The sequence below is a fragment of the Microvirga arvi genome (assembly GCF_016892765.1).
In the GTDB taxonomy this organism is placed as follows: Bacteria; Pseudomonadota; Alphaproteobacteria; order Rhizobiales; family Beijerinckiaceae; genus Microvirga; species Microvirga arvi.
The window spans coordinates 1-55,929 of sequence record NZ_JAFEMD010000037.1 but is presented as its reverse complement, the minus strand read 5'-3'; the positions used below and the strand labels follow the sequence as shown (position 1 = coordinate 55,929).

At 63.1% G+C, this 55,929-nt stretch carries 54 protein-coding genes; 31 read left to right on the top strand and 23 right to left on the bottom strand.

Annotation, left to right across the window (positions count from 1 at the left end; all coding sequences use genetic code 11):
* The first annotated feature begins 516 nt into the window (after positions 1-516).
* The 5 genes from ILT44_RS20545 to ILT44_RS20525 all read left to right on the top strand — a co-directional run bounded on the left by ILT44_RS20545 (position 517) and on the right by ILT44_RS20525 (position 7,247).
* Positions 517-2,553 (top strand): methylmalonyl-CoA mutase subunit beta, encoded by a 2,037-nt coding sequence (locus tag ILT44_RS20545; RefSeq protein WP_204241483.1) that lies wholly within the window; start codon positions 517-519, stop codon positions 2,551-2,553.
* Between the two features lie 47 nt (positions 2,554-2,600).
* Positions 2,601-2,990 carry a hypothetical protein gene (locus ILT44_RS20540; protein WP_204241482.1) on the top strand — a complete coding sequence of 130 codons (390 nt, stop codon included), beginning with the start codon at positions 2,601-2,603 and terminating at the stop codon, positions 2,988-2,990.
* A 138-nt stretch (positions 2,991-3,128) separates the two neighbouring features.
* Positions 3,129-3,497 carry a hypothetical protein gene (locus tag ILT44_RS20535; protein WP_204241481.1) on the top strand — a complete coding sequence of 123 codons (369 nt, stop codon included), beginning with the start codon at positions 3,129-3,131 and terminating at the stop codon, positions 3,495-3,497.
* 236 nt (positions 3,498-3,733) lie between these two features.
* On the top strand, positions 3,734-5,896 hold the full coding sequence (scpA, locus tag ILT44_RS20530) for a methylmalonyl-CoA mutase (RefSeq protein WP_204241480.1): 2,163 nt from the start codon (positions 3,734-3,736) through the stop codon (positions 5,894-5,896).
* Positions 5,897-6,080: 184 nt separating this feature from the next.
* A complete protein-coding gene (locus ILT44_RS20525) occupies positions 6,081-7,247 on the top strand; it encodes a family 16 glycosylhydrolase (protein WP_204241479.1) in 1,167 nt (388 codons plus the stop codon).
* A gap of 21 nt (positions 7,248-7,268) precedes the next feature.
* On the opposite strand, the gene ILT44_RS20520 is transcribed toward ILT44_RS20525, so the two are convergent.
* Positions 7,269-8,285, bottom strand: a complete 1,017-nt coding sequence (locus ILT44_RS20520) for an alpha/beta hydrolase (RefSeq protein ID WP_204241478.1) — start codon at positions 8,283-8,285, stop codon at positions 7,269-7,271.
* Between the two features lie 144 nt (positions 8,286-8,429).
* On the opposite strand from ILT44_RS20520, the gene ILT44_RS20515 reads away from it, so the two are divergent.
* The 3 genes from ILT44_RS20515 to ILT44_RS20505 all read left to right on the top strand — a co-directional run bounded on the left by ILT44_RS20515 (position 8,430) and on the right by ILT44_RS20505 (position 11,169).
* Entirely contained in the window at positions 8,430-9,188 is a 759-nt protein-coding gene (locus ILT44_RS20515; RefSeq protein ID WP_204241477.1) for a DUF3750 domain-containing protein, read from the top strand.
* Between the two features lie 99 nt (positions 9,189-9,287).
* Positions 9,288-10,271 carry a methylmalonyl Co-A mutase-associated GTPase MeaB gene (gene meaB / locus ILT44_RS20510; RefSeq protein ID WP_204241476.1) on the top strand — a complete coding sequence of 328 codons (984 nt, stop codon included), beginning with the start codon at positions 9,288-9,290 and terminating at the stop codon, positions 10,269-10,271.
* A gap of 106 nt (positions 10,272-10,377) precedes the next feature.
* Positions 10,378-11,169: a bestrophin-like domain gene (locus ILT44_RS20505; RefSeq protein WP_204241475.1), complete on the top strand. Its 792-nt coding sequence runs from the start codon at positions 10,378-10,380 to the stop codon at positions 11,167-11,169.
* Between the two features lie 7 nt (positions 11,170-11,176).
* Here the strand turns inward: ILT44_RS20505 and ILT44_RS20500 are convergent, their stop codons facing one another.
* Positions 11,177-12,190: an asparaginase gene (locus ILT44_RS20500; protein WP_204241474.1), complete on the bottom strand. Its 1,014-nt coding sequence runs from the start codon at positions 12,188-12,190 to the stop codon at positions 11,177-11,179.
* 168 nt (positions 12,191-12,358) lie between these two features.
* On the opposite strand from ILT44_RS20500, the gene ILT44_RS20495 reads away from it, so the two are divergent.
* The 4 genes from ILT44_RS20495 to ILT44_RS31505 all read left to right on the top strand — a co-directional run bounded on the left by ILT44_RS20495 (position 12,359) and on the right by ILT44_RS31505 (position 14,978).
* Positions 12,359-13,663, top strand: a complete 1,305-nt coding sequence (locus ILT44_RS20495; RefSeq protein WP_204241473.1) for a UDP-glucose dehydrogenase family protein — start codon at positions 12,359-12,361, stop codon at positions 13,661-13,663.
* Positions 13,664-13,745: 82 nt separating this feature from the next.
* Entirely contained in the window at positions 13,746-13,982 is a 237-nt protein-coding gene (locus tag ILT44_RS20490) for an Lrp/AsnC ligand binding domain-containing protein (RefSeq protein WP_204241472.1), read from the top strand.
* A gap of 87 nt (positions 13,983-14,069) precedes the next feature.
* A complete protein-coding gene (locus ILT44_RS20485) occupies positions 14,070-14,735 on the top strand; it encodes a DUF924 family protein (RefSeq protein ID WP_204241471.1) in 666 nt (221 codons plus the stop codon).
* A 117-nt stretch (positions 14,736-14,852) separates the two neighbouring features.
* A complete protein-coding gene (locus tag ILT44_RS31505) occupies positions 14,853-14,978 on the top strand; it encodes a hypothetical protein (RefSeq protein WP_255549784.1) in 126 nt (41 codons plus the stop codon).
* Positions 14,979-15,068: 90 nt separating this feature from the next.
* Here ILT44_RS31505 and ILT44_RS20480 read toward each other — a convergent pair whose 3' ends face one another.
* From ILT44_RS20480 to ILT44_RS20470, 3 genes are all read right to left on the bottom strand, one after another.
* Positions 15,069-16,154, bottom strand: coding sequence for a transglycosylase SLT domain-containing protein (locus ILT44_RS20480; protein WP_204241470.1), 1,086 nt, complete (start codon positions 16,152-16,154; stop codon positions 15,069-15,071).
* Positions 16,155-16,325: 171 nt separating this feature from the next.
* Positions 16,326-16,772: a Crp/Fnr family transcriptional regulator gene (locus ILT44_RS20475; protein WP_036359417.1), complete on the bottom strand. Its 447-nt coding sequence runs from the start codon at positions 16,770-16,772 to the stop codon at positions 16,326-16,328.
* A complete protein-coding gene (locus ILT44_RS20470; protein ID WP_204241469.1) occupies positions 16,769-19,489 on the bottom strand; it encodes an ABC transporter transmembrane domain-containing protein in 2,721 nt (906 codons plus the stop codon). Before ILT44_RS20470 ends, ILT44_RS20475 begins: the two co-directional genes overlap by 4 nt.
* Before the next feature lie 160 nt (positions 19,490-19,649).
* On the opposite strand from ILT44_RS20470, the gene ILT44_RS20465 reads away from it, so the two are divergent.
* From ILT44_RS20465 to ILT44_RS20420, 10 genes are all read left to right on the top strand, one after another.
* Positions 19,650-20,909 (top strand): glycosyltransferase family protein, encoded by a 1,260-nt coding sequence (locus ILT44_RS20465; protein ID WP_204241468.1) that lies wholly within the window; start codon positions 19,650-19,652, stop codon positions 20,907-20,909.
* Between the two features lie 8 nt (positions 20,910-20,917).
* Positions 20,918-22,189: a glycosyltransferase family 4 protein gene (locus tag ILT44_RS20460; RefSeq protein ID WP_204241467.1), complete on the top strand. Its 1,272-nt coding sequence runs from the start codon at positions 20,918-20,920 to the stop codon at positions 22,187-22,189.
* Positions 22,186-23,316: a glycosyltransferase family 4 protein gene (locus tag ILT44_RS31735; protein ID WP_204241466.1), complete on the top strand. Its 1,131-nt coding sequence runs from the start codon at positions 22,186-22,188 to the stop codon at positions 23,314-23,316. The genes ILT44_RS20460 and ILT44_RS31735 overlap by 4 nt, the downstream gene beginning before the upstream one ends.
* Complete coding sequence (locus ILT44_RS20450) at positions 23,313-25,253, top strand: glycosyltransferase (RefSeq protein WP_204241465.1); 1,941 nt, start codon at positions 23,313-23,315, stop codon at positions 25,251-25,253. Before ILT44_RS31735 ends, ILT44_RS20450 begins: the two co-directional genes overlap by 4 nt.
* Positions 25,254-25,283: 30 nt before the next feature.
* Positions 25,284-27,149, top strand: a complete 1,866-nt coding sequence (locus tag ILT44_RS20445) for an ABC transporter ATP-binding protein (protein WP_204241464.1) — start codon at positions 25,284-25,286, stop codon at positions 27,147-27,149.
* Positions 27,146-29,068, top strand: a complete 1,923-nt coding sequence (locus tag ILT44_RS20440; protein WP_204241463.1) for an ABC transporter substrate-binding protein — start codon at positions 27,146-27,148, stop codon at positions 29,066-29,068. Before ILT44_RS20445 ends, ILT44_RS20440 begins: the two co-directional genes overlap by 4 nt.
* A complete protein-coding gene (locus ILT44_RS20435) occupies positions 29,065-30,084 on the top strand; it encodes an ABC transporter permease (RefSeq protein ID WP_204241462.1) in 1,020 nt (339 codons plus the stop codon). Before ILT44_RS20440 ends, ILT44_RS20435 begins: the two co-directional genes overlap by 4 nt.
* Positions 30,081-31,244 (top strand): ABC transporter permease, encoded by a 1,164-nt coding sequence (locus tag ILT44_RS20430; RefSeq protein ID WP_204241461.1) that lies wholly within the window; start codon positions 30,081-30,083, stop codon positions 31,242-31,244. Before ILT44_RS20435 ends, ILT44_RS20430 begins: the two co-directional genes overlap by 4 nt.
* 21 nt (positions 31,245-31,265) lie before the next feature.
* Positions 31,266-31,655: a VOC family protein gene (locus ILT44_RS20425; RefSeq protein WP_307826600.1), complete on the top strand. Its 390-nt coding sequence runs from the start codon at positions 31,266-31,268 to the stop codon at positions 31,653-31,655.
* A gap of 100 nt (positions 31,656-31,755) precedes the next feature.
* Entirely contained in the window at positions 31,756-32,703 is a 948-nt protein-coding gene (locus ILT44_RS20420) for an acetamidase/formamidase family protein (protein WP_204241460.1), read from the top strand.
* Here the strand turns inward: ILT44_RS20420 and ILT44_RS20415 are convergent.
* Both ILT44_RS20415 and ILT44_RS20410 read right to left on the bottom strand, forming a co-directional pair.
* Positions 32,700-33,950 (bottom strand): DUF763 domain-containing protein, encoded by a 1,251-nt coding sequence (locus tag ILT44_RS20415; protein WP_204241459.1) that lies wholly within the window; start codon positions 33,948-33,950, stop codon positions 32,700-32,702. The two genes, ILT44_RS20420 and ILT44_RS20415, sit on opposite strands and share 4 nt — an antisense overlap.
* A 235-nt stretch (positions 33,951-34,185) precedes the next feature.
* Positions 34,186-35,685, bottom strand: coding sequence for a DEAD/DEAH box helicase (locus ILT44_RS20410; RefSeq protein ID WP_204241458.1), 1,500 nt, complete (start codon positions 35,683-35,685; stop codon positions 34,186-34,188).
* A gap of 268 nt (positions 35,686-35,953) precedes the next feature.
* On the opposite strand from ILT44_RS20410, the gene ILT44_RS20405 reads away from it, so the two are divergent.
* The 3 genes from ILT44_RS20405 (at position 35,954) to glpK (ending at position 40,275) form a co-directional block, all read left to right on the top strand.
* On the top strand, positions 35,954-37,153 hold the full coding sequence (locus tag ILT44_RS20405) for an MFS transporter (RefSeq protein ID WP_204241457.1): 1,200 nt from the start codon (positions 35,954-35,956) through the stop codon (positions 37,151-37,153).
* Positions 37,154-37,242: 89 nt separating this feature from the next.
* Entirely contained in the window at positions 37,243-38,763 is a 1,521-nt protein-coding gene (locus ILT44_RS20400) for a glycerol-3-phosphate dehydrogenase (protein ID WP_204241456.1), read from the top strand.
* Positions 38,764-38,778: 15 nt separating this feature from the next.
* Entirely contained in the window at positions 38,779-40,275 is a 1,497-nt protein-coding gene (gene glpK / locus ILT44_RS20395) for a glycerol kinase GlpK (RefSeq protein ID WP_204241455.1), read from the top strand.
* 40 nt (positions 40,276-40,315) lie between these two features.
* Here glpK and ILT44_RS20390 read toward each other — a convergent pair whose 3' ends face one another.
* On the bottom strand, positions 40,316-40,741 hold the full coding sequence (locus tag ILT44_RS20390) for an HIT family protein (protein WP_204241454.1): 426 nt from the start codon (positions 40,739-40,741) through the stop codon (positions 40,316-40,318).
* A gap of 443 nt (positions 40,742-41,184) precedes the next feature.
* Between ILT44_RS20390 and ILT44_RS20385 the strand changes: the two genes are divergently transcribed.
* Entirely contained in the window at positions 41,185-41,379 is a 195-nt protein-coding gene (locus ILT44_RS20385) for a con-10 family general stress protein (protein ID WP_204241484.1), read from the top strand.
* 75 nt (positions 41,380-41,454) lie between these two features.
* Here the strand turns inward: ILT44_RS20385 and ILT44_RS20380 are convergent, their stop codons facing one another.
* The 5 genes from ILT44_RS20380 to ILT44_RS20360 form a co-directional block, all read right to left on the bottom strand.
* Complete coding sequence (locus ILT44_RS20380; RefSeq protein WP_204241453.1) at positions 41,455-42,006, bottom strand: hypothetical protein; 552 nt, start codon at positions 42,004-42,006, stop codon at positions 41,455-41,457.
* A gap of 7 nt (positions 42,007-42,013) precedes the next feature.
* On the bottom strand, positions 42,014-42,268 hold the full coding sequence (locus ILT44_RS20375; RefSeq protein ID WP_204241452.1) for a hypothetical protein: 255 nt from the start codon (positions 42,266-42,268) through the stop codon (positions 42,014-42,016).
* Between the two features lie 306 nt (positions 42,269-42,574).
* Positions 42,575-43,303, bottom strand: a complete 729-nt coding sequence (locus tag ILT44_RS20370) for a PRC-barrel domain-containing protein (protein ID WP_204241451.1) — start codon at positions 43,301-43,303, stop codon at positions 42,575-42,577.
* 366 nt (positions 43,304-43,669) lie between these two features.
* Positions 43,670-44,200, bottom strand: a complete 531-nt coding sequence (locus ILT44_RS20365) for a hypothetical protein (protein ID WP_204241450.1) — start codon at positions 44,198-44,200, stop codon at positions 43,670-43,672.
* 303 nt (positions 44,201-44,503) lie between these two features.
* Positions 44,504-45,310 carry a response regulator gene (locus tag ILT44_RS20360; RefSeq protein WP_036347878.1) on the bottom strand — a complete coding sequence of 269 codons (807 nt, stop codon included), beginning with the start codon at positions 45,308-45,310 and terminating at the stop codon, positions 44,504-44,506.
* Between the two features lie 182 nt (positions 45,311-45,492).
* Here ILT44_RS20360 and ILT44_RS20355 point away from each other — a divergent pair, with 182 nt between their 5' ends.
* Both ILT44_RS20355 and ILT44_RS20350 read left to right on the top strand, forming a co-directional pair.
* On the top strand, positions 45,493-45,717 hold the full coding sequence (locus ILT44_RS20355) for a NepR family anti-sigma factor (RefSeq protein WP_204241449.1): 225 nt from the start codon (positions 45,493-45,495) through the stop codon (positions 45,715-45,717).
* On the top strand, positions 45,714-46,259 hold the full coding sequence (locus ILT44_RS20350) for a sigma-70 family RNA polymerase sigma factor (protein ID WP_204241448.1): 546 nt from the start codon (positions 45,714-45,716) through the stop codon (positions 46,257-46,259). The genes ILT44_RS20355 and ILT44_RS20350 overlap by 4 nt, the downstream gene beginning before the upstream one ends.
* A 100-nt stretch (positions 46,260-46,359) precedes the next feature.
* On the opposite strand, the gene ILT44_RS20345 is transcribed toward ILT44_RS20350, so the two are convergent.
* A complete protein-coding gene (locus tag ILT44_RS20345) occupies positions 46,360-46,533 on the bottom strand; it encodes a DUF1328 domain-containing protein (protein WP_204241447.1) in 174 nt (57 codons plus the stop codon).
* A gap of 197 nt (positions 46,534-46,730) precedes the next feature.
* Between ILT44_RS20345 and ILT44_RS20340 the strand changes: the two genes are divergently transcribed.
* Complete coding sequence (locus ILT44_RS20340) at positions 46,731-46,934, top strand: hypothetical protein (protein ID WP_204241446.1); 204 nt, start codon at positions 46,731-46,733, stop codon at positions 46,932-46,934.
* Positions 46,935-46,991: 57 nt separating this feature from the next.
* Here the strand turns inward: ILT44_RS20340 and ILT44_RS20335 are convergent, their stop codons facing one another.
* A complete protein-coding gene (locus ILT44_RS20335) occupies positions 46,992-47,852 on the bottom strand; it encodes an SDR family oxidoreductase (protein WP_204241445.1) in 861 nt (286 codons plus the stop codon).
* Positions 47,853-48,092: 240 nt separating this feature from the next.
* A complete protein-coding gene (locus ILT44_RS20330) occupies positions 48,093-49,424 on the bottom strand; it encodes a solute carrier family 23 protein (protein ID WP_204241444.1) in 1,332 nt (443 codons plus the stop codon).
* A gap of 189 nt (positions 49,425-49,613) precedes the next feature.
* On the opposite strand from ILT44_RS20330, the gene ILT44_RS20325 reads away from it, so the two are divergent.
* Positions 49,614-50,633 carry an alpha/beta hydrolase gene (locus tag ILT44_RS20325; RefSeq protein ID WP_204241443.1) on the top strand — a complete coding sequence of 340 codons (1,020 nt, stop codon included), beginning with the start codon at positions 49,614-49,616 and terminating at the stop codon, positions 50,631-50,633.
* Positions 50,634-50,642: 9 nt separating this feature from the next.
* Here the strand turns inward: ILT44_RS20325 and ILT44_RS20320 are convergent, their stop codons facing one another.
* Positions 50,643-51,590: an NAD(P)/FAD-dependent oxidoreductase gene (locus tag ILT44_RS20320; protein ID WP_239468404.1), complete on the bottom strand. Its 948-nt coding sequence runs from the start codon at positions 51,588-51,590 to the stop codon at positions 50,643-50,645.
* Between the two features lie 261 nt (positions 51,591-51,851).
* Entirely contained in the window at positions 51,852-52,103 is a 252-nt protein-coding gene (locus ILT44_RS20315) for a hypothetical protein (RefSeq protein ID WP_204241441.1), read from the bottom strand.
* A gap of 372 nt (positions 52,104-52,475) precedes the next feature.
* Here ILT44_RS20315 and ILT44_RS31925 point away from each other — a divergent pair, with 372 nt between their 5' ends.
* Positions 52,476-52,853: an HNH endonuclease signature motif containing protein gene (locus ILT44_RS31925; RefSeq protein ID WP_204241440.1), complete on the top strand. Its 378-nt coding sequence runs from the start codon at positions 52,476-52,478 to the stop codon at positions 52,851-52,853.
* Between the two features lie 280 nt (positions 52,854-53,133).
* On the opposite strand, the gene vapC is transcribed toward ILT44_RS31925, so the two are convergent.
* The 5 genes from vapC to ILT44_RS20285 all read right to left on the bottom strand — a co-directional run bounded on the left by vapC (position 53,134) and on the right by ILT44_RS20285 (position 55,765).
* Entirely contained in the window at positions 53,134-53,550 is a 417-nt protein-coding gene (gene vapC, locus ILT44_RS20305; RefSeq protein ID WP_204241439.1) for a type II toxin-antitoxin system tRNA(fMet)-specific endonuclease VapC, read from the bottom strand.
* Entirely contained in the window at positions 53,547-53,765 is a 219-nt protein-coding gene (locus ILT44_RS20300; protein ID WP_204241438.1) for an antitoxin, read from the bottom strand. Before ILT44_RS20300 ends, vapC begins: the two co-directional genes overlap by 4 nt.
* Positions 53,766-54,033: 268 nt before the next feature.
* The gene (locus ILT44_RS20295) at positions 54,034-54,375 is read right to left on the bottom strand and encodes a hypothetical protein (protein WP_204241437.1); all 342 of its coding nucleotides are present in this window, start codon (positions 54,373-54,375) and stop codon (positions 54,034-54,036) included.
* A 43-nt stretch (positions 54,376-54,418) separates the two neighbouring features.
* The gene (locus ILT44_RS20290; RefSeq protein ID WP_204241436.1) at positions 54,419-55,090 is read right to left on the bottom strand and encodes a hypothetical protein; all 672 of its coding nucleotides are present in this window, start codon (positions 55,088-55,090) and stop codon (positions 54,419-54,421) included.
* 30 nt (positions 55,091-55,120) lie between these two features.
* Positions 55,121-55,765 carry a nucleoside triphosphate pyrophosphohydrolase family protein gene (locus ILT44_RS20285; RefSeq protein WP_204241435.1) on the bottom strand — a complete coding sequence of 215 codons (645 nt, stop codon included), beginning with the start codon at positions 55,763-55,765 and terminating at the stop codon, positions 55,121-55,123.
* Positions 55,766-55,929: the final 164 nt, after the last annotated feature.

Below are 55,929 nucleotides of genomic sequence, written 5' to 3'. Positions count from 1 at the left end.
GATTGTCAAGAACAAAATGAGAACGCGCCACCTGCCCTCTCCCCTGTGCGGGAGAGGGTGGCCCTCGCGTCAGCGAGAGTCGGGAGAGGGGCGGTGCGAGACCGATGACGCCCCCTCTCCCGGCTCACTTTCGTTCGCCACCCTCCCCCGCAGAGGGGGGAGGGAGAACCACTGAAACCTCCTTCGAGACGCAGACTGCGTCTGCTCCCCAGGATGAGGGGGAATGGAAGACAAAGACGGGGATCCCCGGACCAAGTCCGGGGATGACGGGGGAGGGTGTCACGACGGATCAGTGTCATTCCCGGAAGGACGCGTAGTGGAGGGGAATCCACAGCACCGGATGTGCATGTCAATCCCCTTCCCTCGCTGACACTCGCCGGGGATAACAGCAACCGTCATACCTGGACCGGGTCGCTTTACGTCGATCCCGCACCCATCCTTTGGGGCATTCCCACCATCCTCTCGTGCCGGTATTGTCCGCGCTATTCGCGCAGCCCTCCTCCGGACGAGGCCTCCATGGACGATCTCTCTCTCGCCGCCGATTTTCCGCAAGCCACTCGCGAGCAATGGCTCAAGCTGGTCGATGGCGTGCTGAAGGGCGCCGACTTCCAGAAGAAGCTCGTCGCCCGCAGCCATGACGGCATCGCCATCCAGCCGCTGTACCCGAAAGCGGAAGGCTCCACCCCCATTGCACGGGAGCAGGCCGGCCGCTGGCGCGTGTCGCAGCGGGTCGACCATCCCGATCCGGAAAAGGCCAATGAGCTGGCGCTCCTCGATCTCGAAGGCGGCGCCGATGCCCTCGCTCTCGTCACTCGCAGTGCCCCCGCCGCACGCGGCTTCGGCGTGCGGATCGACAGCATCGACGATCTCGAAAGGACGCTGTCGGGCGTGATGCTCGACCTCATTCACCTGCGCGTCGATGCGGGCGGGCACGGCCGACAGATGGCCGCGCTGGTGCTGGCCCTGGCAGAACGGCGCGGCCACAAGCTCTCCGAGCTGTCCCTCGATCTCGGCCTCGATCCGCTCAGTGCCATGGCGGCCACGGGCCGGATGTCAGCCTCCTGGGAGGTCATGGCACGGCGCATGGGCGATACGCTCCGTCACCTGACGGCCCAGGGCTTCGCCGGCCGTGCTTTCCTGGCCGACGGGCGCGTCTATCACGAGGCCGGTGCCAGCGAGGCGCAGGAGCTTGCAGCCGTGCTGGCGACGGGTCTCGGCTACCTGCGCGCTCTCGAAGCGCAGGGTCACTCGCTCGATGCGGCACGGCGGACACTCTCCTTCCTGCTCGTGGCCGATGCGGACGAGTTCCTCACCATCGCCAAGCTGCGAGCCTTGCGCCGCCTCTGGGCGCGGGTCGAGCAGGTCTGCGCCTTGGAGCCGAGGCCGATCCGCCTGCATGCGGAAACCGCCTGGCGCATGACCACGCGGCGGGACCCATGGGTGAACATGCTGCGCACCACGGTCGCGGCCTTTTCCGCCGGGCTCGGCGGGGCGGATGCGATCACGGTGCTGCCCTTCACGGCCGCGCTCGGCCTGCCCGATGCCTTCGCCCGCCGCGTCGCGCGCAACACGCAAGCCATTCTGCTCGACGAATCCAACCTCGCCCGCGTGGCCGATCCCGCGGCGGGCGCAGGCGGGTTCGAGGCCCTCACCGATGCGCTCTGCGAAAGGGCGTGGGCACTGTTCCAGGAGATTGAGCGCGAGGGCGGCATCCTGGAAAGCCTGAAGGGCGACGCGCTGCAGGCCCGGATCGCTGCCGTCCGGGCGCAGCGCGAAAAGGCCGTCGCCACCCGCAAGGAGCCGATCACCGGCACGAGCGAGTTCCCCAACATCGATGAGGCGGATGTGGGCGTCCTCTTCCCCTCGCCCTTGTGGGGAGGGGCCAGGGCTGGGGGTGCGGGCGCAGGACTGGACCAACGAAGCGCCGACACCCCCCTCTCCAACGCTCCCCCACAAGGCGGGAGAGGGCAGGACGGCACAACGTCCACACCAGAGACATCCTTCACCACCCTGGTGCAGATGGCGGGACGAGGAACGAGCTTGTCCGAACTCGTCGGCACGGCTGCAGGACCGAGCCCGGTCGGCATCGCTCCGCTGCCATCGATCCGCACGGCCGAACCCTTCGAGCGCCTGCGCGACCTCTCGGATGAGCATCTCGCCCGAACGGGATCCAGGCCAAAGGTGTTCCTGGCCAACCTTGGATCCGCTGCAGCCTTCACGGCCCGCGCAACCTTTGCGAAGAACTTCTTCGAAGCGGGTGGAATAGAAGCCGTCATGAACGATGGATTAACGGATCAGGAGAGCATTAAGACAGCTTATCTTCAAAGCAACGCCAAGCTTTCATGCATCTGCTCCACTGATGAAATATATAAAACTCACGCTCCTGCGACAGCACGTACCTTGCATGAAGCCGGATCGAAACTTATTTTTCTGGCTGGCCGTCCCGGAGAAGATGAACAAGAGCTTGTCGGGTCAGGCATCAGCACTTTCGTATTTGCCGGGTGCGACACCCTCAAGGTCCTGAGCGAGGCTCTCAACGGGAGCATGGCCTGACCGTGGGGTTTTCTCCCGGTCCTTGAAGGTCCGGGAGGATCACGGTTATGACTTTCACGAAGACGACGGCTGTGGCCCTCAGCCTCGGCATGATTTGCAGCGGTGCGGCCTTTGCCGCCCCCACGGACAAGCACGACGGCACCTGGCAGGTGCAGATGGTGACGGAGTCCGGCATCTGCGGCACCAACACCTATGCCATCACGGTCGAGAAGGGGAATGTCCGCTACCACGGCAATCCCGGCGAGACCCCGGCTCAGATCAGCGGACAGATCGCCACCGATGGCGCCGTCAGCCTCGATATCCGCCGCAGCTCCGCGAAGGCTGAAGCCTCGGGCAGCTTGGCGGGCCAGGCCGGTTCGGGCGTCTGGAAGGTCGACTCTTACGGCTGCTCCGGCCGCTGGAATGCCCAGAAGCGCTCCAGCGTGGCTCGCAGCTGATCAGCCGCGCCTTTCTCAAGCCGCTGCATCACCCGGTGCGGCGGTTTTTTTGCGCCTGCGACTGCTCGCCATGAAGAGGAACTCCGCCCGAAACACCCACGTTGGTTCAACCAATTCATCGTGTTCAGGGAGTGTCTGATGCGTAGCCTTTCCTGGCTTGGCGGGGCCGCCATGGTAGCCCTTGTGGCGGCTCCCCAGGCCCAAGCCCAGACGAACCGGTTCGACGGCAACTGGAGCGTGGAGGTCGTCACCGAGAAGGGCACCTGCGACCGGGCCTACCGCTATGCGGTTGTCGTCCAGAACGGCCAGGTCCGCTATGGCGGTCCGGAAAACTTCAACGTGAACGGCCGGGTGCAGCAGAACGGCTCGGTCGCAGCCAGCATTTCCCGCGGCCAGGACCGGGCGAACGTCTCCGGCCGGCTCGCCGGCAGCACAGGCCGCGGCACCTGGACGACCTCCGGCGGACGGGTCTGCTCGGGCTTCTGGAATGCCGAGAAGCGAGGGTGAGATCCTCCCGCGTCATGGCCGTCCCCGGACTTGATCCGGGGATCGGTCCCGGCCATCTCGATAAGGAAAAGCGCGGCGCTCGACGCAATCGAGATCACCGGCACAAGGCCGGCGATGACGAGCATAGGCATCTGCTCAAGCTCTCCAACCATGCGCCGATAGCATCGCGTTGGCGGATGCCCTAGAATAGCCCCCATTCGATCCGTTTTCACCGGCAAGGGCATCCGCTTCAACCCATGACCAGCATCCCGGATTTTTCGAGCGTCGCTTTCACTGATGCTCCCCTGGCATCTTCCTCGAAGCAGGCTGTCGAGCCCTGGCTGACGCCGGAGGGGATTGCGGTGAAGGGTGCTTATGGCCCCGAAGACCGTGCCGGGCTCGATTTCCTCGATACCTATCCGGGCATCGCTCCGTTCCTGCGCGGTCCCTACCCCACCATGTACGTCAACCAGCCCTGGACCGTGCGCCAGTATGCCGGCTTCTCCACGGCTGAGGACTCCAATGCCTTCTACCGCCGCAACCTCGCGGCCGGCCAGAAGGGCCTGTCGGTGGCCTTCGACCTCGCCACCCATCGCGGCTACGATTCCGACCATCCGCGCGTCTCCGGCGATGTGGGCATGGCGGGCGTCGCCATCGACTCGATCTACGACATGCGCACGCTGTTCGCCGGCATCCCGCTCGACCAGATGAGCGTGTCGATGACCATGAACGGCGCCGTGCTGCCGATCCTCGCCCTTTACATCGTCGCAGCCGAGGAACAGGGCGTTCCCGCTTCCAAGCTGTCGGGCACGATCCAGAACGACATCCTCAAGGAATTCATGGTGCGCAACACCTACATCTACCCGCCGAAAGGGTCGATGCGCATCATCTCGGACATCTTCGCCTATACCTCGGCCAACATGCCGAAGTTCAACTCGATCTCGATCTCCGGCTACCACATGCAGGAGGCGGGCGCGACGCAGGACCTGGAGCTCGCCTATACGCTGGCCGACGGAGTCGAATACATCCGCGCCGGCATCGCGGCCGGGCTCACCATCGACCAGTTCGCGCCGCGTCTGTCGTTCTTCTGGGCGGTCGGCATGAACTTCTTCATGGAAGTGGCCAAGATGCGGGCCGCGCGCCTCCTCTGGGCCAAGCTCGTGAAGGGCTTCAACCCGCAGAGCGAGAAGTCGCTGCCGCTGCGCACGCATTCGCAGACCTCCGGCTGGTCGCTCACCGCGCAGGACGTGTTCAACAACGTCACCCGCACCTGCATCGAGGCCATGGCGGCAACGCAAGGGCATACGCAATCGCTGCACACCAATGCGCTCGACGAGGCACTGGCGCTGCCCACCGACTTCTCGGCCCGCATCGCCCGCAACACGCAGCTGTTCCTGCAGCAGGAAAGCGGCACCACGCGCATCATCGATCCGTGGGGCGGCTCCTACTATGTGGAGCGCCTCACCTACGAGCTGGCGCAGAAGGCCTGGGCGCATATCCAGGAGGTCGAGGAACTCGGCGGCATGGCCAAGGCCATCGAGGCGGGCATCCCGAAGCTGAAGATCGAGGAGGCCGCCGCCCGCACGCAGGCGCGCATCGATTCAGGCCACCAGAAGATCATCGGCATGAACAGCTTCAAGTCGACGGATGAAGCCTCCATCGACATTCTCAAAGTGGACAACGCCGCCGTGCGCGCGAGCCAGATCGAGAAGCTCAAGCGCCTCAAAGCCAATCGCAATCAGGCCGATGTGGATGCCGCGCTGAATGCCCTGTCACAGGGCGCGGCGGGCAACGGCAACCTGCTCGACCTCGCCGTGAAGGCCGCCCGTGCCAAGGCGACCGTGGGTGAAATTTCCGATGCGCTTGAGAAGGTCTGGGGCCGTCACCGGGCCGAGATCAAGTCGATTTCGGGCGTGTACAAGCGGGAGGTCGGCATGGCGTCGCCAGCCGTGGAGAAGGTCCGTACTCTGGTGGAAGAGTTCGAGCACGACGACGGACGCCGGCCGCGCATTCTCGTCGCCAAGATGGGCCAGGACGGGCACGACCGCGGCCAGAAGGTGATCGCTTCGGCCTTTGCGGATCTCGGCTTCGACGTGGATATCGGCCCGCTCTTCGCCACGCCCGCGGAAGCGGCGCGCCAGGCCATCGAGAACGATGTGCACATCATCGGCGTCTCGTCGCTGGCGGCAGGCCACCTGACCCTGGTGCCGGAACTGAAAAGCGAACTCGCCAAGTTCGGCCGTGACGACATCATGATCGTGGTCGGCGGCGTGATCCCGCCGCAGGATTTCGACGCGCTGTATCAGGCCGGCGCCTCGGCGATCTTCCCACCCGGCACCGTCATCGCCGATGCCGCCGTGAATCTCATCGAGGATCTCAACCGACGGCTCGGATACGGCCCGAAACAGGCAGCCGAATAGCGCCGCATTTCTATCCCGGATCGCCAAGGCCAGAAACCCGTCAACCCTGCGGTAACCCTCTGAACAATCGGAGAATCTGATCCCGCCTGCTCGGGCGGATTAGACCCTCCGCTTCATTGATCGGTAACATTCCGCATGGGAAGTTTCCTGCAAGACGAGTTTTTAAAGTGATTGCGGGGATCCCATGGCCATTAATCTCGAAGATTATGCGCTGACCTTTTCTGACGAGTTCACGGGCAGCACTCTCGATACCTCGGTCTGGGGCACGAAGTACTGGTGGGGCGGACGCACGCTGGCGAGCAACGGCGAGATGCAGTATTTCGCCGACCGCTCCACCCCGATCGTCCAGCACTATCCGAGCCTCGATCCATTCCGGATTACTCAGGATCCTTACCAATCCGGAGATGGTGTCCTCACCATCACGGCCCAGCCCTCCCCCGATACGAGCCTGACGGACGGCCTGCCCTATGTGTCGGGGCTCATCAACACCTATGGGACGTTTTCGCAGACCTACGGCTATTTCGAGATTTCGGCCCAGGTTCCATCCGGCCAAGGCTTGTGGCCGGCCTTCTGGCTGCTGCCGCAGAGCGGCAACTGGCCGCCGGAAATCGACGTGCTGGAACTGCTGGGCCATGACCCCTCGACCTATTATGTCGGCTCGCACTGGAAGGACGCGACGGGCAAGCACGCCTTCAAGACGCAAGGGATTTCAGCCGGCGTCGATCTCTCGGACGGCTTCCACAGCTACGGAACGCTGTGGACCGCGGGGACGATCACCTATTACCTCGACGGCACCCAGGTGTTTTCCATGGCGACGCCGTCCGGCATGAACGAGCCGATGTACCTGCTCGCAGGCCTCGCCGTCGGCGGAAACTGGCCGGGCGCGCCGGACGGCACGACCTCGTTTCCGGCCGAATTCCAGATCGACTACATCCGTGCCTATGCCCCCACGATCAAGCCGACGATTTCAGGCAACGAGAAACCCAATTCTCTGGTCGGGGACAAGGTCGCAACCGCTCTCAACGACATCATCTTCAGTTATGGCGGAAACGACACGCTCGAGGGCCTCAAGGGCAACGACACCCTGAACGGCGGCGACGGCGCCGATATCTTCATCTACCGGACAGGTCCGACCGGGCACGACGTCATCCTCGACTTCGATCCGTTCAGCGGCGACACGGTGCGCATCACGAAAGCGATTGCCGGTCAGAAGAATTTCGCCGGCCTGTACCGGATGATCAAGGACGATGCATCCGGAGATGCCGTGTTCAAGCTGGCAGATGGCGGCTCCATCACCTTCGACGGCATCAGCAAGGCGCAGCTCAAATACGACGACTTCCTGATCGTCTGAGGGCGATGCAATCGAGCGGCTTTAAGACCGCTCGATGGCCCGCTTGATCACCTGCTGCACTTCCCTGTTCGACAGGAACAGGTCGTGGTTGATGATGCCGCCTCCGAACTCGGAGGCGTCGGCCACGCGCACACCTAAGGCCTCCAGCCGCTCGCGGTCCGCCGCTCCTGCCCTCACGATGCCGCCGGCAAGGCGGCTCGAGACGGCGAGCGCGCGGTCGTTGGTGGAGCTGATGACGGTGATCTTCTTGGCATCCGATCCCAGCCGCTCCAGGCCGCGGGCGAAAAGATCGATGTCGATGTCGGGGGCTGCCAGCACCACCGCGCCGATGCGCTCCATGGCGCTCTCGCCGCCGGAGGCGCGCACCATGCGCAGGGTCTCCAGCGTCAGCAGCGTGCCCATGCTGTGCGCCACGATGTGGATGCGCCCGCCGCTCGGGGTCTTGGCGATGGCAGTCAAGAGATCCTCGAGGGAATCGCGGGACCACATGGCGCTCTCGCGGTCGGCGACATAGCTGAAGGTCGAGGCGGCCGATGGCCAGGTGAAGAGGCCGGTCACGCCCGCGAATTTGATGCCTTCTGAGAGATCGACCGTCGAGGTTGCGGCCGTCTCGAAGCTTTCCTTGTAGCCGTGGATGTAGAGCAGCAGGTCGCGGCCGAAAGCGGCTTGCGCGAAGGCCTGCGCCGCGTTGCTCCGGTCGACATTCTCCACCTTCGCGATGCTCCAGTCGCTTGCCGTCACGCGGCTGAGGAGCGAATCCGAAGGAGGCGTCAGGCGCGCCTCCGCGAAGATCAAGTCCGCGGATCGCTCGCTGCTGAACCAGGGTTTCTTGGGCGGATCGCCCACCGGGAGCCGGGTGGTCGCGACAAGCAGCTTGGGATCCTTCTCGATGCCTGTCTTGAAGGATGCGGGGCTGACGAGCGCCGAATCCTCTCCGACGCAGCCGGACAGGGCAAAACCGGCAAGGCAGACGAGGGCGAGGCGGGACAAGGAGAAGCGCATGGGCCTTAAGATTCGAGAGGGGATGAGGAAGGTCATGCTGTCTTGCCCTCGATCATGGCATGCGCAAGGCGAAAACCGTGCTGCAACCCCCACTCGTGCCGGATCGCGGTAAAGCATTGGTGAACGAAGCCGCAGGCTCGGCGCCTTGATGCGGGCCGAGGCCGAACGTACTTTCACACCATGCTCGTCGCTCTCTCCCGCATTCTCCTTGTCATCGTTGCCCTTTTTCTTATTCCCCTGGGGGCTCATGCGCTCTGGTGGACCATGCGCGAGGATATCGCGCCGAACTGGCGCGGCGCCGACTGGTCGAGCGCGCAACTCCTGCCGGCAGCCTCCGAAGCGCCTCAGGCCATCGTGGCGGTCTATGCGGCGCGGGTCGGGCGCTGGCGCGGCATCTTCGCACACCACACCTGGGTGGTCGTGAAGGAGGCCGGCGCCAGCACCTATACCCGCTACGACAAGGTCGGCTGGGGCAGCCCGGTGCGAACCAACGGCTGGGTGCCGGACGGACGCTGGTTCGGCAATGCGCCCCATCCCGTGGTCGTCATCGAGGGGATCGAGGCCGAACGCCTGATTCCGCAGGTGCGGAAGGCGGTGGCGAGCTACCCCTATCAGACTTTCGGCGCCTACAACGCCTGGCCCGGCCCGAACTCCAACACCTTCGTGGCCCATGTGATGCGCTCGGTTCCCGAACTCGGCGCGGCCTTGCCGCCCACGGCGCTGGGCAAGGATTGGCAGCCCTGGCGGGACATCGTGGGCCTCACCCCGAGCCGGACCGGCATCCAGATCTCGCTCGGCGGCTATGCCGGCATCGCTCTGGGCTGGATCGAGGGAATCGAGATCGACTTCATGGGCCTCGTCGCCGGGGTCGATCTGCGCCGCCCTGCGGTCAAGATTCCCGCCTGGGGAAGAATCGGGATGGACCCGATCACGTGGTGAAAGCGCGACCAGGACGCTCCTCTTGCTTTTCTTGAGGAACGCATCGTTGCGCGCGGAAAACCAAGTCCACTTTTCCGCATAATGCGCTAAAGCTCCCCTATGACCGGGGGCTCTCGAAAGACGACAGTGACGGCGGAGATGGTCGCCAGCGGCGACCGCGCGGCGCTGGCGCGCGCCATCACGCTCATGGAATCGCGCCGTCCCGATCATCGCGAGGCGGCGCGGGCGCTTCTCCAGGAGCTGATGCCCCGCACCGGGAAAGCCGTGCGCATCGGGATCACCGGCGTGCCGGGGGTGGGCAAGTCCACCACCATCGACACCCTGGGCTCCATGCTCACGGAGAAGGGTCACAAGGTGGCCGTGCTCGCCGTCGATCCCTCCTCCACCCGCACCGGCGGCGCGATCCTCGGCGACAAGACCCGGATGGCGCGCCTGGCCGTGGACCCGAGCGCCTTCATCCGCCCCTCGCCCTCCTCCGGCACCCTCGGTGGCGTCGCGGCCAAGACCCGGGAGACGATGCTGCTCTGCGAGGCCGCCGGGTTCGACGTGATCCTGGTGGAGACGGTCGGCGTCGGACAGTCGGAGACGGCGGTTGCGGACCTGACCGACTTCTTCCTCGTCCTCATGCTGCCCGGTGCGGGGGACGAGCTGCAGGGCATCAAGAAAGGCATCCTGGAGCTCGCCGACCTGATCGCCGTCAACAAGGCGGACGATGCGGGCGCCAAGGCGAAGGCGGCCGCCGCGGAGTACAAGGCGGCCCTGCACATCCTGGCCCCCGCCTCCTCGACCTGGACGCCTCCTGTGATGACGATTTCAGGACTAACCGGCCAAGGCCTCGACGAGCTCTGGACCAAGGTTCTCGACCACCGCAAGCGCCTGGAGGCGACCGGCGAGCTGGCCTTCAAGCGGCGGGCCCAGGATACGAAATGGATGTGGGCCCTCGTCCATGAGCGCCTGCACGAGCGCCTTCACCACGATCCGGCCCTGCGCCAGCGCGTGCCGGAGATCGAGAAGGCCATTGCCGACGGCACCCTCTCGCCCAATGCCGGGGCGAGCGAGATCGTGAAGCTGTTGGGGATCTGATAGGCGAGTTTTGCGACCTATCCGGAATTGCACCTGATCTTGTCCTGGAAAATCGCTTCAATCGGGAGACACCCAACGGCTCACCGGCACGGGAGCAGAATGCGTCGTGATCGACAGGCTGCATCAACTGCCCCTCCCCCTCGGCGCGGTCATCGTCTGCCTGATCTTCGTGGTGCCGACCCTGATCGGCTCGGTGCTGCTGCAGCCTGTCGTCAGCCGCCTGCTGCGTGGGGAAAAGGATGCGAACACGGTTGTCGGACTGCTCCTGAACGCCTTCTCGCTCTACTACGGGGTCCTTCTGGCCCTGCTCTCGATTGCGGTCTTCGAGAATTACAACAAGGCGCAGGATGCCGTCGGACGGGAGGCATCGAGCGCCGTCGCTCTCTACCGCGTGTTCAGCGGCTATCCGGAGCCCGCACGGACGGCGCTCTCGGAGGCCCTGCTCCAATATGTCGATGAGGAGACCGGCCCCGGCTGGGCCTTCCAGCAGGGCGATCAGGTCTCCACGCCGGGCATGCTGCTGGTTGACCGGTTGAGCCAGGAACTCCTGGGCTTCAGGCCCAACCGCGACGTTGGGGAAAGCCTGCTCCACGGCGAGGCCTTGAGAACCTTCGCCGAGTTCATCGAGCAGCGGCGCCTTCGGGTGCAGGCGGCAGGAACCAGCGTCCCAAGGGTGATCTGGGCCGTCGTCATGGTCGGCGCGGCCCTCAACGTCTTCACCCTCTGGCTGTTCGACCTGAGGCGGACGACCCACTTCATCCTCGGCGGCGTGCTGATGGCCTTCATCGGCCTCGTCGTCTACATGGTCGCCGTGCTCGACCGGCCGTTCCACGGCGCGCATGGCCTTCGGCCCGACGACCTCATCCAGGCCCGCCAGCAGATGCAGCCGCGGGCCTGACGACGGGTCAGGCCGTGCCAAGGATCTCCGGTGCGACGCGGATCTGCCCGAGTTCGATCCCGTTCCAGTTCTTGAGCACGGGCTGGGCCAGCGCCTCGACGCCTTGGCGCTCCTCGGGGCTCAAGGGGAGGAGGCGCAGCACGAGACCGGCCATCATGGCCTCGGCGGCGCGAGCGTTGCCGTCATCCGCCTTCAGGGCGATCCCATAGCCGAGTTCCGGGAAGGCGCCGCAATAGACCCCTTCCGCGCCGACCTTCACGAAGGCGCGCTCGCCCAAAAGATCCATCAGCCTGGTGTCGAAGCGGCCGGTGCCGGCCACCATGAAGGGATGGCGCGCCACGGCCCTGCGGATCCGGGCGGCGGCGGCCTTTCCTTCGCCCGGCAGGCCGATTCCCGACCCGAACCGGGCAAAGCCGAAGGCGAGCGATGGGAGACGCACCGCGTAGGTCGGGATCGAGCACCCGTCGATGCCGCTCTTATCGAGCGAATGGCAGGCGCCGGTGATGTCCTCCAGGGCCTCGCGGATGCTGCGCTGAACCGGATGATCGGCCAGGACATAGCCCTTGGGGTTCTGGCCGTGACCGCAGGCGAGACAGATGAAGCCAGCATGCTTGCCGGAGCAGTTGTTGTGCAGGGCGGAGGGCCTCCCGCCCTTTGCGGCCAAGGCGCGGTTGGCGGCATCGCCCATGGGCCAATGCACGCCGCATTCGAGGCAGCCGGCATCCTGCCCCGCCTTGGCGAGCATGGACTGAGCCGCCGCCACATGCTCCGGCTCGCCCGAATGGGAGGCGCAGGCGAGCGCGATCTCCTCGTCGGTCAGGCCGTATTTGTCCGCGATCCCGCTCTCGACCAACGGCATGGCCTGGAGCGCCTTGACGGCGGAGCGCGGAAAAACGCGCCGGTCCACATCTCCGATCGACAGAACCGTGGCCCCCTCCGCATCGACCACCGAGACGCTGCCCCGATGGCGCGACTCGACCAGATGTCCGCGGGTGACCTCGACAAGAAATGGATTGTCCATCAATGCCCCGTTTGAAAAGCGGCGGTGTTGTGGAGGTACTCACTCCAGAAGTCAAAGGGGACGTTGTTGCAAAACCCCAAAAGAGGTCCCGAAATCGTCGCTGGCGATGGCTTGCAGCTGAGCCTTGACCATCCTAAACCCAAGACTTGAACCAACGGGGAGCCCCTGATGCAAGTCGCGATGATCGGAGCAGGCTATGTGGGCTTGGTCTCCGGCGCCTGCTTTGCGGATTTCGGCCATACGGTCTGCTGCGTGGACAAGGACCCGGCTAAGATCGAGGCCCTCAACCGGGGCGAGATTCCGATCTTCGAGCCTGGCCTGGCCGATCTTGTCGCCAAGAACGTGCGCGAGGGCCGCCTGACCTTCACCACCGATCTAGCCCCCACCGTCCGGAATGCCGAGGCCGTGTTCATCGCGGTGGGCACACCCTCCCGGCGCGGCGACGGCCATGCGGACCTCACTTACGTCTACCAGGCCGCCCGGGACATCGCCGCGGCGATCGACGGCTACACGGTGGTCGTGACGAAGTCGACCGTCCCGGTCGGCACCGGCGACGAGGTGGAGCGCATCATCCGCGAGACCCGGCCCGATGCGGATTTCGCCGTGGTGTCGAACCCCGAATTCCTGCGCGAGGGCGCGGCCATCGCCGATTTCAAGCGCCCGGACCGCATCGTCATCGGCACCGAAGACGAGCGCGCCAAGGGCGTGATGACCGATCTCTACCGCCCGCTCTATCTCAACCAGTCGCCGCTGCTCGCCATGTCCCGGCGCACGGCGGAGCTGACCAAGTACGCGGCCAATGCGTTCCTCGCCACCAAGATCACCTTCATCAACGAGATCGCGGATCTGTGCGAGCAGGTCGGCGCCAACGTGCAGGACGTGGCCCGCGGCATCGGCCTCGACAACCGCATCGGCTCGAAATTCCTCCATGCCGGCCCCGGCTATGGCGGCTCGTGCTTCCCGAAGGATACGCTGGCCCTGATCAAGACGGCGCAGGATTACGAGGCACCGATCCGCATCGTGGAGACGGTGGCGGCGGTCAACAGCCAGCGCAAGCGCGCCATGGGGCGCAAGGTGATCGCGGCCTGCGGCGGCTCGGTGCGGGGCAAGACCATCGCGGTGCTCGGCCTGACCTTCAAGCCCAACACCGACGACATGCGCGATGCGCCCTCCATCGACGTCATCACGGCCCTGCAGGATGCCGGCGCCCGGGTGAAGGCCTACGACCCGGAAGGCATGGGCGCCGCCAAGGCCATGCTGACGGACGTGGATTATGCAACGGACGCCTACGATTGCGCGCGAGATGCCGACGCGCTGGTGCTCGTGACCGAGTGGGACCTGTTCCGCGCCCTCGATCTGCGCCGCCTGAAGACCGCCCTGGCCGCTCCCGTCGTGGTAGACCTGCGCAACGTCTACCGACCGGACGAAATGCGCCGCCACGGTTTCACCTATGTGAGCATCGGACGCCCTTGACCCTTGATCAGAGACCGTCTTGCGCGCCGGCCTTCCCGATGCCATGAGAGGCATCTCAAGACAGCGCCACCTGGAGCGGCCCATGCAGACCTTCTTCGTCGAGATCAAATGCAAGCTGGGCAAGACCTATGCCGTCGCGAACGCTCTCGCGGACCGGGAAATCGCGTCGGAGATCTACTCGACAGCCGGCAATTACGACATTCTCGCCAAGTTCCACGTGGATGACGACGTGGATATCGGCCACTTCATCGCCGAGAACGTCCAGATCATCCCCGAGATCGCGGACACGCACACCATCATCACCTTCAAGGCGTTTTGAAGCCTGCCGGCTACTCTCCATGTGATCCAGGTCACATCGGGAAAAGCCCGCAAAGGATAACATCGGAGATCCTTGAGGGAGGAGCCGATGTCATCTCGCATGGACTGGCAACAGGTCTACCGCTTCTGGTTCCCGGTCGATCTCTCAAACGCCGACATCGCAGCCCACTGGCAGATGCTCGCCTGGTGGATGCGGGGCGGAGCCAGTACGGAACTGGCGCGTTTTGAGCCTGTGGTCCGGGCCGCCAGAGCCGGCCGGCTGGAACACTGGTCGGAGACGCCGCGCGGGCGCCTGTCCCTGATTGTCGTGCTGGATCAATTCCCGCGCGGTCTGTTCGCAGGGACAGCCGAGGCCTACTCGTCGGATGGGGACGCCTTGAGCCTTGCGGAGCAAGGGTTCCGGAACGGGCACTACGATGCTCTGACGAGCCCCTACGAGAGGTTCTTCCATCTGCTCCCCCTCACCCATGCCGAAGGTCCTGACCACCGGGAGCGGATGAGGCACATCGTTGCCATCTCGGAGCGGGCCATCGACGAAGCGCCCGAGCATCTCAAGCCGGTCTGGCAGTTCTCGCTCGGTCAGGCCAAGGCCAATCTGGACGTGATTTCCCGCTTCGGCCGTTTCCCGCACCGGAATCCTGTCCTGGGGCGGACCTCCACCCGGGAGGAGCTGACCTATCTGGCGAAGGGAGACTTCGTTCACATGCAGTCGCTGCCCGTTTCACCATCTTCAGCGATCAGCGCGATTGGGTGAGGACCCACGCCTGCCTGTTTTTATTGTCTTTACTCCATATACAATAATTTATACGTTATAAAGTTGCATAGAAACCTTTACAGCCTGTAGAGGACTTATGCTGGCGAGGAATGTAACGTGAAGAAGAAGATCCCTGTAAAAAAGCCTGTGATCGTTTTGACGGATCAGGAGCTTGCAAGTGCCACAGGTGGAAAAGGCAAAGTCATTGTTCAAGACTTGCACTTCGTTATCTCAAACGGGTGAAAGTAAGAGCTAACCTTTATATATGATCTGATGCTTCTTAAGAATCCGCCGGCTCTAGAGCCGGCGGATTCAGATCGGCTTTGCGAAGTACTACTGGAGAACCGGGCTTGCTTCCGCCGTGCGCTCAGCCTGCCGTGAGATCTCCGCAAGGTAGGGGCCGATACCTTCGTAGCGATCGAGGCGGCGGACGATCTTCGAGTCGATCTTGTTGTAGAGCTCGGCAACGCTCACGGGACGGCGCTTGCGGCCCTTGCCGTCCATGAACAGGCCCGCGTTGGCCCGCGCCGCCTTCGGGAAGAGCTTGGAGGCCTTCATGTTCGGATCCTGGTCCAGGACCTCGAGGAAACGCACCGCACTGGATGCCCCCAGGAAGTGAGCCAGATAGAGTTCCGCCTCCGCCAGTTCCCGCTCGCCCTGGGCCTGCAGCGCACGCTCCACGTCCTTGATCAGCTCACCGGCCATCAGCGCGGAGAAATAGGGATCCGTGCGCAGGCTCATGATCCATTCGCGGTCCTTGCCCTCGACCGAGAGCTCGCCGTTGACGTAGCGGATGGCATCCGACGCTGCCTTGAACCCGTAATCGGCGGCGTGCTGGTACACGGTCTCGATCCAGGTGCTGTCGATGAACTGAAACAGCCCCTGGGCCGAGGAGGTGGGCGCCTTGGCTTCCGGCGAGAGGCTCGATTCCACGTCGGCGAGGGTCATCATGTAGACAGGGTCGACGCCCGTTGCATGGGCGGCCTTGAGGAGGGAATGCACCAGCCAGCGCGGGACGGTGCGGCCATTGAAGGGGATCAGCTCGTCCGGATCCCCTCTCTCTACTTCCGCCGACGTCGGAGACGCCGGCTTTGGAGCGTGCGGCTTCACGAAGGAGAAAGCTCCATCGAGGATGGCATTGAAGAGGCCCGGATCCTTGGCGAGCTTCGGCGTGAAGTCCATGGAAGCCATGACCACCGAGCCGGTGACCTCCTGCTGCACCTGCGCCATGGCGGAGGGTCTGGCCAGCAGGGCGCTTGGGAGGGTGGCCACGGCAGCCGGTCCGGCCGTGAGGCCCTGGAGGCCCATGATCAGGCCTGCGGCCAGGGCAAGGTGGAGTGAGAGGCGACGATTTCCAGTCTTGCGCACATCTGCAGCAGGCTGCGGAACTGCGCATAGCAGCGTTCTCGCGTTACTCATCATCACTTATCCCGCACAGCCCGGTTGTTTGTCGGGCCTTCCCTTGTCTCATTCTGGGACAAGGGTTGACGGGTAGTTGTGTCGAGAATCGGACAGCTTGGCCGTAAATGTTATCTTTTGGCTAAGCGTAACCGATGTTTTCCCCGAAAAATCGTTAAAGTTCCCGGAAATTTAGGAGGATGACTGGGCGACAAGCTGGGCGTTGGTCCGCTCAAGCCGCTTCGCCAGTTCGCGCATGATGGCCAGGGACATCTGGGGAAACTGGGCCAGGAGCTCCAGGAAAACCCGCTTGTCGATTCGCAGGGCCGTCGTCGGCTCCGCCGCCATGATCGTGGCTGACCGAGGCGTATCGGAGAGGATTCCCATCTCTCCCACCAGGGCATTGCTTCCCAGTTCGGCCACCTGGATATCCCCGCCCGGGGTGTTGAGCAGCACGCTGGCCCGACCGTCGAGGATCACGTAAGCCGCATCGGACGGGTCGCCCTGCGAGAAGAACCGCTGTCCCCCGGCGAACTGCACCCGCTCGCTCGTGAAGGCGAGAAGCTTCAGGCGGGCGGGATCGACATCCCGGAACATCGGGACCTGCCGCAAGGACTGAACTTCCGTCTCAAGGGTCATGCCACCTCTCCTGCTATCCTCTGGGCGGCGTCCGGCTCGGGCGTGGAAGCCCTCGGGGCCGAAGCGGCCGTCTTATTGGTTATGATCTGTCCGTCGCGGAACCGCATCTGAACATCGAAGTCACCGGCCTGTCGATCATTCGGCAGGACCATGAACAGGCTTTGTTGATCGAAGAGTTCGAGGAGCAGCTGCACCAGCTGCTGGCTGCGCGCCTCGTCGAAGGGTGCGAGCGCCCCATCGACCACGAGAATATCGGGTCGTTTCACAAGGCAGCGGACGAGATTGACGCTCGCCCGTTCCTGCGGCGACAGAAGCCTGCCCGCCGTGCCGACCTGATAATCCAGGCCGATTTTCTCGACCTCCTCCTTCAGCTCCAGTTCGCGGACGACCGTCGCAACCGCTTCGGCTACCCGGGCGCGGGCATTGGCCACCTGATAGCTGACGCGGCCGAAGAGGAGGTTGTCCCTCAGGGGCGCCGCAGCGCAGATCCTCTCGGGATCGTAGAACTCGACGCCCTCGGAGCCGGCCTCTTCGAGAACCGCATGGACGAGACTTCGTGCCTCGACAATCCGGCTCATCATCGCGTCGTCGAGAAGACCCAAGCGATGCCGGGCTTCGATATAGGCCAGGGGCAGCGACAGGAGGCGCGTCCGATCCTCCCGTTTCAGGCTGCCCTCGCCACGGCCGTGGCGACGCAGGATAGCCTCGAACTCCGGCAGCTCCTCCGCGCCGATGAAGGAGAACTGCTCGAACAGGGAATGGCCGGGCGGCAGCCCCTCGAAGATCTCGGTCATGGTCTCCGCGATCTGGAGGCCCATGCGGACGAGTTCATCCGTCAGCACCGCCCTGTCCATGGCACCGCGGAACTGAGCATTTTCGGCAAGGTTGCGCCCCCTGAACGCATCCGAGACCGGCACACCGAAGAGAAGGTTCTCGGCGATGGTCGCCTGGCTGTTATAGCGCCCCGGATCGAAGGGTTCGACCAGATCGGACATGCCGTTGGACTGGAAGGTTTCCCGAAGGCGGTGCCGTGCTTCGACAAGGCGCTCGGCGAGGGTCGTATGGCGCTCCGGGTCAATCCTGCCGGCCAGGCCGAACAGATAGATCGTGTCGCCCATGCCGATCCTGTCCATGAGCTCAAGGAGGATGCGGTCGAGATCATTCTCGTCCTTCACGCCGAGACGTTCGTAATCGACCCACTGGTCCGCGATACTCTCGATCGGATTGCCGGTTCTGAGCGCCTCGGCGATCCGGCGATCCATCTCCGGCTTGTCCTCCTTCAGCTTGCCGAGAGGCCTGGAGCGGAGGCCATAGACCAGGTTATCGCGGATGCTGCCCGGGAAAAGGATCGGATCCACGCCCGCATAGGCGATCCTGCGTCCGACGACGGAGATGGGAATCTGCGCTAGATCACGCTCGCCGATCCGGATCCTGCCGCTGAACTCCAGGCTTCGTCGGGCGAGGATGCGCGCCAGGATGCCGGCGGCAGCCCCTCCGTTCGAGATCAGCGCCACGCTCGCGGGCAGCTCGACCTCGAAAGCCCCTCCCTCGATGATCATGTCTCCGTGAGGTCCGGCGATCTGGATCTCCTCACCGAGGAGCGGACCTATCAGAGGCTGATCCTCCGTTGCCGGCTCGCGGTCTTCAAGCAACGGCCCCAGTCTCTCCTCGGCAAAATGCTGGGTGACCTGATCGTATTTCACCTGAACATCGAGACGCAGCTGATCCCAGTCGATCAGCTCCTTCAGGGGCGGCGGCAATTCGCGATAGGCTGCGATGACGGCAACGAGCTGGCCGATATCGAGGGTGCCGCGAAGGGCGAAATAGCCGCCGATGGCGTAGAAGAAGAAGGGGGTCAGTTGAGCCAGGAAATTGTTGAGGGCTTTGACGAAGAATTTCCGGTTGTAGATCTCCAATCGGATGAAGAAGAGATTGAAGAGGCGGTGCCCGATTTCGGCTCTTTCCCATTTATAGGCATTGTGCACATGCACGACCTCAATCCCGTCGAGCACTTCGGCAATGCGCCCGGCGAGCTGCCGGGAGGCCAGCTGACGCTGCTTGCCCAGGCGCAGCAACGCGCGCCGCAACCGCGGAATGATCGTGAACTGCACTGCGATCACGGCCAGAGCGATCAAGCCGAGCCAGGCATTCTGCACCATGATGAACACGAGCGCGGTAATGGCCTGGGTGCCCAGGAAGACCGGAGTGATGAAGGCGTCCCCGATGAAGCCGCCGATCGGCTCCACCTCATCCTTGACGATCGTTGCCGTCTCCGAGGATTTGACGGTCCGCAGCGCTTCCGGGGTAAACCGAAGGACCATGGAGAACAGGTCGAAGCGCATGCGCCTGAGCATCCGCTCGCCCAATATGCCCTTGGAGACGTTGATCCAGTACTTGAAGGCCCCGTTCACGATGACGAAGAACAGGAAGACGAAGGAGAGGCCCATGAGAAGGCCCAAACGGCTGACCTGGAAGCCTTCGAACAGTTCGAGGGTGCCGCCCCCCAGCCAGGCGGGCCAATCGTACTTGAGTGCGAGGAAGGGGGCTGTCGTGTTGCCGTCCCTGAAGGCCTCGCCCTGAATGGCCTGGTTCACGATCTGTCGCGGCAGGTCCAGGGACATGAAGTAGAAAGGCAGCGACGCCAGCACAACGGCGCAGACGATCATCTGGTCGCGCTTCGAATGTGTCCAGATGTACCGGAACAGGCTCTTTTCCATCAGCGCAACGATGCCATCTTCAATTACCTGTGCCTACCTCTTTCCGTTCTGGGGCACCGCCATAGTTTGACGAGGGGGCTATTGCAAGGTTAGCCGTAGCTGGCCTAACGTCAACCAACGTTCCATCAACCGATTTTCTCCCCCGCCAAGGGAAGCCTGCATGGAAGATGCGGAAACAGACACAGGCTCACCTTTGGTCAAGCCCTTCCAGGGCGCAAGGGTCCTCATCTATAGCCACGATACCTTCGGGCTCGGGCATTTGCGCCGGTCCCGTGCGCTGGCGAATGCCATCGTGGAGGAGCAGCCGGGCACCTCGGTGATCATCATCTCGGGCTCGCCCGTCATCGGCAATTTCGAGTTCGAGAGCGGCGTTGATTACATCCGCATCCCTGGCGTCACGAAGCTGCCGGACGGTGATTACCGCAGCCTCAACCTCAACGTGGACCTGGACGAGGCGGTTGGCCTGAGGCAGGCACTCATTCTCCAGGCCGCCAAGGCCTTCCAGCCGGATGTGTTCATCGTCGACAAGGAGCCGACGGGCTTTCGCGGCGAAGTCGTGCCGGCGCTCGAATATCTGCAGGCGACCGGCTGCCGCCTCGTGCTCGGCATCCGCGACGTGATGGACGAACCTGCCCTTCTCGTTCCGGAATGGGAGCGCAAGGGTGCCCGGACAGCGCTGATCCGCTATTACCACGAGATCTGGGTCTATGGCCTCAGGGATGTGTATCAGCCGCTCAAGGCTCTCGACCTACCCCCCGAAGTGGAAGGCCGGATCACCTATACCGGCTATCTTCGCCGGGACGTGCCGCCGACCCCGTCGCTTACCAAATACCCGAAGATCACCAAGCAGCCCTTCATCCTGGTCACCACCGGCGGCGGCGGCGACGGGGACGATCTGATCGACTGGGTGATCTCGGCCTACGAGGCGGATGCAGATCTCGAGCAGCCTGCGCTGATCCTCTTCGGCCCCTTCATCGATAGGGACAAGCGCCGTTCCTTCGTGGAGCGCGTCGCTAAGCAGCCGAAGCTCGACGTCATGTCCTTCGACAACAAGATCGAATGGCTCATGAAGAAGGCCGACTCGATCGTGGCCATGGGTGGCTACAACACGTTCTGCGAGGCCCTGTCCTTCGACAAGCCTACCCTCATCGTTCCGCGCACCCGGCCGCGGCTGGAGCAATACATCCGGGCCGTGGAGGCCGAACGGCTCGGCCTCGTGCGCATGCTGAGCGACTACAAGGAGCCGTGCACGCCCGAGCGCATGGCGGCAGCCTTGCGCTCCCTGTCCTTGCAACGGCGTCCGTCCGAGGTGGTCATCCCAGGCCTTCTCGACGGACTTGACCGGGTTCAGGAACGGCTCAAAGTGCTGACCGGGTTCAGGAACCGGTTTGCACCCGCCTACCATCAGGCCGCCGAGTAGCGTAACGAATGCTTCCCTCAACGACAGCCCGACGCATCGTCGTCGTCGTGAAAGGCTATCCACGCCTTTCCGAGACCTTCATTGCCCAGGAGATCCTGGCCCTCGAACAGCGGGGTCTCGCGTTCGATCTCTGGTCCCTTCGGCACCCGACGGAGCGGGCCGTGCATCCGATGCACAAGGCCATCAAGGCACGGATCACCTACCTGCCGGAATACCTGTACGAGGAGCCCCTGCGCGTGCTGCGCGGCGCATTCTGGTGCCTGAAACAGAAAGGCTTTCGGCCCACGATCGGGGCGTTCTGGCGCGATCTGAAGCGCGATCTCACCGCCAACCGGGTGCGCCGTCTCGGCCAGGCCTTCGTCATGGCGCGGGAGCTGCCGGCGGATGTCCGGCATCTGCACGTGCATTACCTCCACACGCCTGCCTCCGTCGTACGCTACGCCGCGCTGCTGACAGGCCGGAGCTGGACCTTCTCGGCCCATGCCAAGGACATCTGGACGACACCGGATTGGGAGAAGCGTGAGAAGATAGCGGAAGCCTGCTGGGGCGTGACCTGCACCGCGCAGGGAGCCTCGAACCTGCAGTCCCTGTCGCGACCGGAGCAGGTTTCGCTCGTCTATCACGGACTGGATCTGTCGCGGTTTCCCGCCCCGCCCGAGAGCCGCCCCGCGCGTGACGGCTCGGATCCGCTCGATCCGGTGCGGATCGTCTCCATCGGACGGGCCGTGGCGAAGAAGGGATACGGCGACCTGATCCGGGCGCTCGCCGCCCTGCCGCAGGATCTGCACTGGCGCTTCGTCCATGTGGGCGGCGGCGAATTGCTCAACAGTCTCAAAAAGCAGGCACAGGAAGCCGGCATGGCGAGCAAGGTCGCCTTCCTCGGCTCCAAGGCGCAGCCCGAGATCATCGCCCTTCTGCGGGAAGCCGATCTTTTCGTTCTCCCATCCAAGGAGGCGAGATCGGGCGACAGGGACGGCTTGCCGAACGTGATCATGGAGGCGGCGAGCCAGGAGCTTGCGATTGTCGCGTCGGATTTCGCCGGCATTCCCGAGTTCATCCGCGACGACGTGGAGGGCCGGCTCGTGCCGCCGGGCGATTGGGAGGCTTTGTCAAACGCCCTCAACCTTCTCGCCCGCGACCCGGAGCGCCGCCGGACCCTCGGCTCCGCAGCCTTCGCACGGCTGCGGCGGGACTTCTCCATGGAAGGCGGGGTCGACATGCTGGAAGCGCGCCTGCGCAGCATGACGGAGAACCCGCAGAAAGAACCGGAGCGGGTGTGACCCACGCGAGGACAGTGGCGTTCTACGCTCCGCTCAAGAGCCCTGACCATCCCCTTCCGTCGGGCGACCGGACCATGGCGCGCCTGCTGATGAGAGCCCTCGACAAGGCGGGATATTCGCCGCAGATCGCCAGCGAACTGCGCAGTCTCGACAAGGCGGGCGACCCGCAGCGCCAGAACCTCACCAGGCAGCAATCGCTGGAGGAGTCCTCGCGCCTCGTTGCGCGTTATCAGGCCCTGCCGGAGGAAAGCCGCCCCTGCCTGTGGTTCACCTATCACGTCTATTACAAGGCGCCGGACTGGATCGGCCCCCGTGTCGCGCAGGCCCTCAAGATTCCATATGTCGTAGCGGAAGGTTCCCGGGCCGCAAAGCGTGCCCATGGGCCTTGGGCCATGGCGCATGAGGGAGCCGAGGCAGCCCTCGATCGAGCCGATGCGATCTTCGTCATGACGGCCCATGACCGGGAAGCTTTGGAAGCGGTACGGCCACCGCATCAGGTCCTGATCGATTTTCCGCCCTTTCTCGACATGCAGGACTGGCCTGCGCCGGGCGCTCCACGCCCGCCCGGACGCGAGCCGCGCCTGCTCACCGTGGCGATGATGCGCAACGGCGACAAGCTCGCCTCCTACCGCATTCTGGCATCCGCTCTCGAACGGCTCCGGCACCTCCCCTGGACCCTCGACATCGTGGGAGATGGCGAAGGGCGGGCGGAGGTCGAGCAGCGTTTCGCGACCTTCGCGCCTCGCGTGCGCTATCATGGGCAGATCGAAAGCAGGGCCGATCTGAAAACCCTCTATGAAGAGGCCGATCTGTTCGTCTGGCCTGCGGTCAACGAGGCCTATGGCATGGTGCTGCTGGAGGCCCAGGCGCTGGGCTGCCCCGTGATCGCCGGCGCCTATGGCGGCGTCGCCAGCGTGGTGCAGCATGGCAAGACGGGAATCCTGACGCCACCCGGCGACATCGCCGCATTTTCCGACGGCCTGAGCGACCTCCTGAAAGATCATGATCGCCGTCGCATGCTCGGCGCTGATGCCTTGCGTTTCGTAAGGCAGGAGCGTGACCTCGACCATGCCGCTTCGCGCTTGCGCAAGGCGCTCGAGCCGCTCACCGCTGGAGTGGGGGCATGACATTGCGCGTTCTGATCGCCGTCACGCATCTGCTAGGGGCCGGCCACCTGACGAGGGCAGCCGCCCTGGCGCGGGCTTTCGCCCGCGACGGGCACGAGACGATCCTCGCATCGGGTGGAACCCCCGCCCGCCTCGCCGATCTCGAAGAGGTCAGGCTCGTTCAGCTGCCGCCCGTGCTCACCGTCGGCACCGACTTCAAGACGCTCCTCGACGAGAACCTTCGACCGGTCGACGACGCGTATCTCGCTGCGCGCCAAGCCCTGCTCCTCGACACGCTTCGGAATGCCCGGCCCGACATCCTCATCACCGAACTCTTCCCGTTCGGCCGCCGCGTGCTGGCGGGCGAGTTCACAGGCCTGCTCGAAGCGGCGCGCGCCTTGAACCCGCGCCCGCTCGTGCTGTGCTCGATCCGCGACATTCTCGTGGCGCCCTCGAAGGGCGAGCGCCTTGCGCAGGCCCACGAAAGCATCCTTCGCAACTACGACGCCATTCTCGTTCACGGCGACCCCGACCTCGTTCCCCTCGAGGCTTCATGGCCCCTGGATGAACGGATCAAGCCACTGATCCACTATACGGGCTATGTGGACGAGAACGAGGGCTCGGCTCCTGCCGCTCCCAGGCATGGCATCGTGGTCTCCGGCGGATCGAGCGCCGCGAGCCTGCCGCTCTACCGCGCCGCCATCGAAGCCGCACGCCTCATCTCCGATCGCCCCTGGCGCATCCTTGTCGGGCGGAGCGTGCCGGAAGCGGACTTCCAGGCTCTGCAGGAGGGTGCTCCGCCTCACGTCGTCGTCGAGCGGGCAAGACCCGATTTCCGTACCCTGCTCTCCGGAGCCGAGATCTCCGTCAGCCAGGCCGGCTACAACACGGTCGTAGATCTTCTGCGCTGTGGCGTGAGATCGGTGCTCGTTCCCTTCGAAGCGGGCCAGGAAACGGAACAGCGCCTGCGGGCCGAACGCTTGAAGAGCCTGAACCTTGCCGGGATCGTCCCGGAGGATGAGCTGTCGGGACCGCGCCTTGCGGACGCAATCCGCCTTGGGCTGTCGCAACTCTCGTCCCCGCCCCCGGACATTTCCCTCGACGGCGCCCGGCGAAGCGTTGCCATCGCTGAGAGCATGATCCTCTCCAAGCCTGCCGTTCACCCGGCGATCGATTGGTCGCCTCTGGACATGGCGCTGGAGCAGGCCGCGGATCGGAACTGCCCCTTGAGCTTCTGGTGGCGGGACGACGATGCGGTGGCCGATACGCCTGATCTCGACCGCCTCCTCAAGCTCGCCCGCGCCTATGATTCTGGGATCGGTCTGGCCGTCATTCCAGGCAGGCTTGAAAACTCCCTGGCCTCTCGGCTGACGGACGAACCCTCGGCTCTGGCCCTCGTGCATGGCTTGAGCCACGCGAACCATGCCACGCCGGAAGCCCGAAAGGCGGAGTTCGGTGCCCATCGCTCACTGCCGATCATAGCCGCGGAAGCGCAGCGGGCCCTGCACATGGCAGGCGAGCATCTCGGGTCAAAGCTGCTCCCGGTCTTCGTACCACCCTGGAACCGGATTGCGGACGAGCTTGTCCCGCATCTGTCACGCCTGGGCTTTGCGGGATTGTCCACCTTCACGGATCGGAGCGCCGCCTCACCCGCCGTGGGGCTCCTCCAGATCAACGCCCATCTCGACCCTATCGATTGGAGGGGGACGAGAAGCGCGGTTGATCCCGCTCAGTTCGTTGCGACCTTTGCAAGAGCCGTCGAGCGGCGCATCATAGGCCATGCGGACCGGGACGAGCCGATCGGTCTTCTGACCCATCATCTCGTCCACGATGAGGTCATCTGGGCGTTATGCGAAAGGCTTATCGCCCACCTTGCCAGAAGGGACATACGTTTCCTGCAGCCCGACCTGTGTTTCGGAATGGAAACAGGATCACAATTGCGATCTAATGAGCTCTGAAGCGTTATGCTCATAGGCCTGGAGGAGCATATGGAAGCGCCACTCCTGTCAGTTCGCCAGCTGACGGTGGATTTCAGTACGGACGCCGGAAACTTCCGGGCGGTCGATGGCCTGTCCTTCGAGATTCCGCAGGGGAAGACAGTGGCGCTTGTGGGCGAGTCCGGCTCCGGCAAGTCCGTGACGGCGCAGGCCATCCTCCAGATCCTGTCGAAGAAGGCCGCGATCACGAACGGCTCCATTCTCTTCAACGATACCTCAAACGGGGGAAGCGTCGACATCGCGGCTCTCCAGCACGAGGGCGAGGCCATGCACAGCCTGCGCGGCGGGCGCATCGCCATGATCTTCCAGGAACCGATGACGTCCCTGTCACCGCTCCACACCATTGGAGATCAGATCTCCGAGGCGCTGATGATCCACGCCGATGTGGATCAGGCCACGGCAAACCAGCGGACCATGGACGTGCTGAACAGGGTCGGCTTCCCGGATCCGAAGCGGGCCCTGAAAACTTACCCGTTCGAGCTCTCCGGGGGTCTTCGCCAGCGCGCCATGATCGCCATGGCGCTGATCACGCGCCCTGCCCTACTGATCGCCGACGAGCCGACGACGGCACTCGATGTGACGACGCAGGCGCAGATCCTCGACCTCATCAAGGAACTGCAGACCGAAACCGGCATGTCGGTGCTCCTCATCACCCACGACCTCGGGGTAGTGGCCAACGTGGCCGACGAGGTGGTGGTCATGTATCGCGGGCAGATCATGGAGGCAGGATCGCGGGAGGATATCTTCCGCAATGCCCAACATCCTTATCTCCAGGCGCTCATGCGTGCGGTCCCGCGCTTTGCCATGGGAGAGGACGAGCGCCTAACACCGATCCGGGAGGTGAAGAGCTCGAGTCTCCCCGCAGCCGATGCGCCCCGGCGCGTTCAGCCGGCAGGTCCGATCCTGAAGGCGGAGCATCTGACGAAATCCTTCACGCTCCGCTCCGGCTGGTTCTCCGGCAGGTCGCGGGAGATCCGCGCCGTCAGCGAGGTCGATCTCGCCCTTCCCGCCGGCAAGACCCTGGGCCTCGTGGGTGAATCCGGCTGCGGCAAGACCACCGTCTCCAAGATGATCATGCGCGCGATCACGCCCAATTCCGGGCGGGTGCTCTTCGACGACGGCACCGGTCCCAAGGACGTGCACAAGCTCGAAGGCGAGGCGCTGACCGCCTACCGCCGCTCGGTGCAGTTCATCTTCCAGGACCCGTTCTCGTCGCTCAATCCGCGCATGACGGTCTACGAGCTTCTCACCGAGCCCCTGCGCATCCATGACATCGGGACGTCGGACGAGCGCTTTGAGCGCGTGAAGCAGCTCCTCGATATGGTGGGGCTCGATCAGCGCGTGCTGCGACGCTATCCGCACTCCTTCTCCGGCGGCCAGCGCCAGCGCCTCGGCATCGCGCGGGCGCTTGCGCTCGAGCCGCGCGTTCTGCTGTGCGACGAGCCGGTCTCCGCCCTCGACGTCTCCGTGCAGGCGCAGGTGCTGAACCTTCTCAAGGATCTGCAATCGGCGTTGGGATTGTCCTATCTCTTCGTGTCGCATAACCTCGCCGTCGTGGACTACATCGCCGACACCATCGCGGTCATGTGCCGGGGCTACATCGTCGAGGAGGCTCCGAAATCCTCGCTCTTCCGCAATCCGGTCCACCCCTACACGCAGGCTCTTCTCGCCGCCGTGCCGGATCCGGACATCAACCGGCCCCTCGACTTCGGCAAATTGCGGACGGGCCGCTTCTCCCAGCCTTCGGAATGGCCCGAGCCGTTTCGCATCGAGCCCGGCGAGTTCGGTGTCATGAAGGAGATCGAGCCAGGACATAAAGTTCGTCTGGGGCGCCTGACAGCCCGGGAGGCTGCATGATGCTGCTCAACACCCGCAAAACCTCTCTCGCGCTTGCTCTTACCCTCGTGCTCGGATGGGTTGCGCCTCCGGCCTTAGGCCAGGATTACAAGGAGCCTCCCCTCTTCGCGGATCTCCTGCAGGACAAGAAGCTTCCGCCCATTGCCGAGCGGCTTCCCAAAACGCCTATTGTCGTGAACTCATCCGGCCAGTACGGCGGCGACATCGTTACCCTCGTCCCTCGCCCGCGCGACATCCGCTACATCTCGACCTTCACCTATACGCGCCTCGTGGGCTACGACACGAATCTCGACCTCCAGCCCGATATTCTGGAAAAGCTCGAGAACGAGGATGACCGGGTTTTCACCTTCACCCTGCGCGCCGGCCATCGCTGGTCGGACGGTTCACCCTTCACGGCCGAGGATTTCCGCTATTACTGGGAAGATGTGGCGCAGAACGCCGATCTCTCGCCGGCCGGCCCGCCCGAATTCATGCTCGTGGATGGCCAGCCGCCGCGCTTCGAAGTCATCGACGAGCGCACAATCCGCTACTCTTGGGACAAGCCCAATCCGCGCTTCCTGCCACAGCTTGCGGGCCCGCTCGATCCCGGCATCTATCGGGCCTCTGCCTACCTCAAGCAGTTTCATGCCAAATACGCCGACAAGGCTGGCCTGGAGGAGAAGGCCAAGCAGCAGAAGCTGAAATCCTGGTCTGCCCTGCATAACCGCCTGGACGACATGAAGGAGCAGACCAATCCCGCTCTGCCGACCCTCATGCCCTGGCGCGTCATGAACGCTGCACCGGCGAACCGGTTCATCTTCGAGCGCAATCCCTATTACCACCGCGTCGATGCCCAGGGGCATCAGCTGCCTTACGTCAACCGGATCGTCATGGACGTGTCGGCAAGCGGGCTCTTCGCGGCCAAGGCCAATGCGGGCGAGGAGGATCTGCTCTTCCGTGGCCTGTCCATGGGCGACATCCCCGTCCTGAAGGAGGGAGAGAAGGCGAAGGGCTACAAGACCCTGCTCTGGCCCTATGCACGCGGCACGGAGCTCGCGCTCTACCCCAATCTCAATACGGTGGACCCGATCTGGCGTCAGCTCAACCGGGACGTCCGTTTCCGCCGCGCCCTGTCGCTCGGCATCGACCGCAAGACGCTGAACAACGCGTTGCTCTTCGGGCTCGGCACAGAGGGCAACAATACGATCGTGGCGGAAAGCCCGCTCTTCATGCCGGAGCTGCGCACGGTTCATGCAACCTACGATCCGGCGCAGGCCTCGCGCCTGCTCGACGAGATCGGCCTGACGCAGCGAAACGGCGCGGGCATCCGCCTCCTGCCCGACGGACGCGAGCTGGAGATCATCGTCGAGACCGACGGCGAGAGCAGCCTCGTGGTGGATGGACTCACTCTCATCGGCGAATTCTGGCGCGAGATCGGCGTCCGTCTCTTCGTGAAACCGCAGGACCGCACGGTGCTGCGCAACCGCTCTTATGCGGGCCTGACCGTGATGGTGGCAGCCCCCGGCCTCGACAATGCGATTCCCACCGCCATCATGCCCCCGACGGAGCTCGCTCCCATGCGCCAGGACAACTACACCTGGCCGAAATGGGGGCAGCATGTGGAGACCAAGGGTAGGAACGGCGAGGCGGTGGACATATCGGAAGCGCAGCGCCTTCTCGAGTCCTACACGACCTGGATGAACACCGGAGACAGGGAGATTCAGCGAACCGCCTGGCGCGAGATGCTGCAGAACCATGCCGAGAACCAGTGGACCATCGGCACCATCGCCGGCGCGCTGCAGCCCATCGTCGTGCGAAACGGTCTGCAGGGTCTCCCAGCGAAGGCTCTCTACAGCTGGGAGCCGACGGCGATGCTCGGGATCTACCGTCTGGATGAAATCTACTGGAACAAAGCCGCCGGCAAAGAGGCCCGTCGATGATCCGTTTCCTGTTGCGTCGCACGGTCACCATGGCGGTGACCCTGCTGATCATTTCGGCGCTGGTGTTCTTCATCATCAAGCTGCCGCCCGGGGACTTCCTGACCAACCAGATCGCGGAGCTGAGGGCGCAGGGCGAATCGGCCTCGATCGCCAAGGCGGAATTCCTCATCAAGCAGTACGGCCTCGACAAGCCGGTCTGGCAGCAATACCTGGTCTGGATCGGCATCATGCCGGGCCCGAACGGCTTCTCGGGTCTGCTGCAGGGTGATTGGGGCTGGTCGTTCGAATACGACAAGCCGGTGGTGGATGTAGTCGGCGATGCCTTGTGGCTGACGCTCCTCGTCAACTTCGCAGTGGTGATCTTCATCCACGTGATCGCGATTCCGATCGCGATCTATTCCGCAACAAGGCAATATTCCATCGGTGATTACCTGGCCACTTTCATCGGGTATATCGGACTTGCGACCCCAAGCTTCCTGCTGGCGTTGATCCTGCTCTACTACATGAACCGCTGGTTCGGCATCTCGATCGGCGGGCTCTACGATGCGCAATATGCCGGCGAGCCCTGGAGCTGGCCCAAGATTCAGTCGCTGCTCTCGCATCTCGTGGTTCCCACGGTGGTCATCGGGCTCGGCGGTACGGCCGCCATGATCCGACGCATGCGCGCGAACCTGCTCGATGAGCTGGGCAAGCAATATTACGTCACTGCGAAGGCAAAGGGTCTCGGCCCCACGAAGGCCCTGCTGAAATATCCCTTCCGCATGTCGCTCAATCCCTTCATCGCCGACATCGGCAATCTGTTGCCGCATCTCGTGTCGGGTTCCGTGCTGGTGTCGCTGGTCTTGAGCCTGCCTACGGTCGGGCCTATTCTGCTGAGCGCGCTGAAAAGCCAGGATCAGTTCCTCGCAGGCTTCATCCTCATGTTCGTCGCCATTCTCACTGTCGTCGGCATGCTGGTCTCCGACCTCCTTCTGGCGTCGCTCGACCCGCGCATCCGCATGGGAGGCGCGCGATGAACACGGCGGTGAGGTCCAAACGTCACTATGTCGATCCCGCGCCCTTCGACCCAGGTATGACGGAGCCCGTCGGCGCGGAAAACGAAAGCTTTTATCGCGCCTCGTCCTGGCAGCTGATGTGGTGGAAGTTCCGGCGGCACAAGGTGGCGCTCGCCGCCGCCTTCGTGCTGCTCGCCTTCTATGCCCTCGTGCCCTTCGTCGAGGTGATCGCGCCGTATAATCAGACCAAGCGGCATGGCGATTTCCTCTATGCGCCGCCGCAGGGAATTCACCTGATGCACGAAGGACGCCTCATGGGTCCCTTCGTCTATCCCTATACCTACAGCTTCGACCTGGAGAACTTCCGGCGCGTCTACACGCTCGACACCTCGAAGCCTCAACCCATCCGGTTCCTGTGCCGAGGGGATGCTTACCAGTTCTGGGGCATGTGGCAGATGGATATCCACCTGTTCTGCCCACCACAGGAAGGAACGATGTTCCTGCTCGGAACCGACAGGCTTGGACGCGACCTGCTCTCACGCATCATCTATGGGGCGCGGATCTCGCTCACCATCGGCATCGTCGGCATTGCCGTCTCGTTTACCCTCGGCCTCTTCTTCGGCGGCCTTGCCGGCTATCTCGGCGGCTGGGTCGATCATGTGATCCAGCGTACGATCGAGATCCTGCGCTCCCTGCCGGAACTCCCCCTGTGGCTGGCGCTCTCCGCCGCCCTGCCGGCGAACTGGAGCCCGATCCTCGTCTTCTTCGGCATCACGATCATCCTCGGACTTCTCGACTGGCCGGGCCTGGCGCGCGCCGTGCGCTCAAAGCTGCTCTCGCTGCGCGAGGAGGATTTCGTGAAGGCGGCGGAGCTGATGGGCGCTTCCAAGCAGAGGATCATCGTACGCCACCTTATCCCCAATTTCATGAGCCACCTGATCGCCTCGGCGACGCTGTCGATCCCATCGATGATCCTTGGCGAAACCGCCCTCTCCTTCCTTGGACTGGGCCTGCGTCCTCCGGTGACGAGCTGGGGCGTGCTGCTCAACGAGGCGCAGAACCTCGCGGCCGTGCAGCTCCACCCCTGGCTGCTCTTCCCGATGGTGCCGGTGGTGATCGTGGTGCTCGCCTTCAACTTCATGGGCGATGGGCTCAGAGACGCGGCAGATCCGTATCACTAGCCACCTTTATGGAGACGAACCATGAAGCCCACGCTGCTTGCGACGAAGAATGCCCTCGCGACCGTCGCGGTCAAGAACCTGGCCAAAGCCAGAACCTTCTATGAGGATACGTTGGATCTGAAGCCCGTCGAAGGCGATGAGGAAGGCGTGCAGAGCTACCGTGCCGGATCCTCAACCCTCCTCGTCTACGAATCGACCTTCGCCGGCACCAACAAAGCGACCTCCGTCACCTGGCCTCTCGGCGACGATCTGGATACGGTCATTCGGGATCTGAAGGCGAAAGGCGTCACCTTCGAGCGTTACGACATGCCAGGCGCAAAGCATGACGGCGATGTCCACGTCTTCGGCAAGCTGCGTGTGGCATGGTTCAAGGACCCAGACGGCAACATCTTCAATCTCGGAAACTTCTAGAGCGGAGGCGGACCGCGCTCCGTTGCCCCCGATGAAAGAAAATGCCACACAGCCGAGATGGCTGCACTGGCAGCTTTTCGCAGCATGAGCAGACATATCCGTGGCCACACACCGACTCGATGCATCACCTGAGACCATCCACTGGGGCTATTTCGACGCGCAGCTCCCGCCAGTTCTGACGATTAATTCCGGAGACACGGTCACGATCTCGACCGTCTCCGGCGGACCGGAGGCGATGCCCAAGGCGCCCTTCGTGATCCCACAGGCGCTGTCCGCCATTCACGCGGCCCACAAGCCGAAGCTGCCGGGGCATATCTGCACGGGCCCTGTGGCGGTGCGCGGCGCCAAGGCCGGTCAGGTTCTCGAGGTCCGCATCAAGGACGTCGCGCTGCATTACGACTGGGGCTTCACCTATTCCGCACCGCTGAAAGGGGCCCTTCCCGACGATTTCGACGAGATCCATTTCATGACCATCCCGCTCGACCGCGAGCGGATGACGGGCAGGCTGCCCTGGGGTCTGGAACTGCCTTTGAAGCCGTTCTTCGGCGTGATGGCCGTTGCTCCGCCCGCCGCCTGGGGTGCTCTCAGCACACTGCCGCCACGCCGCAACGGCGGCAATATCGACAACAAGGAGTTGGTGGCCGGCTCGATTCTCTACCTGCCGATCCATGTGGACGGCGCCCTGTTTTCCGTGGGCGACGGGCACGGGGTCCAGGGCGACGGCGAGGTCTGCGTCACGGCCATCGAGACCGGACTCATCGGCACCTTCGAGCTGCATCTGCGCGAGGACATGCACCTCACCTGGCCGATGGCCGAGACGCCGACGCACGTCATGACCATAGCCTTCGATCCGGACCTCGACGATTGCGTGGTGATCGCGCTGCGCACCATGATCGACCTGATCGCCGCGCGCACCGGGATCACCAAGGCAGAGGCCTATGCCCTGTGCAGCCTTGCGGCGGATTTGCGCATCACCCAGGTGGTCAACGGCAACAAAGGCGTCCACGTGATGCTCGACAAGAGCCTGCTGCAGCCTGCCCGGCGTTAATCGGTTTCCGGCGGCGGCTCGTCGCCGAAGACGGAGCGTCCGCCATAGGCATGCGATGTCGCCCGCTCCTGCCTGATGTGGTCGTCCACATTGCGACCCGTGGCATGGCGTTCGAGGGCGCGCGCCTGATCGTCGAGCCGCTTCAGGGCGAAAAGCTCCTCCTGCTGGCCGAGCCTTGCCTTCTGCACAGCCGATTTCAGCACGCGGATTGTCTCGTCATAGACGCGAACCGGCACAGGATACGGGTGCCTGTCCTTGCCGCCATGGGCGAAGGAGAACCGGGCGGGATCGCTGAACCGGCAGGGCGTGCCGTGCACGACCTCCGCCACCATGGCGAGTGCCTCGACGGTCCGCGGCCCCACGCCCGGCGTCAGGAGAAGGTCGGGAAAGTCCGTCGGCCCACGGTCGGCCGCAGCCGCAAGGCTCCCGTGCAGCCGACGCAGCACCACATCTTTTGCTCGAACATCGTGATGCTCAGGCATGATCAGATGCGGCAGAAGAGGCTGCGGGCTCGCTGCTGGGGCCGCTTCCGCGTCACGCTCCTCCAACGCCAGGAATTTGCGGGCGATGCCGTCGGGTCCAAGTGAATCCAGAATCGCAATCTGCGCCTTGCGCGAGGCCTCGGCCCGCCGGTCGGTGAGATTGACGATCGTGCCCTGCCCTTTGCCATCGATGGCCGTATGCGGCTCGTCGACGAAGCTTTCCAGATCCTCGGACAGCCAGTGATAGCGGCGCGCCTGCCGGCGCCCGTCGTTCATGCCCTGCTGGACCACCGCCCACTTGCCGTCATCCGTGACGATGAAGCCATGCAGATAAAGATCGAACCCATCCTGGATCGCGGCGCTGTCGACCTTCGCCACCAGTCGGCTTGCATTCGCGAGAGCCGAGCCGTCGAAGCCGACGCGCTCGCCGATGGCGATCAGCTCATGCGGCGTCTGCCGCGAGTGCTTTCCGCGCCCGCCGCAGACATGAATGCCGAGCTCCTTCGAGAGCGGCGTCAGCCCGCGCTTCAAAGCCCCGATGACGCTGGTGGTGATGCCGGAGGAATGCCAATCCATCCCCATGACGGCGCCGAACGACTGGAACCAGAACGGATGGGCGAGCCGGCGCAGCAGCTCGTCCCGGCCGTAATGGTGCACGACGGCCTCGCTGATCACGCCGCCGAGACGCGTCATGCGATCGGCCAGCCACTTCGGCACATAACCGGAATGCAGCGGCAGATCGGCGCTTCCGGCGCGCTTGGCCATCGGGCAGGGTCTCCTGGAAGCTGAATATTTCGGCAGCCTCACCTGTCCCATGGGGAGAGGTCGGACCGCAAGGTCCGGGTGAGGGGGTACAGTCTTATCCGGAGAGGGCATAACCCCTCACCCGCCGCGCTGACGCGCGTCGACCTCTCCCTCAGGGAGAGGTGAACCAGCGCCTCGCCTTCATAGCCTGCCTCAAGAAAAAGGCGCCCGAAGGCGCCTTTCCTGTTCTTAAGCCTTAGCGGCGGCGGGGGCTCTTTTCGAGCCAGGCCACCTGGGCGCCGTCGCCGCGGCGTCCTTCCGAACGGTTCGCAGCAGGCTTTGCTTGAGCAGGCCGTTGCCCTTGAGCAGGACGCTGGCCTTGGGCCGGACGCTGCTGGTTGCCGGAGGGCTGGCCGCCCTGCGGCTGACCGTTGCCCGCAGGCTTTCCGCCGCGACTGCGCCGACGCTGCGAACCCTTGTCGGCGTTCGCTTCAGCGCTACGCGACTGCCCGTGGCCTCCATGCCCGCGGGCGTGAGGAGCCGGACGGCCCCGCTGCGGCTGACCGTTCCGTTGCGACTGCTCGCGGCGCGGCTCGGAGGTTTCAGCCACGGCCGAAGCGGCAGGAACACCCTCGGGAAGCGGCATGACCGGCACCTTGAGGCGGGTCAGCTTCTCGATGTCCTTCAGGTACGCCTTCTCCTCGTCGTTGCAGAACGAGATGGCGAGGCCCGTCGCCCCGGCGCGGGCCGTGCGGCCGATGCGGTGGACATAGGATTCAGGCACGTTCGGCAGGTCGTAGTTGATGACATGGGACACGCCATCGACGTCGATCCCGCGCGCGGCGATGTCGGTCGCAACCAGAACACGGCAGGTGCCGGCGCGGAAGGCGGCGAGCGCCTTTTCACGCTGCGGCTGGGACTTGTTGCCGTGGATGGCAGCTCCCACGATGCCGGCCTTGTCGAGGCCGCGCACCACCTTGTCCGCGCCGTGCTTGGTGCGGGTGAAGACGAGGACGCGCTCGATCGACGGATCGCGCAGGAGCGTCTCGAGCAGAACCTGCTTGCGGCCGGTCTGCACGAAGATGATGCTCTGCTCCACACGCTCGGCGGTGGTCGCCACAGGGGTGACGGCCACATGGGCCGGATTGCGCAGGAAGGACTCGGCCAGCGTCGAGATCGTCTTCGGCATGGTCGCCGAGAAGAACAGGCTCTGACGCTCCTTCGGCAGCATGGTCACGATGCGCTTCAACGCATGAATGAAGCCGAGATCGAGCATCTGGTCGGCCTCGTCGAGGACGAGGATCTCGATCTCGCGCAGGGACAAGGCCCTGCGGTCGATGAGGTCGATCAGGCGTCCCGGCGTGGCGACGAGCACGTCGACGCCATTGGCCAGCGCCTTCTCCTGGCGGGAGATGGTGACGCCGCCGAACACGACCTCGGTGGTGAGCCGGAGATTGCGGCCATAGGTGCGGAAGCTGTCCGCGATCTGGCTCGCCAGCTCACGGGTCGGGCTGAGCACGAGCACGCGGGGGCTCTTGGCCCGGCGCGGCTTCGGGTTCTCGGACAGGCGGTGCAGGATCGGCAGCGCAAAGGCGGCCGTCTTGCCGGTGCCGGTCTGGGCGATGCCGCAGACGTCGCGGCCTTCCATAGCATAGGGGATGGTCTGGGCCTGGATCGGCGTGGGCTTCTCATAGCCTTCAGCGGTCAGGGCCTTCAGGATCGGCTGGGCCAATCCGAAATCGGTAAAGAGTGTCAAAGGAGGTGTACTTTCGAACGGATGCGGTGAGCCGCAAAGAAGGTTCGGCTGTCAAGCAGGGCGCTTCAGGGCTCTTTAGGGAAACAGCCCGCGTGATGGGGCCGTCTTATGATGGAGCGAATGAAGAAGGGGACCGGGGTTTTCGCTCATGCGAATATCCGTCACGCAGTCCCGCTCAAGCTGCTCGATGATCGAGCGCCGTCGCCTGCTGTGCATATGGAGGTTTAAAGCCTATCCGTCAACCCACGGGGTATGACATAAAGCGAGAATGTCACCCTCGCGCATGCCTTGGCGCTTCGTCTCGGCCCTGTCCTTCACGCAACTGATCTCCTACGGGACGCTCTTCTATGCCTTCGCGCTGATCATCGAGCCGATGGAGCAGGAACTCGGATGGTCGAAGACAGCCCTGACCGCCGCCTTCTCCCTGGCCCTCGTCTCATCGGCCTTCTTCGCAGTGCCCGTCGGACGGCTGATCGACCGGGGTTACGGAAGGGCGGTGATGACCGGCGGCTCGGTTCTCGCCGCCCTTCTCCTCGCTCTCTGGGCCGGAACGGAGCATTACCTTGCCTTCGTGCTGATCTGGATCGGAATGGGCGCTGCCATGAGCAGCGTATTCTATGAACCCGGCTTTGCAGTTCTCGCCTCGCATCTGGGGCTCCTGACCCGGCGCGGCATCACCATCATGACCCTCGTCGGGGGCTTCGCCAGCACGGTTTTCATTCCCCTCACCCATCTGCTCATCGAGGCTTACGGCTGGCGCGACTCCCTTCTCGTCCTGGCCGCCTTCAACATCGGGATCTGCGCTCTGCTCCATGCCGTCAGCATCCCTGCGGCGCCTGCCCGGACGAAGCATGGGACGGAAGGCCGCTCGGCTGGGGTATCTGCGTCCAATCCCCGTCGCGTCCTCGTCAAGCCGGCCTTCTGGTTCTTCGTGATCACCAGCATCCTCCAGGGCATGATCTCGACCGGAATCCCCGTCCACCTCATTCCGATCTTTCTTGAACGCGGGTTTTCCATCGACGCGGCCGTAGCCGCCTATACGATGATCGGACCGGCCCAGGTGGCCGCGCGGTTCCTCACCGGTTTCGGCGAGCGGGCCATGAGCCTCAGAGGGATCGGGGTCGCGACCATGGCCCTGAGCGTCCTTGCCTTTCTGGCGCTCCCTTTCATTCCGGCAGGCTCGTGGCTGATCCTGGGCTTTGCGGCCCTATACGGGGCGTCCAACGGGATGCTGACCATCGTGCGGGCCCTGCTCCCGCCTGAATTGTTCGGTCGCGAGGATTACGGCGCGATTCAGGGCATGATCGCCATGCCGGTCCGGATTGCCATGGCAGCCGCGCCTTTTGCCTTCGGTGCCCTCTGGGCCTGGTGGGGCAACTATGATGCCGTTCTGGTCCTCTGCCTCGGCATGGCCGTGTGTGCCTTTGTCGCTTTCATGCTAAACTTGGCCTTGGCGAAGGAGCCCTGAACAACCTCGAGAATTCTCTTGCCTTAGACGGCTAAAGAAACCATGTGCAGGGCACCGGGACAGCCCGGATTGAAGGAAAGACGCGTTCCGTGACGACAGTGACCGATCTTCTGATTGTGGGCGGCGGCATCAATGGCGCCGGCATCGCGCGCGATGCCGTGGGCCGGGGCCTCTCGGTGGTGCTCTGCGAGCAGGGCGATCTTGCCGGCTACACCTCCTCCGCCTCCACCAAGCTGATCCACGGCGGCCTGCGCTACCTGGAATATTATGAGTTCCGGCTCGTGCGCGAGGCCCTGTTCGAGCGCGAGCGCCTGCTGGAATCCGCCCCTCACATCATCTGGCCCCTTCGCTTCATCCTGCCCCACGAGAAGGGCATCCGCCCGGCCTGGTTCGTGCGCCTGGGCCTGTTCATGTACGACCACCTTGCCCCCCGCAAGAAGCTGCCCGGCACGGAAGGCATCAAGCTCACCCGGCACCCTGCCGGCCAAGCCCTGAAGCCCGGCTTCGACACCGCCTTCGTCTATTCCGACTGCTGGGTCGAGGACAGCCGCATGGTGGCGCTCAATGCCCTCGACGCGTTCGAGAAGGGGGCGGATATCCGGGTGCGCACCAAGCTCACCTCCGCCCGCCGGGACGGGCAGACCTGGATCGCCAACCTCCAGGACGTGGAGACCGGCGAGAACCAGGAGATCCGTGCCAAGGTCATCGTCAATGCGGGCGGCCCCTTCGTGGCCGATGTTCTGAACGCCAAGCTCGGCCTCAACACCACCAAGAACGTGCGCCTCGTGAAGGGCAGCCACATCGTGGTGCCCAAGCTCTTCGACACCAAGGAAGCCTTCATTCTCCAGAACACGGACAAGCGGATCGTCTTCGCCATTCCGTATCAGGAGAAGTTCACCCTGATCGGCACCACCGACATCCCGGTTGAGTCCGTGCCGGACAAGAAGGTGGAGATCACCCAGGACGAGATCCAATACCTCTGCAACGTGGTGAACCACTTCTTCAAGCGCGAGGTCACCCCGGCGGAAGTGGTGTGGACCTATTCCGGCGTGCGCCCGCTCTTCGACGACGGCTCGACCAACGCCTCCGCCGTGACCCGCGACTACGTGTTCGACATGGACGCGCCGCAGGGGCAGGCGCCAGTGCTGTCGATCTTCGGCGGCAAGATCACCACCTTCCGCAAGCTTTCCGAGCACGCCCTCGAGGAATTGAAGGCCTACTTCCCCGACATGAAGCCGTCCTGGACCGAGAAGGCCAAGATGCCGGGCGGCGACATGCCGGATGCGGATTTCGACCGCTTCTTCGCCACTGTGCGCCAGCGCTGGACTTTCCTGCCCGAGCCCCTCGCCCATCGCCTCGCGCGAGCCTACGGCACGCGCATCGCGGAGCTTCTGGGACAGGCGAAGTCGCTCGCCGACCTCGGCGAGGATTTCGGTGCGGGCCTGACCGCTGCTGAGGTCGATTATCTGGTGCGACACGAGTGGGCGCGCACGGCCGAGGACATCCTCTGGCGCCGCTCCAAGCTCGGGCTGCATGTCCCGGTTGACGCTCCGGCCCGGATCGATGCCTATTTGGCCAGGAAGAACGTGGCGTCCGTCGCCGCGCAATAAAAATCGGGGAAGGACATGGCTCACTATGTCGGTGCCATCGACCAGGGCACGACCAGCACGCGCTTCATCGTGTTCGACAGGGCCGGAGCAATCGTCTCCGTCGGCCAGAAGGAACACGAGCAGATCTATCCCGGGCCCGGCCATGTGGAGCACGACCCGCTCGAAATCTGGCGCAACACGCAGGACGTCATCCGGGAAGCCCTGGCGAAGAATGGGTTGAAGCCTCAGGACCTCGCCGCCATCGGCATCACCAATCAGCGCGAGACGACGCTGATCTGGGACAAGCGCACCGGCAAGCCTCTCCACAACGCTCTCGTCTGGCAGGATACCCGCGTCGATGCGATCGTCGAAGAGTTCGCCCAGGATGGCGGCTATGACCGCCTGCGGGCCAAGACGGGCCTGCCGCTGGCGAGCTACTTCTCCGGCCTCAAGCTGCGCTGGCTTCTCGACAACGTGCCTGGCGCCCGCGCGAAGGCCGAAGCCGGCGACGTGCTGTTCGGCAATATCGATACCTGGCTGGTCTGGAACCTGACCGGCGGCGTCAACGGCGGCTGCCACATCACCGACGTCACCAATGCCAGCCGCACGCAGCTGATGAACCTGGCAAGCCTCGAGTGGGATGAAGAGATCCTGCGGCTCTTCGACATTCCGCAAGCCTGCCTGCCGCAGATCCGTTCCTCGAGCGAGGTTTATGGCGAGGCCACCGACAGCATGGCCGGCGTGCCGATCGCCGGCATTCTCGGCGATCAGCAGGCGGCACTGGTTGGCCAGGCCTGCTTCCAGCAGGGCGAGGCCAAGAACACCTACGGCACGGGCTGCTTCATGCTCATGAACACCGGCGAGACCCCCTACCCCTCGAAATACGGGCTCCTCACCACCGTGGGCTACCGCTTCGGCCAGGGGAAGACGGTCTATGCCCTGGAGGGCTCGATCGCGATCGCGGGAGCTCTCGTGCAGTGGCTGCGGGACAATCTCGGCATGATCGAGAAGAGCCCCGACATCGAAACCCTCGCCCGCAGCGTCGACGACAATGGCGGGGTGACCATCGTGCCGGCCTTCTCGGGCCTCTACGCGCCGCACTGGAACTCCCACGCCCGCGGCCTAATCGGCGGCCTAACCCGCTACGCCACCAAGGCGCACATCGCCCGTGCGGCGCTCGAGGCCACGGCTTTCCAAACCCGCGAGGTGCTGGAGGCCATGGCCAAGGACACCGGAATCGCGGTCAGGGAGCTGCGCACCGACGGAGGCATGGTCGTCAACGAACTGCTGATGCAGTTCCAGGCTGACATCCTCGACGTGCCGGTGGTGCGCCCGAAGGTCATCGAGACCACGGCCCTGGGGGCGGCTTATGCGGCCGGGCTGGCAACAGGCTTCTGGAGCGGGACGGATGAACTGGTGCGCAACTGGGCCATCGACAAGCGTTGGAAGCCCGCCATGGACGCCTCCCGCCGCGAGCGTCTGAACGTTGTCTGGAACAGGGCGGTCTCGCGTTCTCTCGATTGGGTGGAATAGCCCAGAAAAAGGAGCGGCAGACGCCTGCCGCTCGTGCTCTTCATGCCTCAGACAGCGCCGTGCGGATCCTGGCAGCCATTTGCGTCAGCACCTCAGGTTTTTCCATCTGACCCGTGTGAGGCTTCAGCGGCACGCCCTCAAAGCGGGGAATCACATGGAAGTGGATGTGGAAGACGACCTGCCCCCCCGCGCTTTCATTGAACTGCTGGATCGTCAGCCCCTCGGCTGACAGCGCGCTCTTGGCAGCCTTTCCCACGACCTGCACCGCTCTGGCGAGCTCGGCGAGGTCATCGGGCTCGATGTCCAGGATGTTGCGGGCTTTGACCTTGGGAACAACGAGCACGTGCCCGTCGCCACGGGGCATGACATCCATGAAGGCTAGGACACGATCCGTCTCGTAGACCTTGTGACAGGGCAGCTCACCGCGAAGGATTTTCGCAAACACATTATTGTCGTCGTAAGTCATCTGATCCTTATCCTCTGCCGTCCTCGTCAGGAGCGCATGGAAGGAGGCGCTCGCTCAATCTTTATACCGATGCAGCCTGTCGGAGCACTACTCCGTCGCCTTCTCTTCGACTTGTCGCGATACCCATGAGGCAGCCTGAATTCAGCACCCTACGTTGCAGTGCGATAGGGGATCTTCAATGACTTGCCTTTGAGAGCTCATCTATTGCCAAATATAGCCACATTTCCTCATCTGTATCGAGGCAAGTACCTTCTTGGTTCATATTCCTACTGACAAGTTGTTGCCTTGTTTCCCAGGGGCGAACATTTGACCGAAGCGCAACAATTTGCGTGGCCTGAATTATTTCGCAGAATTTTTTGCAAAGGTTGCCCCTCCTTAACCGGAACCATCGAATCCGCGAGCGGTTGAAGAAGCACGAACACCACTCGATAAGGAGGCATAAAATGGCGCCAGCTAGTTCGACTTCGAAGCGTGGCTTCGCGTCGATGGACTCTGATCGGCAGCGTGAAATCGCGAGCAAAGGCGGTAAGAGCGTGCCCGCCGAAAAGCGGTCTTTCTCGCAGGATCGTGAGCTTGCTTCCGAAGCGGGCCGCAAGGGCGGTCAGGCCTCGGGCAATACACGCGGCAATCAGGAATAATCTCTGCTCTCATACTATAAAAAGGGGCCGCTCAGCGGCCCCTTTAATCTTGGAATGAGCGATCAGCAAAAAGCATCAGTGCTGTCGGAAGCTGAATTCGGCCCTGTTCAGGCTGGAACCGATCAGAACCTCCTCGGGCTCCTTGTAGCCCATCATGGCCCTGAAATCGGAAAGGCTCGGAACCTCGAAGGCAAGAGCACCGAGATCAAACTGGTGGACCATTTCACCCGCCAAAGCGGCCATAAAATCGAGCGACTCGATCTCCAGAAGGCGGGCTGCTTCGAGAGCGACACCCGATGACGGATCACGCGAGGCCCCGATCATGGTCAGGAGACAGTACTCGTCCACGCTTCCGTGGCGGGAACCGACCTGCCGGTAGACGAAGGGCCGACCGCGCTGCCGCGTCAGGGCGAAAGCCAGAAGAAGGGCGTCGGAAACGATGCTCTTGGCAGCCTCGGGCTGGGTATAAGCTGTCAGCGCCTGCTCGGACCCATCGAGCATTGCCAGATCATATTGGTTCTCGAGGCGGCTGAGAGAACGGAACACGTCGATGACGGGGACGGTGCTTGGATGCAGGAGGACCGCCACGGAACTTGATGGGAACGGGTGCGACAATGCTTCGACCATGCCGCCCTCAGCTGGACGCCAGTGGGGCGACACTGGCACATGCCCCAGCCGGCACGACATGGGGCCAGGCCGGAACGACGAGATGGCGCCTGAGCATCAGGGGACAGGTCACCTCATCCTGGTAGGAGACGGAGATCACGCCGCTCAGCATGAAAGCTACGGATGGCTTGTCTCTGGTAGAAGAACTCGAGGGCATCCGGGAGAACTCGTCGGGCAGCTCCTCCTGGCAAAGCACGGCATCCAATTCGTTCGTTGCTGTCATCGCTCCCTCCGCATCGTGTTCGAAACGGCAACGTATGCGCCGGACCCCAGTTCCTTATGCGGCAAGAAGTCCAGCCAGGCTCGTCGGGACAAGGCTGAAAATTTTCAAAAAGTGGCGGGAACCGGATTGAGGAAGACGGTGTTATGCCTGCAACCGGTCCGAATGCCCCCTTGGACTGGCACCTTAGAGGCGCAGCCGAATTGGCTGCGCCTTTTATTTTGCCGGAAGCGCAGGAATTGCTGGCAGAATCAAAAACGGCACCTGGAAATCCCAGGTGCCGCTTGACAGATCAGAAGGACGAACCGGTTACGGCTTGGGAGCAGTGGTCGTAGCGCCGGTCGAACCGGTAGTCGAACGGTTGCTGCTGTTGTCGCCATCCTCGTCAAAAGCCGGAGCCGCCTGAAGTTCAGCCTTCGTCATACGCAGGACTACACGCTCAGGCTGGTTCTGCTTGGCTGAGGCATTGCTGCTGGTGGTGTTGGCAGCCATGTTGGAGGAGCCGGCCGTGCCTGAGCCCGTCGCGGTGGTGTTGCCTGTCGCGGTCGAGCCGGTCGTCGCAACACTGCTATTGCCGCCGGTGTTGCTGCTGTTCATGGCCTGAACCTGCTGAGCGTTCATGAACTCGAGCGACTTGAAGGGAACAGCCACATCCTTCTCACCAATTCCGAGGAAGCCGCCGACGCCGACCACGGCTGCCATGATCTGACCATTGCGGTCCACGATCACGTCATTGATGTCGCCGATGGATTCATTGTTCGTGCTGACCACGCGGGTGCCGATCAGGTCGGAAGCCATCATCTGGTTGGCTTCCATCTTGGTCATGAACTGACCCTGCATGCCGCTGCTCTGGTTCATCGTCGTTGAGGAGCCGGAGGAGCTGGGCTGCATGGCCGGCGAGCCGGTGCTGGTGGTGCCGGAGCCAGAAGCGGCCGGACGGTCGGTCGGGGCCGACGGGGTGGTCGAGGTCTGTGCGAGGGCGGGCGCAGCCGCGAAAGCCGTCACTACAAGGCAAGCTGCCATATGCTTCTTCAGCATTGCTTATTTCTCCTGAGGGTACATTAAATCGCGTTAAGCGCCAAAGTGCGCGGGAGATAAACGTTCAGCAGCAGCAACCGTTCCGAAGATTGACCTGATCAAGTCAATGTTACGGGCCGCTTGTCATTCAAACAATAAGATGAATACTTATTAATATTATGAGACAGCAAACGATCCTTGGTGCCTCTCTTGCAAAAAGCGGCACCTTACACACTAACCAGAGGAACCTTCGTTGCGAAGAATGGTTCCCAATCCTTCAACGCAGGTGGCTGCGAAGGATGGGGCGCCAGATCCGGCCGTGACAGGCGAAGCCCACTAGTAAGGCAAGACCGAATCCGCTTCCGCGATCGCGCCATTCGTTGTCTGTCAGGAAAGGGATCGTTCCAGGAACGCCAGGCAAAGACTCGGCATTCTGTCGGAACTGCCTTTGGCCAGGGGGCTGACATCGGCCATGCATCCGACCGGCTTCCGGCTCTTCTGCTTCTGCTCGCCAGGAGCTTCGTTGCCCTCCTGCCGCCTGACAGGGTGCTGAGCGACAGGAGTTTGCAAATCCTCCTTGAGGGTGACAACAGGCAGATCCGTGTCACGGGCATAGATGGTGGTCCCCAAGCGGGGGTCGGACTTGTAGAGCACCTTTCCGTCACGGTCCCGGAGAATCACCATGGCCTCTGTGACGCCGACCAGTTCAACGATTGACACGGTCGCGGGAGCAGCACTCGGCACAGGAGCCGTGATGCGATCTCCCTTTGTCGAAGCATTCATGTGCCAGGGCATAGCAGCATCAGCCAGAACTTCGGACTGAGCCCCCGGGGCCATGTTGAAGGATGCAGGAGCGAAGCTTCCGGCAATGAAGAAAACCCCAGCCAGTCCCACGAGTGCCACAGGGGTACGGAACATCCCTCTCTCCTGATCTTCAACCTCAGCGTTTCGAAATTCAACGCGACCGTATCTTTGATGTTCCTGTCCCCTTACGTAGGAGAGAAGAATAAAAAGAGTAAAAATATGCCGGAACCATTATTTTCGATAAGGCGTTCTTTAAGCACCGGCCTCCTGGTCCTCCCCGCATTCCCCTTGTGCATTGGCCGGCACCTTAGACGGGCTTTAGAGCCCGTCTTTTTTTGTGCCCAATACATGGTCGCCAAAGAAAAGCCCGGCTCTGGAGCCGGGCCATTACTATTTGGATTGATATTCGCTTCAGCGTCAGGCCGTGGCGGCCCGAGCCTCGCGTCGGCGGGCGCTCTGCTGGAAGAACAGCGCCTGGCTGATGACCGCAGATACGTTCGCCGGCTGGAACGGCTTGGCGATCAGGAAGGCCGGCTCCGGCCGTTCGCCGGTCAGGAACCGCTCGGGATAAGCCGTGATGAAGATGACGGGAACCTCGAAGGACTTGAGGAGGTCGTTCACCGCATCGAGACCCGAGCTTCCATCCGCGAGCTGGATATCGGCCAGGATGAGACCGGGCTGCTTGGCAGCTGCCAGCTTGACAGCCTCCGTCCGCGTGCGGGCGACGCCGGTGACGTTGTGGCCTAGGCCCTCGACCAGAGCCTCGAGGTCCATGGCAATCAGGGGCTCGTCCTCGATGATGAGGATGTCCGTAGCCATGTCGGCCGCGAGCTCGCGACCCGCCTCGTCAACGAGATCGCGCACAGTCCGCGTATCGACGTCGAGGATCTGGCCAACCTCCTCCTCACCGAAGCCTTCAAGGCAGGAGAGAAGGAAAGCCTGGCGAGGAAGCGGGGTGATCTGTCCGAGCCGGACTTCCGCCGGCAGATCCCGTTGAATCTGCTCGCTTCGGCCGTTCACCGACAGGGAGTTCCAGATTCGGGTGAATACCTGGAAGAGCTCGACCTTCACGTTGCCAGAGGGACCGATGGTCTCAGGCTCGCTCACAAGCGTTTCCAAGGTGGCGGCCACATAGGCGTCTCCCGCCATCTGGCTGCCTGTCAGAGCGCGTGCGTAGCGACGAAGGTATGGTAAGTGCTGGACGACAAGCTGCGCTGTCGACATTCGCTTCCCCTTAAATGTGCTTTTGACTCATTGTACCGATGGTTCGTTCAACGCGGCGAAGCTGCAAAAGTTCCAAAAATGGAACCGAGTGCAGCAAAGAGCGTTATTGCTCGAAAACGAATATATGGATACTGCCAAGGTTGGTCATCCCTCAGAAATTATGGGATGGCAAGGGGAAGAATATGACGGTTGATAAGGGGAACAAGCTCGCTCGGGCCAGTCTCGACAATTCTTCGAGCAGCCAGCTTGCAACCGATCCTAAGCTCGACAGCGGCAGCCAGAAGCGCATCGGCGACCAACTCCGGGCCATGTATGACGAGCTCATGCAGCAGCCCGTCCCGGACCGCTTCAAGGATTTGCTTGATCAATTGGACAAGAAGAACGGGGGAAAGGAGGGGTCTCAATGACCCCAGAGCCGGAACCTGAGTTACGGGAGGCTCTTCTTGCGGCGGTTCCCAGCCTGCGCGCCTTCGCCATCTCGCTCTCGGGTCAGGTCGATAGGGCGGATGACCTTGTCCAGGACACCCTCCTTCGGGCGCTCTCCAATCTGCACCGGTTCGAGCCCGGCACGAATCTAAATGCCTGGCTCTTCACCATCCTCCGCAATCTCTTTCATTCCGAATACAGGAAGCGCCGCCGCGAGGTCGAGGATCCCGATGGGTCCTATGCCGGTCGCCTGAAGGTTCAACCTGAGCAGGGCTCCCACCTCGACTTCGAGGATTTTCGCAGCGCCCTCGCCCAGCTTCCTGCCGACCAGCGCGAGGCCCTGCTCCTGGTAGGCGCATCAGGCTTCTCCTACGAGGAGGCCGCGAACATCTGCGAATGCGCCGTCGGCACCATCAAGAGCCGCGTGAACCGGGCACGCATTCGCCTTGCCTCGCTGCTGAATGTCGACGACATCGAGGACCTGGGCCCCGACAGCATGACCCGGGCTGCGCTTCAGGGCTGACCCGCAAAGCCTCCCCTTCCCTCCCGACGGCCCCCCTCAAATGACAAGCGCCGCCTTTTGAGGGGCGGCGCTCGACATCATTGAGACTGCCGGATCGGCGTTACATCGGGCTGCGCCCGCGCAAGAGACCAATGACAGCGGAAATGGCGAAGAGAACGATCGCAACGAAGAAGATCAGCTTCGCGATCTCGACGGCGGTGCCGGCAATGCCGCCAAAGCCGAACAGAGCTGCGACCAGAGCGACGATGAGAAAAGTGACTGCCCAACCGAGCATGGTGTTACCTCGCTAACTATACAATCGACTGTAAGCCGACGATGTTCAAACAACGCCAAGCGCGACTGTAGGGTTCCGCCCGCGAGATTTTATTCGCTCCGTTCATCTATGGTTCAAAAGTATTCAAGCAGGCTTTTATTCGCATGGAACCTGCCTTCCACCCACACGTTTTCAAGAACACTTGGGAGAGATGACCAATGAATCGTCCGGTTGCCCTTCGTGCGCTTTTCATCTTTGCAGTTGTTACCGCCTTTGCCGCGATCACCGGTGTGGCTTCTCAGGTCGAGATCGCGGAGGTTCTTTTTCTGATCGGCGGCTCCCTCTCGGTCGTCATGCTGCTCTTCGTGCTGATGACCCCTTCGCAAACTCCGGTTCCGGTGCGCGTGCACCGCAGGCGCTGACATCTCCTGCAGCGCCACAAAGAATTCGGGCGGCTCTTTCGAGCCGCCCTTCTTGTTTTAAGCCTCCGTGGGATCGCCGCCGTTCGGGTGCAGGACCGAGCCAGTGATGTAGGAGGAATCCTCGCAGGCCAGGAACAGGTATGACGGCGCCACCTCGTTCGGCTGGCCGGGACGCTTCATGGGCGTGTTGGCACCGAACTGCTTCACCTTTTCGGCCGGGAATGTCGAAGGGATCAGCGGTGTCCAGATCGGACCCGGCGCGACACCGTTCACACGGATGCCTTCACTTGCGAGCTTCTGAGCCAGGGATCGCGTGAAGGCCACGATCGCGCCCTTGGTGGCGCTGTAGTCGAGCAGATCCGCGCTGCCGCGATAGGCGGTCACCGAGGTGGTGTTGATGATGGCAGTGCCCTTCTTGAGGTGAGGCATCGCGGCTTGGACCATATAGAAATAGCCGAAGATGTTGGTGCGGAAGGTGCGGTCGATCTGATAGGGCGTGATCTCCTCGATATCCTTCTTCGGGTGCTGCTCGGCGGCATTGTTGATGAGCACATCGAGCTTGCCGAAGCGCTGGACGGCCTGATCGATTGCGGAGCGGCAAAAGCCAGGGTCTCCGACGTCGCCTGCAATGGTCAGGCACGAACGTCCTTCCCTTTCCACGAGACGCTTCGTCTCCTGCGCATCCTCGTTCTCGTTCAGATAAAGGATCGCGAGATCGGCGCCTTCGCGGGCAAAGAGAACGGCGACGGCCCGCCCGATGCCGCTGTCCCCACCGGTGATGAGCGCGACCTTGCCCTGCAACCGTCCGCTGCCGGGATAACGGGGCTCGTAATCGGGTCGCGGGCTCATCTCGGTCTCGTGGCCGGGCTGCTGGTCCTGCACCTGAGGCGGCAGGGTCTGGTTCTGGTCGGAGGTCATGCTGTCATCCCTTGTGCGAAGAGGATGCGGGCCTCCAGCCGATCAACTAAAGGCCGAGCAGAACGACGAAGCCCGCGTTGAAGCTCAACGCGGGCTCGAAATGCGTGTTCCTGGAAAGCCTGGAACTAGCGCATCGTGCGGAAAAGTGGACCCGGTTTTCTGCCCCGAACGATGCGCTCTTCAAAGAGTGGAGCATCGGATGGGATCCCAAAAGTGGAGTCCACTTTTGGGTCCGATGCTCTAGTGTGCGGTCTCAGCCCGGTCCGCTGTAGCCGGTGCCATCCGCAGCAGATGATAGAGGATGATGGCGCCGAAGGTCGCCGTGCCGATGCCGTCCAGGGTGAAGCCGCCGACATTCAGCTTGAAGTTGCCGGCACCCAGAACAAGAGCCACCGCCACCGTGATCAGGTTGCGCGGGTTCGAGAAGTCGACCCGGTTCTCCACCCAGATGCGGCCGGCGGTGGCCGCGATAAGACCGAACACCACGATGGAGAGGCCACCGAGCACAGGCCCGGGGATCGTGCCGATGAAGGCGCCGAACTTGGGCGAAAGGCCGAGCAGCAGCGCGAAGCCTGCGGCGATGATGAAGACCAGCGTCGAGTAGATGCGGGTCACGGCCATCACGCCCATGTTCTCGGCGTAGGTCGTCATGCCCGTACCACCGGCAGCGCCCGACAGCATGGTGGCCAGGCCATCACCCATGAAGGCGCGCCCGAGATAGGGATCGAGGTTGCGGCCCGTCATGGCGCCGATGGCCTTGATGTGCCCGAGATTCTCAGCCACCAAAATCACCGCCACAGGAGCGATCAGGCTGATGGCGCGCATGTCGAAGACCGGGCTCTGGAAGGACGGAAAGCCGAACCAGGATGCCGCGCCGATCTTCGTGAAGTCGATCGGCTGACCGAGCCCAAGGACGTTCGCGCAGATGAAGTAGATCAGGTAGCCGACAACACCGCCGATCAGGACCGGCAGACGGCGCCACATGCCCGGCGCATAGACCGCCACGAGGCCGACCGCCACGACCGTAGCGAGGGCAATCCAGCGGGCAAAGTCGCTGCCGTTCTGGTTATCTGGCGTGACGCCGGAGGCGCTGTTGATCGCGATGGGGGCGAGCACGAGGCCGATGGCGGCCACGATGGCGCCCGTGACCACCGGCGGCATCAGCCGCTCGATCCAGCGGTGCCCCGCCAGCTGAACCACGAGTCCGATCAGGAAGTACAGCGCACCGGCCGCGATGATGCCACCGAGTGCCAGGGGGATGTTCGGGTTTGGGCTCCCGACGCTTGCGCCGGTGGCAACCAGGACGGGACCGATGAAGGCGAAGCTGGAGCCGAGATAGCTGGGCACCCGTCCGCCGACCACGAGAAAGAAGATCAGCGTGGCCAGGCCGGAGAACAGGATGGAGACGTTCGGGTCGAATCCCATCAGGATCGGCGCCAGCACGGTTGCGCCGAACATGGCGACCACGTGCTGCAGGCCGACGACCATCATCTGGCCGGTCGGCAGCCGCTCATCCGGCATGATGACCCCTTCGGTCTTCAAGCTCCAGCGCGGCAAGAAACTGTCGGTCATGACTTCATCCCCCAGGTATGACGCCGATCTGTGACGCCGATCTATGACACCTGGGACGGCACCGTAGACTCGCAGCCGGTGGAATGGCTAGGTGGGATAAGGACTTATTAACCGGCGCGAGGGCCCGGATTCTGGACAAGTGCCGTTTCGACAGTCACATCTTGGGAATTGATCTGACGAGGGATAGCCATGCGCAAGAATCATGACGTGCCGGCAGGCGCGGTGCACAGCCTTTGGATCGACAGCCAGTGCCTCAAGGGCAATCTCCTTGGCGATCCCTCCCGGCGGCGGGTCGACGTCTATGTGCCCGCAGGTCACGACGGGCGCGGCCTCCCCCTTCTCGTCGACCTCGTCGGCTACACGGCTGGCGGACCGGCCCACACCAATTGGAAGAACTACGGCGAGAACGTTCCCGAGCGCCTCGATCGCTTGATCGGCGCCGGTGCCATGCCTCCGGTCGTTGTGGCCTTCCCCGACTGCTTCACGCGGCTCGGCGGCAACCAGTATGTCGACAGCGCCGCCATGGGTCATTGGGAGACCTTCCTGATCCGCGAGATGCTGCCCTTCGTGGAGGGCCGCTTCGCGTGCGGCGGGGACGGACGCAGGGGCGTCTTCGGAAAGAGCTCGGGCGGCTATGGCGCCATGGTGCATGCGCTTCGCCATGGCGGCTCGGTGTGGTCGGCCGCCGCCTCCCATTCCGGGGATGTCGGCTTCGAATACCTCTATCACCTGGGCGAGTTTGCCGGTGCGCTGCGTCATCTGGTGGATCACGGCATGTCCATCGAAGCCTTCCTGCGCAAGTTCGAAGCAGGCCCCAAGGCAAAGGACAAGGACTGGCATACCCTGATGCTGCTCGCCCAAGCAGCAAGCTTCGACCCCGATCCGAGCCAGTTTTATGGTATCCGTCTCCCTGTGGATCTCGAGACCTGCGAGGTCATCGACGAGCGCTGGGCGAACTGGCTGCGCTGGGATCCGCTGCGCATGGTGGATGATAGGCAGCACCAGGAAAACCTGCGCAACCTGAAGGCCTTCTACATCGATTGCGGCGACATCGACCAGTACAACATGGTCTACGGCTCACGGATCATGCGCCGGAAGCTCGATGCTGCCGGAATTCCTCACACCTATGAGGAATTCCACGACGACCATTCCTCCGTCGACTACCGGATGGACATCAGCCTTCCGCTGCTGGCCAAGGCATTGTCCTAGGGTCCTCGCTCATGCCCCGCCGGGCTCATCCTCGGTGGGCAATTCGCAATGGTTATGGATATGCGTAGCGGCCAACGCCGCATGGCCCATGCCGACCACGATCTGGTCGAGCCCGCGGACGATATCGCCCGCGGCATAAAGGCCTTTGACGCTCGTCTGGCAATGGCTGTCGACAATCAGGCTGCCTGACGGATCATGCTCGGCGTCTAAGGATAGCGCGAGGTCCGAGCGGTACTTGAGTCCCAAGGCCGAATAGAGAACGTCGAAACGGTGCTCCTTGCCGGCGACGTTCACGGCTGAGATCCGGTCGTTCTCCATGGCAAGGGATTCGACCGGAGCCACCACGACCTTGATCCCGTGCTCGTCCAGCTTGGCCTGCTGCTCCGCATCGAGCTCCAGGTTCTGCCCCAAGGTCAGGAGAGTCACGTCTCTGGAATAGGTCCGGGCGATGAAGACCGCCTCCCCTATGCCATGGGCACCATAGGCGATGACGGCGATCTTCCGGTCGCGGGACTCGTAGCCGTCGCAGATCGGGCAGTAGCGGACGAGACCTCTCTGAACGGCATTCGGCACATCCGGCAGATCGGGCTCGATGTCGACCGCCCCCGTGGCGAGCACGACCCGGCGGGCGGCGATCTGACCGGTGCCGCCATCGTTATCCTCGACCATCGCGATGAAACGGTCCGGCTGCTTGCGCAGGCCGGTGATCCGGCCGGCCTGGATCGTCACGCCGTATTGCTCGAGATTGGCCCGCGCCCGCGCCAGGATGTCCTTGCCGGAAATGCCTTCCGCAAAGACCGGAATGTTGTGGCTCGTCGGGATCCAGGCCGCCCGGGGCGTCCCGCTGTCCACCACCGCGAAGCTGCGCTTGAAGCGGGCCAGATACAAAGCTGTCGTCAAACCCGCCGGCCCTCCGCCGACGATCAGACAATCCAAGATATCCCCGTTGGCCGCCATCCCTCTCCGATCCTCCCGCTGATGTCACAGGAGACACAACACCCGGGAGCGGGAAAAGATCGGGGCGGTTTCAGGTGTTGCAGGGTGTCTCAGCCGGAGACCCGCCACGCGATATTCATTTGGCTTCGTTCTGCCAAAATCACTCTTCGAGAGCCTGCTGCGTCACGCTGCTCTCGGATAGCGGCGCGCCAAGTGGCGGGGCATTCAACACCTGGAGGCCAAGCTTCGGACAAAAAGCGGTTGACGTAACGTCAATTAACATTATAACGTTAAATTGCTGTCCCAGGAGCTTTCCTCATGATGGATGATCAGGATCGGTTTATTGATGCTTCGTATCCTCCCACCGAACTCCACTATGCTATCCGCTCGGCTCGAGCGGTTGTGGAGGCTCTCATCGCACGGGATGAGAACGCCGCTGAAAAAGCCGCCCTGCGCACCTGCCGCGATTGCGATCTCCTGATCCGGCTGATCCGAGAGCTTGTGCTGCTGCTGCGAGATCCGCTCAATCAGCACCTCGGTTTTGATCCGGTCACGACGGCCGCTCTCGTTCGCCGCACGGACCGCGTGCTCGCCCTTGTTGACACGTCGCCCTCACAGACCCTGCCCTCGGCTGCGTCGGACCGCGATTCGAACAGCCAAACCTCTCAGGCTCGTCACCAGTGCGATGGTTCCTCTGGGAAGCAACCGCCCAACGTCGAGCCGCTCTCGGCGCCTGATGTCTTTCAACGACCGACAGTCGCCTCCTTGGGACTGCGCGTTCGGCTCGTTCCCTTTGAGGCAGATGATAGCACCGTCCCTCCAGCCGAAAAGCGACAGGACGACGCGTCTTCGCGGCTGCCGAGCGAAGCTCCTCCTGCCATCGGCTGTTGCTGAGGAGGCCACGTCATGCCTCTGGTGGAAACGTCAGAACTCGGGACGACCCGAAGGTCCCGGCTCTCATCACGGGTACGGCTTGCGATTTGGGAACGAGCCAAAGGGATTTGCGTCCTGTGTGATCGGCGCATTGATGGAGTCCGCGAGCGTTGGATCATCGAGCACATCCGAGCCTTGGAGTTGGGAGGCCAGGACGAGCCCGACAACATGGGCCCTGCGCATGCGACCTGCGCACGGGCCAAGACCCGTGACGATCATCGGCGTGCGGCCAAAGCCAAGCGGCAGAAGATCCGGCATCTCGGCGCCGATAAGACCAAACGCCCGTTTCCGTGCGGGAAACTGAGCCGCTGGAAGAGGAAGATTGATGGCACTATCGTGCCGCGAAAATGACTCTTCATCTCAGTCAGAAAGGTGGCTTGCTGCGATCGAACGAGCGTAACGACCGTCTTGCCAGTCCTCGAAACAGCCGCAGTCTCAATTTTCGCCTATTATAGGCCGCTTGCGTGAGAGAATGAAGTTTGAGTCAGAGCACGGACAAGTTTCATGAACCGCAAACTTGCGGCATGAGTGTCCGCAACGCTCATAGCGGTCCGGACGTATGAGCTGACCGAGCAAGGTTGCCGCGTCGTCACCGAACGAGTCACTTTCAGAGCAGTCCAGCCGTCAGCATTTATCCCTTGGCCCAATTTTCGATTTTGAGGCCACTCACCCGCTGAAACTTTTTCTCATTGTTGGTAACCAGGATCACGTCTAGGCTGTTGGCATGGGCGGCGATCCAGAGATCGTTGTTGCCAATCAGTTCGCCACGAGCAGCCAGCCCGGATCGGATGGTTCCATAGGTCTCCGCCACATCAGTGGCCATCGGCAAGACCGGGATCAGGGCAATCAGTTCATCCAAGACCATGATCGCTTTCCGAGGATCGGGGCCTTTGCGAACCCCATACGCCAGTTCCCCATAGGTTATCACTGAAATAGCCATCGCGCCGGGAGGCAATGCCTTGAACCGCTTCATGACGGCTTGCGGTCGCTCCCGGCGAATGTAGACGCAGATGTCGGTGTCGAGGAGATAACGGGGTTGGGCTGTCATAACCCCTCGCGCTCCTGCGGCGGGCCATCCTCGCGCTCGACATCCGAGAGATCACACAGCAGCTCGAATGCGCGGGCCAGATTTTTGGGTTTCTCCCGCAGGACGATTTCGTCGCCCCGCCGATAGATCTCGACCTCATCGCTCGTCAGCCGAAACTGCTTGGGCAATCTGACGGCTTGGCTGTTGCCTGACTGAAAAACCTTTGCGGTGGCCATGTTTATTCTCCGTATATACATGCAAGTATATACAAAATTGGTGGTAGTTCAAGACGTGCCTTTCGCTGGTCGAGCGTCGCATCTGCCCAGTTGACTGTGACGAATGGATCCGCACTGCGGCTCAGCCTCACCGACGATGAGCCGCGCCACACGCACCACCTCGCATGACCATTCTCGATCGCCCCGGGTGTAGCAGGAATAGTTCCCGACTCGATCGGGAACTTGCATGTTCCAATTGACGAGGCGCAGGGGCGGATCCGGCAACACCTTAGGCCGGACCCCGACCTAGGAACCGCCTGCCCTCGTCGCCTGCGGTGGACACCGAAGGCTCGTTCAACGCCCTCGTCAGGTCACGCACCGCGAACTTGCGGCGCGAGAGCGCGCGGCGCTCGTATCGGTCGGCCCGGCTGAGTTGATCCAGCAAGGTCATCGCGTTGTCGTTTGGGGTGTCATCCTTGATCATCGCCTGAAGACGCTGCACAAGCACAGCTCGGATTTGGCGGGCCCGCAACAGGTCGATTTCTGCTTCAACAATCTGGATTAGCTCCGGCGCGATCTCTTGGACCGTTCCCAATTCGGCGAGCAGATCTTGCGCGAGTTCATCGACCATGCTGGCAAGACCAGGGTGCCGGCTGGCAACCGCGAGACCATGTTTAAGCGCGTTGCGGCTTGCGCGGGCGCGCCCTGCGGGACTGCGGGGACCGGTGCTGTTCTGTGCGTTGCGCCGGTTGGCCTCCCGTTTCTGGCTTGACCCCATCGCCTGTGACCTCCGTGAACTCAGCGTCCTCGATTTCGTGGGTGCGTCGCCGCTGGACCGAACTCCGGTAGCGTTCAAGGTCTTGGATAGCCGCATCGCGCTGGGCTTCGGCGCGTGCGCATATGCGGGTCAGGACCTCTAGCGGGATAGAGTGCGTTTGATAGGCGGAGACCAGAGCCTCTCGTGCTGCGGCACGGTCCTCATCGGAAGGAGCAGCCCGCGCTCCCCGGCGGCGCAGGGCAGGCTCTTGCGCTGACTGCCTTCCACTTTGTTTGCGCACCAGGCTATTCTTGGTGCCGTTGCGATTGGGTGCGGCGTTCTCGCTTGTCGTCGAGGGCGAAGCAAGCAGACATTTCTCGATCATCCGGCAGCGCAGGGTATCCCAGGCGCGGTCAATGATGGTTTGCGTGAGGATCGCTTCAATGGCGTCGCAGGGCTGGAGGTCCGTCGTTATGGCTTGCCGAAGGGCCTTGTATGCCTCCTGATCCTCACCCCGAGCAAGCGCCAGGCCGGTCACAGGGGTTGAGGCGCTCCGTCTACCCTTGGCCCTGATGTGGCTCTTGGACATCTGGGAGTCACTTGCCTTCACCGAAGCGCGTTAGCGCGGTGACGGTTCCGTGAACTGGGCATCAATGATGCCGGCTTCGCTGGATCGGGGGCGTCGGGCTGAGCGGTACCGTTCCAGTTCCTGCAAGATGCGTCGACGGCGCATTTCCGCTGATGAGATCATCCGACCAATTTGATCAAGCTCGGCGCTATGATGAATGAAGGCCTGAGCTATGTCACCCGGGCCGCTTGGACGAACTTGCGAGACTGAGCTCTGCGAATACATGGAAAGTCGCTCTTCGACGAACTTGGCAAATTGCGCCTTGATCTCCGGAGTATTCGCCCGATGGTCTAGCCCTCGCTCTTGAGCCCAGAAAGATATGTCAAGGCCGGCAGCTGCCTCTGCCATTTCCTTTTGAATAGCATCGTTGGTGCGCTTCGCGTCACGAGCCTGCGCCTCAAGAAGTCCGGCCTCGACCTGTCTTAGTCGCTCGATCTCCAAGGTCAGATCGACGATGTCCTTGGCCCAGAAGGCCTCGATTGAATTCTTTGGCTGTAGGGTTGCGAGCATATCGGCGAGACGCTGCCTGTATGAGTGCTCGTCACCCCCAGCAGGCACGGCGAACCGCTCGAAAAGCTTGCGGGCAGCAGTTGGAAGCGAGGGAGGCAAGACGAGGGAGTTGCGCTTTGAGCTCATAGGCCACCTCGGAGAACAGGGCTCAGGTCTCGTTCAGGCTGAGAAACGCACAAGTTCGATCTTTGTTCTAATTTCTTGGAGGCTAATTGTCTGGATGCGAGACCTCCTTGGCATGAGCGATGACCTGGAGGGCTGGCGGCAAAGCGTCTGAATCGGGCGGCTTG

Bases quoted from the DNA above. Each gene is read 5' to 3' on its own strand.
- ILT44_RS20545 (WP_204241483.1), top strand. From the start codon at position 517: ATGGACGATCTCTCTCTCGCCGCCGATTTTCCGCAAGCCACTCGCGAG.
- ILT44_RS20540 (WP_204241482.1), top strand. From the start codon at position 2,601: ATGACTTTCACGAAGACGACGGCTGTGGCCCTCAGCCTCGGCATGATT.
- ILT44_RS20535 (WP_204241481.1), top strand. From the start codon at position 3,129: ATGCGTAGCCTTTCCTGGCTTGGCGGGGCCGCCATGGTAGCCCTTGTG.
- scpA (WP_204241480.1), top strand. From the start codon at position 3,734: ATGACCAGCATCCCGGATTTTTCGAGCGTCGCTTTCACTGATGCTCCC.
- ILT44_RS20525 (WP_204241479.1), top strand. From the start codon at position 6,081: ATGGCCATTAATCTCGAAGATTATGCGCTGACCTTTTCTGACGAGTTC.
- ILT44_RS20520 (WP_204241478.1), bottom strand. From the start codon at position 8,285: ATGACCTTCCTCATCCCCTCTCGAATCTTAAGGCCCATGCGCTTCTCC.
- ILT44_RS20515 (WP_204241477.1), top strand. From the start codon at position 8,430: ATGCTCGTCGCTCTCTCCCGCATTCTCCTTGTCATCGTTGCCCTTTTT.
- meaB (WP_204241476.1), top strand. From the start codon at position 9,288: ATGACCGGGGGCTCTCGAAAGACGACAGTGACGGCGGAGATGGTCGCC.
- ILT44_RS20500 (WP_204241474.1), bottom strand. From the start codon at position 12,190: ATGGACAATCCATTTCTTGTCGAGGTCACCCGCGGACATCTGGTCGAG.
- ILT44_RS20495 (WP_204241473.1), top strand. From the start codon at position 12,359: ATGCAAGTCGCGATGATCGGAGCAGGCTATGTGGGCTTGGTCTCCGGC.
- ILT44_RS20490 (WP_204241472.1), top strand. From the start codon at position 13,746: ATGCAGACCTTCTTCGTCGAGATCAAATGCAAGCTGGGCAAGACCTAT.
- ILT44_RS20485 (WP_204241471.1), top strand. From the start codon at position 14,070: ATGTCATCTCGCATGGACTGGCAACAGGTCTACCGCTTCTGGTTCCCG.
- ILT44_RS20480 (WP_204241470.1), bottom strand. From the start codon at position 16,154: ATGAGTAACGCGAGAACGCTGCTATGCGCAGTTCCGCAGCCTGCTGCA.
- ILT44_RS20475 (WP_036359417.1), bottom strand. From the start codon at position 16,772: ATGACCCTTGAGACGGAAGTTCAGTCCTTGCGGCAGGTCCCGATGTTC.
- ILT44_RS20470 (WP_204241469.1), bottom strand. From the start codon at position 19,489: ATGGAAAAGAGCCTGTTCCGGTACATCTGGACACATTCGAAGCGCGAC.
- ILT44_RS20465 (WP_204241468.1), top strand. From the start codon at position 19,650: ATGGAAGATGCGGAAACAGACACAGGCTCACCTTTGGTCAAGCCCTTC.
- ILT44_RS20460 (WP_204241467.1), top strand. From the start codon at position 20,918: ATGCTTCCCTCAACGACAGCCCGACGCATCGTCGTCGTCGTGAAAGGC.
- ILT44_RS20450 (WP_204241465.1), top strand. From the start codon at position 23,313: ATGACATTGCGCGTTCTGATCGCCGTCACGCATCTGCTAGGGGCCGGC.
- ILT44_RS20445 (WP_204241464.1), top strand. From the start codon at position 25,284: ATGGAAGCGCCACTCCTGTCAGTTCGCCAGCTGACGGTGGATTTCAGT.
- ILT44_RS20440 (WP_204241463.1), top strand. From the start codon at position 27,146: ATGATGCTGCTCAACACCCGCAAAACCTCTCTCGCGCTTGCTCTTACC.
- ILT44_RS20435 (WP_204241462.1), top strand. From the start codon at position 29,065: ATGATCCGTTTCCTGTTGCGTCGCACGGTCACCATGGCGGTGACCCTG.
- ILT44_RS20430 (WP_204241461.1), top strand. From the start codon at position 30,081: ATGAACACGGCGGTGAGGTCCAAACGTCACTATGTCGATCCCGCGCCC.
- ILT44_RS20425 (WP_307826600.1), top strand. From the start codon at position 31,266: ATGAAGCCCACGCTGCTTGCGACGAAGAATGCCCTCGCGACCGTCGCG.
- ILT44_RS20415 (WP_204241459.1), bottom strand. From the start codon at position 33,950: ATGGCCAAGCGCGCCGGAAGCGCCGATCTGCCGCTGCATTCCGGTTAT.
- ILT44_RS20405 (WP_204241457.1), top strand. From the start codon at position 35,954: ATGTCACCCTCGCGCATGCCTTGGCGCTTCGTCTCGGCCCTGTCCTTC.
- glpK (WP_204241455.1), top strand. From the start codon at position 38,779: ATGGCTCACTATGTCGGTGCCATCGACCAGGGCACGACCAGCACGCGC.
- ILT44_RS20390 (WP_204241454.1), bottom strand. From the start codon at position 40,741: ATGACTTACGACGACAATAATGTGTTTGCGAAAATCCTTCGCGGTGAG.
- ILT44_RS20385 (WP_204241484.1), top strand. From the start codon at position 41,185: ATGGCGCCAGCTAGTTCGACTTCGAAGCGTGGCTTCGCGTCGATGGAC.
- ILT44_RS20380 (WP_204241453.1), bottom strand. From the start codon at position 42,006: ATGGTCGAAGCATTGTCGCACCCGTTCCCATCAAGTTCCGTGGCGGTC.
- ILT44_RS20375 (WP_204241452.1), bottom strand. From the start codon at position 42,268: ATGACAGCAACGAACGAATTGGATGCCGTGCTTTGCCAGGAGGAGCTG.
- ILT44_RS20370 (WP_204241451.1), bottom strand. From the start codon at position 43,303: ATGCTGAAGAAGCATATGGCAGCTTGCCTTGTAGTGACGGCTTTCGCG.
- ILT44_RS20365 (WP_204241450.1), bottom strand. From the start codon at position 44,200: ATGTTCCGTACCCCTGTGGCACTCGTGGGACTGGCTGGGGTTTTCTTC.
- ILT44_RS20360 (WP_036347878.1), bottom strand. From the start codon at position 45,310: ATGTCGACAGCGCAGCTTGTCGTCCAGCACTTACCATACCTTCGTCGC.
- ILT44_RS20355 (WP_204241449.1), top strand. From the start codon at position 45,493: ATGACGGTTGATAAGGGGAACAAGCTCGCTCGGGCCAGTCTCGACAAT.
- ILT44_RS20350 (WP_204241448.1), top strand. From the start codon at position 45,714: ATGACCCCAGAGCCGGAACCTGAGTTACGGGAGGCTCTTCTTGCGGCG.
- ILT44_RS20345 (WP_204241447.1), bottom strand. From the start codon at position 46,533: ATGCTCGGTTGGGCAGTCACTTTTCTCATCGTCGCTCTGGTCGCAGCT.
- ILT44_RS20340 (WP_204241446.1), top strand. From the start codon at position 46,731: ATGAATCGTCCGGTTGCCCTTCGTGCGCTTTTCATCTTTGCAGTTGTT.
- ILT44_RS20335 (WP_204241445.1), bottom strand. From the start codon at position 47,852: ATGACCTCCGACCAGAACCAGACCCTGCCGCCTCAGGTGCAGGACCAG.
- ILT44_RS20330 (WP_204241444.1), bottom strand. From the start codon at position 49,424: ATGACCGACAGTTTCTTGCCGCGCTGGAGCTTGAAGACCGAAGGGGTC.
- ILT44_RS20325 (WP_204241443.1), top strand. From the start codon at position 49,614: ATGCGCAAGAATCATGACGTGCCGGCAGGCGCGGTGCACAGCCTTTGG.
- ILT44_RS20320 (WP_239468404.1), bottom strand. From the start codon at position 51,590: ATGGCGGCCAACGGGGATATCTTGGATTGTCTGATCGTCGGCGGAGGG.
- ILT44_RS31925 (WP_204241440.1), top strand. From the start codon at position 52,476: ATGCCTCTGGTGGAAACGTCAGAACTCGGGACGACCCGAAGGTCCCGG.
- vapC (WP_204241439.1), bottom strand. From the start codon at position 53,550: ATGACAGCCCAACCCCGTTATCTCCTCGACACCGACATCTGCGTCTAC.
- ILT44_RS20300 (WP_204241438.1), bottom strand. From the start codon at position 53,765: ATGGCCACCGCAAAGGTTTTTCAGTCAGGCAACAGCCAAGCCGTCAGA.
- ILT44_RS20295 (WP_204241437.1), bottom strand. From the start codon at position 54,375: ATGGTCGATGAACTCGCGCAAGATCTGCTCGCCGAATTGGGAACGGTC.
- ILT44_RS20290 (WP_204241436.1), bottom strand. From the start codon at position 55,090: ATGTCCAAGAGCCACATCAGGGCCAAGGGTAGACGGAGCGCCTCAACC.
- ILT44_RS20285 (WP_204241435.1), bottom strand. From the start codon at position 55,765: ATGAGCTCAAAGCGCAACTCCCTCGTCTTGCCTCCCTCGCTTCCAACT.